Raw genomic sequence first — 57,671 nt, forward strand, 5'->3', positions numbered from 1 at the left:
AATGAAATTAAAACCTTAAAAGAACAGTTAATCACATTAGACGAATTAATTAAAAATTAAAAAACAGTAAATAACTTTTTGAAATTTAAATAAGGTTTTGTTTCCAATTGTGTATATTTTAATAATAGTTTGAATATGCCTATTAAATATGTCAGAACTAACTATTGAAGTTTTAAAAGAAATTGTTGAAAAATTACCTAATGATTTTATAGTTGAATTTAAAGATAGAAACGGTTCTACTGTTACTGTATCTGATGATATTAATGTTAAAATATCTGAAAAGAAATTAGTATTGAGAACCTACTAAAATATTTGTTAATTTTTAAATAAAAAAGAAAAAGAGTTAACATTAATGTTAACTACTGTACAAATCTGTGAATATCCAGGATGGATCATATGCTATGAGGTATCCGTCTTCACACCAGATTGATCTAACATTTCCTGAAGTTGTATTTGCTACTGCAGCAGGATCTCTGTTAATCCAATTACCTCCAGTATGTTTTTTATGCTTTAATCTTAATCTTATATGGCCAGTTCCACTTACACGACATTTAACGTGGACAAATTGTACATCATATCCTAATGATTTGGCTATACGATAATATACTTGTCCCCAGTCTACACAGTTGGAACCTTTACCCTCTTTAGCGTCTGTTATAGTTTTCTTATCAGTTTTTTGTGAATCAAAGTATTTACTGTACAATTTCTTCTTAGCTATTACTGCCAATGCCTCATCAATACTATTACCTTTAAAAGTATAAGTCTTTATAAATAAATTCATTGTTGAATCGTTATAGTCCGGCAGTGTTGACATTCTATATACAATGGCCGGAAGTCTTCCATTAACTTTAATATAGCTTTCAGTCCTTATTGCCATATCAACATATTCAGCCTTATCGATTTTTTCCTTGTTTTTTAAGGTTACATAGTTTGGAAGGAAATCCAATGACTTGTTGTCTTTAATAGCTTCCATGGTATACATGGCCACTAGCTTATCGGTTCCAAGTTTTTTAGCTTTCTTTTCTATGTCCTTGCAGTTTCCTTTTTGTTTTAATATTTGGTAATAGTCACGTTTCGTATATTTCTTTTTGTTTTGGATTAGCCAGTAAGCGATTGAATTCATCGCTTGACAAAAGCTAGTCCAACTAATGCTATCATTTGACATATAATATAATTTGTATTATTTTATTTATTATGTTTTTTATATAAATAATATAATAAAAAATATTGTCATTTCCAAGCGTTGAAACAATCAATGTTTACGCAAAGATACGCCTAATAAAATTAATTGTAAGTATTTCAGATGTAATATGGTGAATCATCATTTACATTAACGGTTGTGTTTGAGCAAATAAAAGTGGTTTTTAAAATGTGATGTATGAAATCATTTAATATTTGTCAATGTCACAATTATGAATCCACTCACGATGCTTACCGATAGCTACCCTAATGATAACTTCGATAAGGTCAAGATCATCAATTTGTTTGAAGTAATATTGTGCTGGTCCTTCCAGCATCTGGCGAAGATCATAGAACGGCCTAGGCTTAATAGCTTCAGAATTCATCAAACCATAATTCTTCAATAGTTTAACATTTTCTGTTTCGTATTTTTCAAGTTTAGATTTCTGCACTTTAGCAGCCACAGTCTTTTTTTTCTTGTCAAATATCTTAGCTATTTGGGAAGAGTCAATTAGGATACTGGTTTCTATTAAAAGTAATGTAATTTGTTTTCCTTTAACTGTTATTGTTGTTGGATGTGAATTTTCAGTATCTAAAATTAGTTTCATTCTATGCCTCATTATCATATTGTTTTTTCTGTTTAAAATATATAGCTGGGGGAAAGAGTAAAACCCAGCTATTTGGAGTTAAACTCTTTGCAGAAGATGTTTAGTGAAGAAAAAGCAATTAAAACTTCACTAAAAAAAGAGATTTAATATTCTTTAATCCCTACACGCTCCCTGACGAAAGGGCCCGATATATATTTAGGAGATTTTATGGAAGTTCGGTTTTATGCCCTAAATTTACCAGTTATAATTCTATTAGGTGCATTCATTAAAACACCAACGCTTGAAAGGACGAATAGCTTTGTATACATTGGTAGTTCATCACGAATGTCCTTACGCATGAATTCAATCAATGGATAAAAGTCATACATCTCACCGTCAGGACCTAAAGGTGCGACGGTTGTTCCTGTAGTTCTTGAGTATAACAGTTTCATTCCAGGGTTGATGTAGTCCATTCCGATGTATGTTTTGTCACCCATTTCAGAACCTCCATCACAGACAGCAGTTCCAAGAATATCAATGTTATCCACACCATAATAACTTTGGATATGTTCTACCGGTTCGACCTGTCTGTTGGAAGAGAACAAGTCAGACTTAAGAGTAGTTAATGATTTATAGCTTACCGCCATACTATTTAAGTTTGTAAAGCTTCCTGCCGATTCCTTGAACTTCTCTTGAGCTTTAAGGATGGTCATACCAGTATCATCACCAGATTCAAAATCATATTTGGCAACTTTACTGGAATTGGTAATCATATCAATAGCTGCCTTTTCAATGCTTCTGCCGATAAGAATTCCTACATCCTGTAACATGTCATTAACGGAGATTAAATTGGAATCCAACATTTGTGCAGAGACATTCAATACTCCACCAATGGTATCAATGGAGATGGTTTCGCTGATTGGTTTTCTGACGTTTAATTCCTGAAGGGTTGCACCTGGAGCAATGTCTTTGGCTTCACCAAGAACTCCTGATTGAATAGCTTCCTCGATATTTACACGTTGGGACATGTAAGTGTAATATTGGCTGTTTTCTTCAATCTCTTGTTTTGGGAGTAATCTGGTGAATTTCATCCACTTTGCAGAAGTATCGGCAACAATTTGTGCCATTACTTCATTTTGTACTTTAGCATCATTTCCTTTGGTTAACATTAACAATCACATCCTTATGGTCTGCATGTACCTTTCAAGGCAAGTCCTGGTTTGTTTAACAATATTCCGACTTTACTTTGGATGAACAATTTGGTATATTGTGGTAACTCATCGTAGATATCTTTTCTCATTATTTCAATGATTGGATAGAAGTCAGCTATGTTTTCATCACTAGTAATAGGTGCAGTTGTAGTTCCAGAAGATTTGGAATACAATACAGTTAATGGAGCGTTTCTTAAATCGAATCCAATGTATTCTTTATCACCTACTAGTGATCCGCCGTCAGCTTGTGTAGTTCCCAAGAAATCAATATTGTCAATACCATAATAGCTTTGGATATCTTCAACAGGTTGTACTAACTTATTGTTTTGGTAAGCAATTTGTTTGACGTAAGATAATGTTTTGTATGACTCTGCCATTATGGTTAGGTCTGCTCCTGCTCCGGCATTACCCTTGAATGCTTCCTGAGCAGCAATAACAAACTGACCAAACGCTTCCATGGTATCTTCAGTTTGAGAGGTATTGTACTCAGGAACCTGATTGGAATTCATTAAAGTATCATAAATGTTGAATTCAATACGATTAGCTATTACAGTAGCCACATCACCTAACAAGTCCTCAAAAGAAACAATATCAGAATCAAATACGTCTTTGTTAACATTTAAAACCCCACCCACAGTATCAATACTGATAGTGTCGGTGATTGGTTTTCTAATGTTTAACTCTTGAAGTGAAGCACCTGGAGCAATGTCTTTAGCTTCCCCAAGTAAACCTTTGTTAATAGCTTCATCAAGATTAATATTTTGTCTGAAGTAAGTATAATAATCTGAATTTTCTTTAATTTCTTGTTTAGGAAACAATCTGGCTAACTTTAATCTTTTTGCAGTTTCATCAGTAATAGTTTGAGCTATTACTTCATTTTGGACTTTAGTATCATTTCCTTTAGTAATCATTTAAGCATCACCTAAATCGTATGGTCTGAATACTTCAATGTAATTATAAGAGTCTGAGCTTTCTACTGGATGCATTGCAATGTATTCACCGTCATCAGATTTAATAGCTCCGGTACTTGTTAATGCAATTTTGTCATTAACATTAATGTTTGATAAACCACTGGCTAATTTTAATCTGAACAAATGTCCCAGGACTAGAATTGCAGTTTTTCTTCTGCCGCCAGTCATGGTAACCGGATCGTTAACTGCAATACCTAAAATGATTTCATTTTCATCATCAGTGTATTTTTTAACAGTTGGTTTTCCAATATTAGAGTTTTCGGATAATGTTACGGCATCATCAACTTTAACTTTGACTCCAGAATACTCATAGCCTGGAGTTTCACCGGTTGGAGTGGTGACAGTAGTTTCAGTGATGGTGCCTTCATCTAACAAGAAGGTTGTGACTTCTTTTCTCTCTTCAAGTAAAATAATTGAATCTGCCATTAAATATGTCCTCCACTAAATTCTTTATTATGTAATTTATTACTTATAATATATAAATATTTATATATAATAGCTACTTTTTTAAAAATTTAGTGAAGATTGATATTAACTATTAACATTTTAAATAAGAGATAGAATAGAAATAAGTCGATAATTAGGGCAATTATGAATTTAAGATGAGTTATTTCTATAATAAAAACAAATACGAGTGATATTTTGTCTTCGAATTAGTATATGTTGATTATAACATATATCTCCTTTAGTTGCAAAGTTCATAATTTACAATTATATTAATAGTTATATACAATATAATTTAATTGTGATGCTTAAAAAATCAAACCCTAAACATATGCTTAGAGATGATTATTTAGAATTAATATCTTTAAAGGTTATTGAACCAAAAGAAAATAATTTTTATTTAACTAATCTGGACGAAACATTTAAACATGAAATTTTATCTGAAAGTGCCACACATATTGAAAAGGGCATTAAAGATTTGATTGAAGAGGGTTTGATTTCATTTAAATCCTATGATGAAAAATTATTACTAAAAAGAGCCATTTATAATTTAAATCGTAAGAAATGTAAATATTGTGGTAAAGGATTCAAACCCAAAAATAATGCTGAGAAATACTGTTCTAAAAACTGCCGTAAATTTGCAAAACGTGAACAAAATGAAAAAAGTAAACAAGAACAAAGAAAGAATCCTGATTATTATGAAAAACAGTTAGGCAATAGTAATTTAGGCCCCCATGCAAATAAAGATAAGAAAAAAGAAACTATTTCAGTCCATAATGAATATAATCGTATTTTCAATAGTAAAAATATTAATCCATAATTTTGAATAATACATATACTATTTAATGTTTAAATTATATGATTTTTTAATTTTAAACAATTTATAATCAGTTTGAATTTTCTGACATATATTTTGAAGAAAACTATTTTTAAAAATTTATTTGAGTTGAACTTTTTTCTATGTTTTGATAATTAGATTATTTTATTTATTGATTTTGTTTTAATGAAATTATAAGTGATGTATTGATTTAGTAAAAGTATTTCTATTTTTTATTTAATTCTATTCGTCTAGATTGTACTCTAAATCATTAACCGACCATTACTGTAATTCCTACCCAACATAGAAAAAGTTTTTCTAGAATTCTGAAACTAATGAAATTATTTTAAAGGTGAATTTATGATAAAAAAATATAAAGAACATCTTAAAAATCTTATTTTGAATGAAATAAAATCAGAAGAACAAGTTGCTATAAATGAAATCATAAACATTAATTGTGAGCAACGTATTAAGGAAGGAAAAACTATTGTGGGTATGAAAAGAAAAGTGCTCAAAAAATATCCTTCAGATTGCAAAGTATTATTTACCGGTCTAGAAAAAATAAACACTGAGATTAATAAAGGGGATACAGTATTTATAACTGGTGAAAAAGGTTTGATTAAAAATGTTACTGGAATAGTTAGTGAAATAAACTATAATACAATAACTGTAAATTATGTTAATAAACCGATACTCGATGATAATTTTAATGAATGTAGAATTGATTTATTTGTGAAAAATACAACTTACAAACGCCAATTAGATAATTTAGCAAATACTGATTGTAATAATGCTCTTAGATTATTATTAGGAATTTCCATTCCAAAAGCGAACAATCCTAGTAAAAAAGTATTATTTTATGATAATGGATTAAACAGATATCAAAAAGCCGCAGTTGAAAAAAGTCTTTGTTGTGGAAGTTTTTTTCTAATTCATGGCCCATTCGGTACTGGTAAAACACGAACACTAATTGAATTAGTAAAACAAGAAGTGAATAATGGGCATAGAGTTTTGATAACTGCGGAAAGCAATATAGCAATTGACAATTTAGCAGTTAAATTAATTAGTTCAAAAATGGATATGACTCGAGTAGGTACATTTAATAAGTTCAATAATAACATGAAAAGATTTTCTTTACAAAATAAGAGAAAAACACATATTGTATTCTCAGAAATTAAATCATTAGAAAAAAAGAAGAAAAAATATGAATCACAAATTCAAAAATGCGATAAAACAAAACGTGAAAATATTATAAAAAGTATTAATCAATTAAATAAAGAAATCATAAGATTACAACGAAAAATTGATAAAGACATCATTAAACATAGTCAGGTTATTTTCACAACAAATTCTTCAGCAGCATCAAATATTCTACAAGACACTAACTTTGATATTGCAATTATTGATGAGGCTGCACAAGCAACTATTCCTAGTGTTTTAATACCAATCAGCAAAGCTGATAGATTTATACTAGCTGGAGACCATAAACAATTAGCTCCCACTGTTAGTTCTGGAAATGAGGAACTAAAAATATCTTTATTTGAAAAACTTTGTAAGATGTTTCCTCAGCAGATGGAAATGTTAAAAATACAATATAGGATGAATAATATGCTTATGGATTTTCCCAATAGAGAATTTTACAATAATAAGTTAATTTGTGATAGATCTGTTAAAAACACCCCTTCCATTACAATTAACAGTAATTTTGATAACGGCAATTCATTGATTTTTGTAGATACTTCCCTAGCTAGAAATAATTACGAAACGACCTGGAATTATTCTAATTCATATATTAATAAATTAGAAGCAGACATTACCAAAAATATTGTTAATGATTGTATTAACTCTAATTTTAATATTAATGACCTTGGAATTATAACAAATTATTCCGACCAAGTTAAATTAATCAAATCCATGATTGATATTGAGGTGGAAACAGTTGATGGTTTTCAAGGTAGGGAAAAAGACATTATAATTATATCAAATGTAAGAAGTAATAATCAAGGTGAAGTTGGATTTTTAGATGAACCCAAAAGATTGAATGTTGCTCTTACTCGAGCAAAAAGTAAATTAATCATAATTGGTAATTCAAAAACATTATCTAATGAACCTATGTTTAAAAGATTATTTGATTATTGTAATGAAAATGAATCAGTCATATTTTATTAATTGGAATGAGTTGCATGGCAGATAAATTAAAATTAAAAGCTATTAAGATTGGGAATTTAATTGTTGAAAACGAAACTGAAATTATGTGGGATCATATTTTAGAAGCCTTTGACTTTGACGTTATCCTAGAGGAAAATCAAAGATTAATTAGAAGTCAATATTTCCATGATGAAGATTACGTAGATAATGTCATCAATGTTCTTGACACAGCTTTACGTATTGATAAAAAAGAAGCATGTGAAATGGTTGAATATATTTTAGATAATTATACTACAGTTAATAAAATACAAATCGAGGAGGTTATTAATGATATAACCCAGTGGGAAGATTATTCTATAAAATCAAAAACTGCTGATGAAAACATTAATAGTTTAATTGCAAACATAAATGATTCTATAAATAAAGGAGAACCTGTTTTTGCATTAGACCGATTGCATACTTTAATGCATAATTATGTAAAAGAACTATGCTCAAGGCATGATATTGCCTTTGAAGATAAAGATAAGCTAGATTCCATATTCAAACAGTATGTAAAATTTATTAGTGAGTATATTGATTCTCAAATGACAATAACAATATTAAAATCATCTATCTCTTTATTTTCACAGTTTAATCAAGTAAGAAATAATTATTCTTTCGCACATGACAATGATGTTTTGAATGAAGCTGAAAGTAAATTGATTTTTAAACAAATTGTTAATATTAAGGAGTTTATTGATACTACTGAAAATGAAATAACTATCGATTCTGCTTGAAATTGTTCTTAGAGTTATAAAATTCCACAATTTATTTTTTATTTTAATTTTTTACCAAACCTTATTCTTTCACTTGATTTTAAGAAATTATTCTAATTCTTAATTAATTATTCTCATTGCATTATTCTTTTTGAATGGAAATTGATTTAATATATTATTGTATATATTATAATTTAGCAAATCAATGTTTTGAAGTTATTTGAGTGTATAAATCTTCAAGTGTCTGTTCAACTTTGTCCTTTTTCAATTCACATTCCCACACAGTGATGACATTCCATCCCATTTCTTCCAGCTCTTTCTGGTTTTCCTCATCACGTTCTTTGTTTCTATAGAGTTTCTTTTTCCAAAAATCTACATTGGATTTTGGTATTCTTGCATATTTGCATCCGTCATGGAGATGCCAGAAACATCCATGAACAAAAACAATTGTCTTGTATTTTGGTAGCACTATATCTGGGCTTCCAGGATATCGTTTATCATTCTTTCGGAAACGAAGACCTTTTGAGAAAAGATAACTTCGGACAACGATTTCTGGTTTGGTGTCTTTACTCCGAATTCGTGACATGTTATAACTTCTGACCTCTTTGCTAACTTTGTCAACCATATAAATCAACTAATATAATATATTATATTTTATATTTCCATAATCTTTTATAGCTTATGCTGTTTCAGACATTATAATTTTTACACAATTAAAACAATATTGTTCTGGTTTTGCAATATTACAATAAATGTTATATCATGTGATTAACAAAACAAATCTTATATTATAAATTGGTGTGAAACAATAAGTGATTTAAATTATATGGAGTGATGAAATGTTTCAATTAAACCATAAAACAGAAATAGAAATTAAGGGAATTCCCATACAATGGATTCCTAAAATTGAATTATACTATCCTGATTTGCCACAATTTCCAATAATGTACATACATACACAGATAAATGGTAGCCGTCTTGTTGGCTGTCCTGTGGCAGTCAGCTATGAAATTATACAAGAAAAGTGCAATGCTAAATTTATTGTATTTACTAATCTTGAGCCTAGTACAGAAGTGGTGGATAAAATAAAAGATGAAATTGAAAACAGAATTGGATTCAGCAATCCAGTCAACAAACAAACTGTAATAGATTGTTGTAAGGGTCAGCCTGAATTTATAAATATATTAACAGATTTATGGCAATACATCGAAAAATCCTATGGCTCATCTATACCTTATGGTCGCTTTTATGAGGAAATGTTTTCAATTCCAAGATTTGTTGCAGCATGGCAACCCAGAACTGGCAGGCAAAGTGAAATGAGAATGTTGTATAATTTTATGAGTGAATTTGGTGAAGAAGTGTCTTTTCCTTCTGATTGGAGCCATTTAGAATATTATATTATTCCATCATATACAGATGTAATAAATAAGGATTATTCAGATTTTCCTAATTTTAAGAAACTATATTCAGCTATGAAAAAACTTTTTGAATTAGACTTTTCAGATTCAATCATCATTGATAATGTCACTTTTAAAATTATGCCAAAAGCTTGGGAACGGAACAAAGAAAAGTTCATAAAAAATGTATCGGGCAAATACTATTCAACTGGGCAACTTACTGAAACTGATAAATATTATTCAGAAATGTTGGTTGATGCTTTTAATCGTCACCCTTGGCGAGCAGCATTTTTCATCAGTGCCTTCATGAATATAGAAAACAGTGATTATAGGAAATGGAGCAAAAACTTCTTTAACACATTTTATAGAAAGGGCACTAAGCTTGTAGGTTATTCAGAAAAAGTCATTGCTTGTTTCTTACAACAGGGTTTTGAAAAGGAAGAAATTATTCCTATAGATACATGGATAAAAACATTCTATCAGTTTCCACTTGGAATAAGCAGAATGCCTAACTTTTTTGATAGCTTTGATATGCTAGGAAAATTAGAGCGGGTCATATGGCTTGCAAGTCAATCTAATAAAACAAACATGAAAAATTTTTTTGATATACTTTGGTGTCAAAGATATGGTACTATTGGAAATAGTGAACTACGTGGAGTTAATCCTCTTGCGTGTAGTATTTGTAGTCTGAGTGCCACTTGCGTTGGACTATCAAAAATCAAAAATGAAAGCATTTTAATAAGCAATACACTAAAACCTGAAGACTTTAATACCATACCTTCCAGTACACTAGATGACATTTCTTTCATTTGTTTACTAGAAGATGATGTTCCAAAGAAAATATATCATTATAAAAAAAGAACAAAAAAATGGGTTCTAAATGACGAATTTAGTGGCTATTTAAAAACTAAAGAGGACAGTTTTCCAAAATCTTTAGTAGACAAGAAAATTATAACTGTGGAAGAATTTATTAAAAATAACTGAGGAGGTCTCTTATTATGACAGCAAAAGAACAAATTATCGAGTTATTTAGAAAGAATGTTAAAGGAAAAACTCCCAATGTCAAAGGAAAAAACGAACGTCATGACGGAAGAAAAGGCCATTGGCTAGAACAACAATTTGGAGTAACTGCAAATGCAGATAATGAAGCTGATTTATTTGGGTATGAATTAAAAAATGAAACCACATCCAAAACAACTTTTGGTGATTGGTCTGCCAATATATATGTTTTTACCAGCTCCAAATATTCCTCACTTTTTGAGGGAGATAAAAAATATGAAAAACAGAATAGTTTTGTAAAAATCTTTGGTAAGCCGAATGAAGAAAAAGGAGGACGATATTCCTGGTCTGGAACACCTTGTCCAAAAATCGACTCATATAATGACTTTGGACAAATCCTGTTAATAGAACCTAATAAAGATATTGTTGCTTTTTATTCATATTCACAGGATAAAAGAGAAGATAAAGAGAATATTGTTCCTAAAGAATTACAAATAGAGAACCTTGAAATAGCCAGATGGTATGGTGAACATTCCCCTACATCCAAAAGAGCCGACAAATGTCTCAAAGCAAAACTTGAAGACAAATTCAATGATAAAGGTTGGTTTACTTGTAAAACAGATGAAAGTGGAGAATATGATAGAATATGCTTTGGTGAACCAGTGAATTTTGATGATTGGCTCAATTTGGTTAAAGAAGGTATAGTATTTTTCGACAGTGGGATGTATGAAGGTAATAAAAGACCTTATTCACAATGGAGAGCAAACAACAAATTTTGGGACAGTTTAATTACGGAAACATATGAATAAATAATGAAACAGATATGTGGAACAGAATTTCCTACATATCTCTCATTATCTTAACCTACAGAATATTATATTCACCAAGATAATCAAGCATTGCAATAGCTACAGCTTCAATTACTGGAATGCAAACAGAATTACCAAACTGTTTATATGACTGTGCATTTGAAACAGGAATGATGAAATCCTCTGGGAATCCCTGCAATCTTGCACATTCTCTTGGAGTCAGCATTCTAGGATTTTTTCCGGATTGTTCTATAAGTGCTTCACTTCCATCCTTATAGTACCTTGCACTTATTGTACTTGTATATTTGCTGTCTTCATTGAACAGTGCAAATCCAAATCCGTTTCCTTTCTTTTTATGTTTCTTTTTTCGTGCCTGATGCCCTTCCCAAAGTTTGTCAGAAATTGTAAATCTCTCCCCAACTGATTCTTCTAACACATCTCCTACACAAACTTTTTCATCTATTTGTCCGACAGGATATTCAAACTCTTTAAAATTCTCAGGTAAATAATCCCTATTGAAACCTACAATTATTATTCGTTCTCTGTTTTGAGGTAAACCAAAATGATAACCGTTCAATATTTGAGGATTAGGGACATAATAATTCAGTTCATCAAGCACAGATAAAATAACTTTTATTGTATTTCCTTTATCGTGTCCACGTAACTGTTTTACATTTTCCAGCATAAATGCCTTCGGTCTTTTTTCGTTAAGTATTCTTGCAATATCAAAAAAGAGAGTTCCTCTTGTATCTTCAAAGCCTTTATGAAGCCCTGCCTGTGAAAATGGTTGGCAAGGAAATCCTGCAAGCAATATATCATGATCGGGAATGTCTTTTTCATTGACAAGAGTTATGTCTCCATCTGGAATCTCTCCATAATTAATACGGTATGTTGTTTGAGCAAACTTATCCCATTCAGAGGAATATACATTGTATCCACCATGTTTTTGAAATGGCTGTCTGATGCCTCCAATTCCTGCAAATAAATCAATTTGTGTAAATCTGCATTCTTCAATAGGCCTGTTTTTAAATAGTGGTTCAGTAGGAAAATTCATTATTTTATCATATATTTCATCAGGGACATCTAATTTTCCCATCTCCCATTCTTTTAACATTTTCTCCTGCTCTCTGGTAAAACATAAAGCATCTGAAAATTCTTTTCTTCTTATTCCCAATTTTTCTCTGACAGCAAGAATATCTTCTGATCTGCTCATTTATAACCACCTGTCCAAACCTACATTTTTATTTGGGATTTCAATAAACCACTGCTTGAATATGGCTTCAAGAACTGGAACAACTATACTGTTTCCAGATTGTTTATAAAGACTTGTATTGCTTACTAACTGGCTTGCTTTATCTATGTCTTCATCATTAACACCCATAAGTCTCCATGTTTCTTTTGGAGTGAGCCTTCTAGGTACATATTGTCCGGATTCATTAATTTTATCAGTTACAAGTTGTCTTCTGTGTTTTTTTAGAAAACTTTGAAGTGTAGTGCCTTTCCAATAGTTTGAATCGAGACAATAGCTGCATTCCTGATTAATAGGTTTATCTGTAACCTGACCATTATTCAGATAAAATTTTTCATCCACATTTTTCTCAAGAATATCCTCAAGTTTGAATTTTAATTCTATCGGTTCAGGGAAAACAAAATCTCTTTTTGATTTAAGTTCGCTAATGCAAAAGACTCGTTCTCGATTTTGGGGGATGCCATAATCTCTGGCATTTAGAATAGCCCAATTGTTTGTATATCCTAAACTTTCAAGATAATCTAAAAATTTCAAAAAATTATCTTTATGATTTTTTCCAACAAGATTTTTTACGTTTTCCATCATCAGATATTTAGGCCTTTTAGTTTCAATAATCTTACAGCATTCCCATAGTAATGATGATCTTGTTCCTGAATCCTCATTTAATCCGCACTGATATCCCGCTACAGATATATCTTGACAAGGGAATGAGTAGGTGAATAAATCAAAATCAGGTAATGTTGTCGGGTCTATTCTTTGTATATCTCCATAATTGTTAATCAGTTTGTTTGCTAAGTACATGTCTTTTAATTTTGGCAGTCGAAGCTTTCTGGCCTTGTTTTCAAAAGTTCTGTAATCTAATGGAACATTAATTTCTTCCAAATAAGAAATCATCTCTTCTTTGTCTTCAGGCACATAGTTGTCAATGTGTTTTCTTTTTTCCAAAAAATCACTATGAATAGCAGCATATGATTGAATAACATCCCCCTCTATTTCTGAGATACCCACTACCTCAAATTCAATTCCTATGTTGCGCAATGCCATTCTTTGGCTTCCATAACCCGCAAACGCTTCAAAGACTCTTAACATGTTTTTCACCAATAAATATTAATCAATATACAACATATGAAAAAATACAGAACTGTATTATGATATGTTTTTCTTAATTATAATATATTTTTAATACTATTTAAATGTTATTTTTTTGACTATTTTAACAGAACCAAAAATGTTATTTATAACCCCACACATAGTTAATATTATGGAAATAAAAGAAGAAACAAGTGTCAGATACCAAGGTAAGATTTCACTAATCACCACAATACCCAAAACATATGTTAAAGCATTAAACATAGAATCTGGCGATACAATAGAATGGATACTGAATACCGAAACAAAAACATTAGAATTAAAAATAGTTAAATAATTATTAACTTATAATAATTCATGATAACAAAGTGTCAAACATCAATAAGTAAATTCGAAGAATTCTTTGCAACATCATACAAAGATGACGTATTTGAAATATTAGAACAATATCCCACTAAAAGATCACTAATTGTTAATTATCCAACATTAGAGATTTATGATTCAGATTTAGCAGATTTATTAATTGAAAAACCTGATGAAGTTATTGAAGCAGCAAAAACAGCTATTAAAAATATTGATCCTCTTGTTAAAAGTGCTAATATCAACATTCGTTTTGAAAATTTAAATAACATGATTCAATTAAAAGACCTTAATAGCAATTACATAGGTTCTTTTGTTTCATATGATGGAATAATTGAAGAAGTTAATGAACCTGCACCTAGAATAGAAACTGGTGTCTTTGAATGTAGAGGTTGCATGAGATTACATGAAGTTGAACAAACTTCTTCAAATACAATCATAGAACCCCCATTATGTAATGAATGTGGTGGACGTTCTTTTAGATTACTTCAAGAAGAATCCGAATATGTTAACACCCAACTAATAATTACTGGAAGTAAAGACACTTCTCGCAAATTAATTGTTGTTTTTGAAGATGATTTAACTTCATGGGATAATTATAATATTGGTCAACATATTAGATTCACCGGAATTCTTAAAACATACCGTGAAGAAAAAAATGGAAGATTTAACTTTTATTTATATTGCAATCATATTGAGAGATTATCTGAAGAATTATTCATCGAAGAAGAAGATGAAGAAATGGAAAAAGAATATGGAGTTAGAGACAGCCCAGAATATAATGCATGGCGATTAGAAGTAGTTTCAAGAGATAAAGTTTGTCAATGCTGCGGTTCTGAAAAATATCCTGTAGCTCATCATGTTTTTAGTTATGAAAATTATCCTAAACTTCGTGTTGACCCCAATAATGGTATAAGGTTATGTAAATGGTGTCATGGAAAATATCATAGTCATTATGGCATAACTAATGCAAATCCAAAGACATATGCAGAATTTATAAACAGATTTGGAACTAAATAAAATTTAATCAAACCATCACTATTCTAAATTTTTAACTACCTGCTCACCTTTTTCAGTATGCCTGTACAACCTACCTTTTCTAACTTCAGGATTAATACATTCAACCAACTCATGCTCCTTCAACTCACCCAGTATTTTTGAGATATGGTTTGTCCTTATCCCTGAATCTCTGGCAATGTTGCTTGGTATTTTTACTTCACCATCCAGTGCCTTCATCACTTTTGTCCTATATTGTGATATTTGCACGTAACTGATTTCTGTCAACATTTCGTCACTTAGTTCCATCATAATCACTCTTATCTAATGTTATTAACTTCTTACAAAATAAATTGTATCTTCATCATAGCTACTTAATGCGTCATATGCTGCCTGAGTCATAAAGCGGAACTTACCAAAGACTCCATAATCAACACCCATATAGACAGGTCCTGAAGATTTTGCCAAATACATTTGTATACTTCCTGAATGTTTTAATGGTATCACTGAATATGGATCAAGTGATTCTGTATCCCAAGAACTTCCGTTGTATTCTTTAATGGCCATGACAGAGCTTGTACAAATAGCTACACGATAACCTTTGCTAACTCCTGTTGGTAATGTTGTTGTGGTTTGTATTTTATCGACTGGTAGTTTCCAACCTGCTTCCTCATCACTGCCTTGGCCAGTATCACCTTTAGCACCTGTGTCTCCCTTATCTCCTTTGTCACCTTTACTTCCTGTTGCTCCAGTATCACCAGTTGCCCCTTTTAGACTTGCTAATTGTTCTGGTGTAAAGTCATCGAAAGTGAATGCCTCACCAGTGTTTCCTGTATCTCCTTTAACTCCTTGAGGTCCAGTATCGCCCTTGAGTTCATCAAATGATATTGTTGCTGAACCATCTTCTGTTGTGATTACAATTTGGCCAGTAGAATGGTCGACATTAACGATTGGTGAAAAGCCACTAGAACCTGTATCTCCAGTATCACCTTTAACCCCTTGTAGGCCTGTTTCACCTTTGTCTCCTTTTTCTCCTTTTATATTTCCTACGTTTTCCCAAACTGTACCATTCCAGACATATAATGATCCGTTTACTAAATAGCTGTCTCCATCATTACCGGTTGGATGTTCAGCTATTAATTCCTCGTAAGTGTTATACGAACCTTTAATAGTAATGCCAGCACCAGTAGCTCCAGTGTCACCAGTTGGCCCGGTTGGTCCAGTATCACCAGTAGCTCCTGTATCTCCAGTATCTCCTTTAGGTCCTTGTTCTCCTTTTTGGCCAGTTGCTCCAGTCTCACCCTTGTCTCCTTTACTACCTTTCTCACCAGTATCTCCCTTATCACCTTTATCACCTTTGGCTCCGGTTTCACCAGTATCCCCTTTGATGGAACCTGCGTTAGCCCATCCGTTTTCGTTCCAATAGTAATAGCTGCCATCGACTATATATGCATCACCTAAAGAACCTGAAGGGTGAACTGCAATAAATTCTGAATAGCTATTGTAGTGTCCTTTTATTATTGTTCCTATCCCTATGTCTCCGGTATCTCCTTTAGGTCCTGTATCGCCAGTTACTCTGCCGATTTCTATCCAATTTGTTTTCTCTGCCATATTCTCACATCATCTTTTTAATCATCAAATATTTCCATATTAATATCTCTAATTCTATTATTGGATTTATTGGCCATGAATCCCATTTGAATAGGTTCCTGAAAACTATATGCTGAAGAGGTTCCGGAGTTACTTCCGCTTCTTATAGTTAATAATCCATTATCCCATTCAAATTCAATGTCTACCCATTTGTTATATCCTAAATTTGTTAGTTTAGCAGTATCGCCACTTCCCGCATCATAACTTGATGAATATCTTGCTACTTCAGTTCCGTTCAAATAGAATCTTAGCCATTCCCACCTCTCTGTTGGATAATAAGTGAATGAGAACTTGAAATGATTTGGAAGTTTATCTTTCAGTGTAACTATGCTACCATTGGATGGTAATAATACATCATAGTAATCATACTCGCCGTAAGTTAATGTTCCAGAACTCCAGTCATATCGTAAACTAGGGTCATCAGATGTATCACAATAATCAAACCAATATTCGTCCCATCCTCTGTCGAATTTATTAATTAATGTTATAATATCATCAAAGGAGTAGTAAGGTAAGCCATTATCATCCATTTTACTTCTCATTAAGGATATTGCTGTCCCCAATCTAGTATTAATTTCAATTACATTACTTGCAATACTCATATTATCACGTTGTTTAAATAACTCCTGCTCCGTATATTCTGAATCCTCTATAGGAATATCTATCTGGGAAATTGAATATTACTGAAGGTTCATATGGTCCAGTTTTGAAATCAAGCATGGTAACATTCCAAGTTCCATGACTTACATAATACTCTGGATATTCTTCTGTTGGATCGCCTGAATATGTATCCCAAACACGTGGACTGAATGACCAATCACAATTTACTTCATATAATTTAATGCCCGGTCTTTCCAAATCATCTGAATCGTTTGAATTTCCATATGGAGATATATTTTCCATAACTTGTCTGTATCCATTGGTACCGCTACCATCCCCATAATTATATTTTGCACCGGCACCTATTCTTAAATTAGACCAGTCATCAATATTAGCGCATATTCCAAATCCCATCCATCGTCCTGCTGTTCCAGTTACATCTGACATTAATGCGTAGAATTTATGTCCTTCAAGTTCGCTTGTCGCATATGTTCCTAAATCTGACAAGGACAATCCGAAATAATTTCCAGAATAACCACTGTGTGCTTCTAAATATATGTCCATATAATTACCATTAGGTTCAGCTTCCATTATACTGAATCCAGAACTTGAACCTCTACCGTTAGCACTGAATAATCCACTATTCAGATTGCTGTAATTTAAGTCGTCAACATTAACAGCCGTAGTACAATATACTCCATATTGGCCACCAACAATATTGTCGTTTCTTCCTTGAATATAGAAAAATCCTTTTTCTGAAGGAGGTGAAACACTTAATGTAGCTTTACCATTTGATCCGGTTGTTATTGTCCCTAATGAATTTATTACAGGCTGACCCCAACTGGTAGTGTCAAGTCTATACATGTCCACATTTGCATTAGGCATTAAATCACCTTTAGTGTCTCTTGTTGTTATTTCAACATTAACATTAGCACCTGTTGTGAACATGTTTTCAAAATAAATGTTTATACTTCCCAATTGTGGCACAGGTAATTTCCTAATCAATGGTATTACACCATCCCCTGAAGTATATCCAATTTCTTCCTTGTCCAATATACTTCTTAACCTTGTTTGGGCGGTTGTTAGATTATTATTGAGGGTTGATTCATTTTGAAGCATTTGAGATAAATCCGGTTGAGTATAAGACATTTTCACACCCCATAGATTAATTTTTCTTTTATTAATGTTCTAGTTAATTCCAATCTCTCATTAACAGTTAATACGCTACTGGCTATTGACATTAACATCAGCTCCCCAATAAGTTTAAGTTTGCAGACTGTACTGATGTTATTGTTCCTATTTGGTCAGTAACATCTTCAATAGCTGTAGCTATTGCACTGTTTGTTACTACATTTGTTGTATCTGTTGTGTCTAATGTTGAAGTCATATTAACAGGACCTGCAGGACCAGTTGCTCCAGTATCACCTTTAGCCCCTTTAATTTCACTGAGATAAATTACTGCCTCTGTATCATCACCAACAAAAATTATTTGACCGTGTGCTGTATCCTTATACACATTAACACTACTACCATCTGCACCTGTTTCACCTTTTATGTTTCCTACATTTACCCATGACATATTATCACCTTTGAAAATCTTTTAAAAAAAAAGGAAGTACCGTATAGCTCAGTACTTCCTTTTAGGGATTTAATGGAATTAGTTTTATTGATAGACGTATAATTCTCCATCAACAAGATATGCATCACCGGTTGTGCCAGTAGGATGAGCTGCAATTAAATCAGCATAACTTGCATAACTTCCTTTGATAATTGTACTGTATCCTTGAGGTCCGGTTTCACCAGTGTCACCTTTTTCACCAGTATCCCCTTTATCTCCAGTATCACCTTTCTCACCGGTGTCACCTTTATCTCCAGTGTTTCCGGTATCTCCTTTAGCACCAGTTTCACCAGTAGCTCCAGTATCACCTTTCTCACCAGTTAATCCTTGTGGGCCTTGGTCTCCAGTTTCACCTTTATCCCCAGTTGCACCTTGAGGGCCAGTTGCTCCGGTATCACCAGTAGCTCCTGTGTCTCCTTTAAGACCTGTTGCACCAGACATATCCATAATGAAGGTAAAGCTGTTTGCTCCTTTTAAATATAATTGTGCGTTTGCTTCTTCATCAACTGAAGATTGAATAGCAACGAATGATCCTTCAGGAACATTAGCTGCATCAGCATTCATTGCTTCAACAGTCTCATATGTTCTGAAAATTGTGAATGGATCACCAGTGTCTCCTTTGGCACCAGTTTCACCAGTAGCACCAGTAGCTCCTGTGTCTCCAGTATCTCCTTTAGCACCAGTTTCACCAGTTGCTCCGGTATCACCTTTGGCACCGGTTTCTCCGGTAGCACCTGTAGCACCTACGTCTCCTGTGTCACCTTTATCTCCTTTATCACCTTTAGCACCAGTTAAGCCTTCTAATTGTTCTGGAGTGAAGTCATCAAAAGTAAATGCATCTCCGGTATCTCCTTTGTCACCTTTTTCACCAGTATCTCCTTTTGGTCCTTTAATTGTACCAACACTTGTCCATGACATTTATTTCACCTCTATTTATTTAGTTTGAATTTAGTTTAATCGTTATGCCAAACGAATAGCTCCCCATTCACTAAGAATGCATCGCCTTCATTGGCTGTTGGATGTGCTGCTATCAGTTCTTCGAAAGTATCATAAGACCCTAAGATAACAGTTGCAGCCCCTGTATCTCCAGTGTCTCCTTTCTCTCCTTTACCTCCAAGACTTACTTGGAAACAATTGATATAGTTGCATTCATCAGAATTTGCAACAGGATGAAATGCTAGAAATTCACCGGCATTATTAACAATAGCCCCATTTGGTGATAATTTGATTCTGTCACCCGCTTTGATATTAACAATACCTGAAGCCAGTTTTAATCTGTAGAGTCCACCTAAAAGAAGTACACTTCCTTTTCTCTCACCATTTGTCATTACAACTGGTTCATTGACAAGGACCCCAACAGGAACTTCTGTGGCGTCTCCAGTGTATTTTCTCAATGATTCTTTTCCTATTGCTGATTTGTCTGAAATACAAAGTATATCATCAACTACACACTTATTGGAATACTCATATCCAAGACTACTACCAGATACAGTTATTACATTATCGACTAATGTTTTAACTCCATCATCCAATAAGAAGGTAGTAATCTCCTTTCTTTCTTCCAATAAAACAATTGTATCTGTCATTTTATCACATTAATATGTCAAATATATGATTTCCTTTAACGGAAGGATTGCACTTTATATTACAACCGTTTTCACTAGCTAAATTGCAGAAATATAAATCTTCTGACAATACTGAGTCATCTTCATAAGTTACGAATTTAAAGTACGGATATTCAAGTTTGGAGAATACATTAACATTGATTAATGCAATTCCTAATCCCCCACCTTTGACATCAATTGAATGTGGAACTTCATGAATCATGGTTTGGCCAGTAATGCAGTTATGATCATCAAAGTTCTTTCCGAAAGTGAAAATTATTGTCTGATCGGTTTTGGTTCTTTTTCTGTAGTACCATCCAAGAGCAATATCTGATTCACATTCCAATAGCTTTATTAATGCATCACGTGGGAGCTGAATGTCTGAATCAACCATTAATACGTAATCATAGTTTCCAGCCATTGCGTTTTTAGCTATTTGATTTCTTGCCTTGGCACAGTCATATCCTGAAACATAATCAAAGTACAATTCATAACCTTCTGGCCTTTTCAATCCATATATGCTTTTGAAACATTCCGGTTTGATGTTTTCAAAAGTTGGAACTGCAATCAATATCTTATTCGCCATATTTTCTCTCCAATTCCTGAATTCTTTTTTCCAAGTCACAAGTATTATCCAAATCTTTTTTCTCACATCTATACTGATAGATGTCAACTAGTGCAACAATGATGATGGCTAATGCAAATGGAATTAGTCCTTCGATTAAAGCATACTTTGTTGCGTTTTCCATGATGATGTTGATAGCTACTGCTGTTAAAACAGCACTTGAAATTGTTTTGGCAAAGTTGCAAATGAATATTTTTTTCTTTAATGCGTTCATATCAATCAACTTAAAATAATTCTCCAGAATATTCTATTCTTTTGATGGATATCCCAATACTCTTTTAGCTTTCTTTTTAGCGTATTCAACATCTCCTTCGCCTCTTATTCTACTTGCATAATGACTAGCTATACCAAGTATAATCATAAGAATGCAGTAGGGAATTGTATTTTCTGTAATTCCTAGCGCTTCTGAATATAACATGATGATTGGAATAACAGTAACTAAAAATGAAGTTAAAATGTCAATATCTTTTCTATTCCTTTCTAACCATTCATAAATCATTTTCAAGCCACCTCTTCATAGGGTTTGTTTGTATGAGAGAGAATTATACCATCAACGCAAATCTTTTCTTCAGTTCTGTATGCTTCTTCAGCATTTTCCTCGACATTAATCCAGGATTCATATTCTTCAAAGGTTTCAAAGTATTTGATGTATTTCATTGTGCCTCCCATGTAATAGAGTAGTATAATTTTCCATCTTCGATTTTAAATTCTATAATAGGTTTAACTGCATAAGGATAACCTGAATCAACATATTTGGTGCCGTTCCAGTAGAACCAGTGGCCTGTTGCCTGGTCTATGTATGGTCCTTTGTTTTCCAATGTTCCAACAAGTTTCCTTATAGTCATGTTAAATCCCCACTATAAATTTATTATGTTTTTTATTATATAATTTATTATATAGTTTATTATTTCTTTTATATAAAATATACTTTTTCATCTTCACTACAACCGTCCCATTCCATGTAGAGTTTGTTGTCTTCCCAGATAAATCTGACATTATTGACAATAGCTACATCTGGAAGCTCACAATAAGTAACACCATCATTATCTTTGACATAATTAGCTTGAGCCATAATGTTGGACCCCGTTGGTACGATCATGTTTACTACATGAGTTATTTCATCCTGCTCAAATGAACAGTCAGCAAGATCAAGACAGTTCTGGGATTCAGGATACATTTCGATTTCTGACATTTGCCTGTAGACTCTAATGTATTCTGTTTCTTGATTTTCCGTTAGGTTGACAATGGAAAGCAGTCTTAAATCATGGCCGTGTGTTGGATTGCATTCACCATCCTTGTCGATATAGATTCTTGTGTTCGGCAATATATCTGCAGGAGTCGGCCTTTTCAGTTTTAATCTGAAAACATCTCCAAGCACAGCAACAGTAACAAGAGTATGTCCTGAAGACCTAACCTGAACCTTACCTAACAGATAGCCAAAAGCTAAATCACCTTCCTTTGCTTTTTTAACTATTGTGTGTTCCATTGTTGATTCTTCCGCTAACGTTACCATTTCACCGACTCTACATTGATTAGCTGAAATCCATGCAGTATGTTCTTCATTAACATAAGTCTTTTCGCCCTCATCTAAAAGACAAGCAATAACGTCCATCTTTTCTTCATGGCCAAGTCCTGTAGGATATCCTCGACCATGGCCAATTGTTTCCTTATATTCTTCAATCATTCTAAAACACCCAGTCCCAATCTTTATTGATTATTTTATCTGGCAAGTATAGGCCAGTATTATCCATTGACTCATCATTAGCATCCCACAATAGCTTACTGCCTTTATATGCTTTAGGATATTCATGTTCACCTTTGAATAATCTAATTCCATGTTTTGATTGTTTTTCTGTTACAGTTATTTCTGGAATCCCATTAGCTGCAAATAATGGGGATGGAAATATCAATATCCATTTCAAGTCAAAATAGTTAAATTCTTCAAAATCTGTTGTTGCATATCCTGTTGGGGATATTTCAATTTCAGCATAATTATTATCATAGAATTTACTTGGATTGTTTCTGCTGAATCCTTCAAGATAATCAGAAGAACTTGATGTTCCTGTACCTACACGGCCATGAATATGGTATTGTCTCCAATCTCCCTCATCATCACTTCCTGAGGAATATGTATCAAAGGAACTGGACATAACTAATGTCTTTGCTCCTTCAAACATACAATAAGGCTTAACAGTACTGCTCCAATAAAACATGGTTTCTTTAATATCTTCAGAATACAAGAGATTGAAATCTGACTGCATCATGTAACTTCCAATGGTTGAACCAAGAAATGTTCCATTATCATTAACGGCAACATTACCACTTATATGTTTAAATCTAACTGCAATAACACGATTATTTGTTAAATCCTGACCAGAAGCAAATGTTGTAAATAAACTGCTTGGAATGCCAGTATCAAAGCTTGGAACGAATCTTGCTCTTAGAAATTTTCCATTATCTGTTGAGTCATTGTTGATACTTAAACCGGAGTAGTTCATGAAAAATTGTGAGTATGCATCAGAATTTGCATCAAACATTAACAGACCATTACCTGATGTTAATGTGCTGGCGAAGGTTGTGTCATGAACTTCAAGGATCAACTTTGTAGTTTCAGAAATTTTTCCAACAGGAATTCTGACAAGTATTGCTGCACGTTGAGATCCATAAGCTGGAATGTACATTACTGGACATGCTGTTCCATCTAATGTTTTGATTTTAAGATTTTTTAAATCGCTTCTGAATAAATTAGCAAAAGAACTATCCTCCAAATTATCCAAGAACAAATAATCATAGTTGGATGAATAGCTACTGCTTCTCTGATTGTAATTACTCATTACAATGTTAATTTGCAATTCTTTTATCAATGTCATAAATAATATTTTATTATCCTTTTTATATAAATTATATAATAAATATAGTAATATTAACATTAATGTTTCTGATTTCAAAAGTGCCCGTCTTGCACTGAAATATACATTAGGTATTGAAAAAACAACACTAACAATCAGGCCATTAATATGAAATTAAATCCCCCTGATTAAAGCTAAAATAAATAGCTATTGTTTTAATGTAACGTTAAATATTAAAAATTTTACATAACCTATCATGAAAAAAACATATCGATAGATTTAAATATATGGATATATAAATTAGGAATTACAAATATCATATCGATATTCTTAAATATGTCGAAATTATAATTATGTATATGGTATCTGAAAACAAGGAGGACTGTTGCAGAGAATGTTCAGTTGAAGAATTACTAAAAAATACTCCCTCCCCTAAAAAACTAGAAAACAATGCAACATTATTGAAATCTTTAGCTGACCCGACAAGATTAAAAATGATATATTTATTAAAAAACGGTGAATTATGTGTCTGTGAAATATTGGAAGCCATGGACAAATCCCAATCCACAATTTCACATCATCTAAACATGATGAAGAAAGAAAATATTCTTTTAACAAGAAAAGAAGGAAAATGGATTTATTACCGGTTAGCTGATGAAAATATTATTGAAATCTTGGAAAACTTATTCAATATAGTGGAATGATGAAGTATGACTGAAAAAATAGCATTAGCCTCATGCAACGGCATGAGCCCCAATGGACTAGTATCACGTGTTGCAGTAGGAGATTGTAAAAAAGAAAACGAAAATATCATATCAATCTGTATGGGTTCAACTTCTGCAGATATAGAAGGTAAAAATAATCCAATGCTAAAAAAATACCCAATAATAGCAATAAATGGATGTTCAAATAATTGTGTAAATAAAATTCTAAAAAACAAAGGAATAACCGTAAAACAAACAATAGAAGTAGGAGAAATCCTAGAACCACATAACATTTCAAGCAAAGATCCTTTCAGACTAGATGATGAGGGAGAAAAATGTGTTGAAATCATTAAAAAGGAAATTAACAAAAGAATGGAGTAGGATTAAAATGGATTTAGAAATATGGAAATCATTTGTAAATGATAATTATTACGAATTCTCCGCATTAAAAGATAAAGCAAAAATAGCGCTGCTGCTTCCAGATACAGATAAAATGATAATCCTTGAAAAATCAGAAGACAAAATGTTAATCCATAGCGGACATGCAGATGAATTTGATTTTCCTTTTGCCCAAATCGCACTACAATTCTCAGAAGAATCTGCCGACAAACTTAACGAAAATTGGTCATTTAATACTTTGAAAAATTTAACCAAAAAGGATGAAATTAGAATATTATCTTTTGTAAATGAAAATGAATTAAGATATTACAAATTCAATATTTTCCTAAAAAAATTTGGTTATGAACTTAACTCAAGTTGTTCATGTGGGTGTTGCTGATGAGTGACAATTGGAATTTTGACGGATTAGTGCAGGATGTATTAGTAAAATCAGGTAATAACTCCTGCTGTGGAGATATTTCATTTCCAGACACCCATAAATTAGATAATCCTTCTAATCCTCAATCAACAATTTCAAATGATTTACTTAATGAGTTTGAAAAATATCTTCAGGAATTGGGAATTATCGAAGTGGCCTATGTGAATGGAATTAATGATTATTTTTTACACGGCTTGAATTTTGACTTTAATTCAGCAATTGTGATTTCATATGAAATCAGCAAAAGTATTCATGATGAAGGAGCTGGAGATAAGGCACAAGCGTTCAATAATGAATTATATGAAAGTTTTGGAAACATCACTTATGAAATTTCAGATTACTTAAGATCCCATGGTTTTGAAACAATGGTTGCTCATCCAAGAGAGGAAACAATTGATTTCTCTCATTTGGCTCAAAAAGCAGGAATGGGTGCAATTGGAAAAAGTGGATTATTAATAAGTCCGAAAAAAGGACCTAATCAAAAGATAGCTGCAATATTGGTGAACATTGAAAACCTGCCTTTATTAAATTGTAATAAACATGAATGGATTTCAAGATACTGCAACTACTGTAATTCCTGCGTTAAAGCATGCCCACAAGAAGCACTTATCCTAAACAGAAAAAATAAAAATGTGGAGTTTATTGCAGATTTATGCATTGGCTGCACTAAAGGTTGTGTTGAATGCATTAAAGCATGCCCATTCTATAAAAAAGGTTATGAACATGTTTTTAAAAAATACAAAAAACTAGAAGCCAAACTGTCTTGATTATAACATTAACTATCACCATTTCTTATTTGAAACTTGTTTTTTAAAAGTAGTTGATGTATCTGCATAGTTATAGTCTGAATGATTTTTTGTTAACTTTGATGTTAATGTAACACCCAGTTTATCAAATAAAAATAGTTACAATTCATTCAATTTAATTAAGCGTAACATCAATTATTTGTAGGTAAATTATGTTAAGAATAGTCTGGAATAATAAATAAAAATATTGTTGGATTAATCCACCTTGCCATACCCATGTTATAAGCGAGCCAATTCGCCCAGGCCGACCCGATGCCGACCGAAGGGAGGCATCTGTGGGAGACCTGGGTGAATAGAATTGGCGAACATATACTATAATAAGTAACCGACCCTTGCCGGTCGGTTCCGTAAGTCATCAATGAAGAAAACTAATTTTATTTAACCAGCGGCATCATTATATGCAGTCCGACCTTTAGGTCGGACTGGATGCCTTGAGCGTAAGCGAAAGGCCAATACTATAGACCTAACAAAAATAGCTTTATCAAAGTTCGAGGAATAGGGGCTTGTCCCCCTATTCCGAGTTTATGGATTTGAAATTAATGATTTTGTCAAATTTAAGAACCGACCATTTATCGGTCGGTTCGGGGGTTAAGTTTTGATAAACTTGATTATAATTGCATTGGCATTCTTGAGTAATTAAATGGGGGCTTGTCCCCCATTAATTAGGCATTAAGGGTTTCAATTCAAGATATTAAAGGAAGTGAAACACCACAAACACTTCCTCATATCTAATTCAATAACGAGCGTTCAATGAAGATTTATAGCTCCGGTGTAAAAAGCAACAAAACACCATCATAGCTATATTCTAGTTCTATTGAATCCCATATCCTTTAAAATTTTATTATATTCCTCACGAGTAGTGAAAGAAGGTTTATTCTCATCAGTATCACTACCAGTAGATCCAGTTTCTCCACTTTCACCAGAGTTTCCCGGATTTCTACCCCCTGGTGTGGAACCGTCATTAGCTGCTTCAATTTTAATTCTTCTCTCAGCCAGTTTTTCCATTAGCTCCATATCAACGTCACCAGATAATAGCTTATCAATAACTTCTTTATCCTGTGCATTTTCATTATAGTTAAAATTATATTTAGCTTCGTACTCTTTTATTTTCCTTTCATTTTCCGCTTTTCTAAGTTCAGACAATTCATTTAAGATATCATCTTTACTGTCAATGAATTCCTTATTCTCTTCAATAGCTTTTTTAATCTCATCATATTTTTTAGATTCTTCTTTTAGATTATTAATTTCATCCTGAAGCTTTCCAATCTCAGCATCTTTACCTTGCAATTTTTCCAATAATAAAGAAGTAGCTACATTAGTATCTTTTGCAGGTGCAGGTTGAGGTTGTGGTGCAGGTTCTGGATTTGGATTTCCAGTTTGGCCTGTTTCTCCAGCAATGTCTGAATTCAATAATCTAATTTTTCTTGGATGCTTAGTAACTCCTACGTCAATTAAACTCATAGTATCAATTCCAAATGAATCTCCATTATCTTTCAATAAGACATCAACTTTTGGAGATAGTCCTTTTCCTTCCATATCCAGTTCATCTGGAATTTCAAGGAATAGCTTTCCTTTTTCGTATTCAATATTATTTCCGATTCCAACATAGATATTGTCATGTTCTGAAGTTAAAGGAATTCCTCCACGATAGTTTTCAGCTATTAGTTTTAGATCATCTTCAGTCCACTCAACGGGTTTAGTTAACCTTTCATCCAAGTCCGAATAGTCATATGATCCAACTTCAAAAAGTTCATGCCTCATAATTTATCACATTTTATTATATTAATTATTATATATTTTATTACTTATTTTATATAAATCTTTATTATATTTCAACTCCGTTTTCAGTGACAATTCTTTCACCCACAGGCTGTTCCTCTTCAAAGTTACTGAGATAATTTTTATAGATTTCATCACCTTCAGCGGAAAGTTCCATAATGTATCTTAACACATCATCTCTTGAATAGCTAAAATAAATATCTAAAGTTTCACTAATGCCCATTAACTCCAATTGCCTATTTAATAATTCATTACAGTACTTTAACACCCATTTCTGGTCATTAGCTACATTAACAATAAATCCCGTAATAGCTGAATCGTTAATGTATTCTGCAACATTCTGATTTGATTTTTCATTACCTGCCTGAGACTGAGGAGTAACGAAAGTCCTTAAAATATTATTTCTAAAGATTTCAGTCTGTCTGGTATAATCTGACTGGTAGTTGTTTCCACCAAGTATTTTAGATTCAATACCTGGAGGCACAATAGCTACATTACTGTCTGCAGTGGTTCCGTAATCTGCATAAAGATTTTCTTTTGCAGTAGCTGAAAGTTCTGTAACTATAGGTTGGCCGTTAGAATCTAAAGAAGGTTTTACTTCAATAATATTATCCTTATTAATTCTCTCCACCTGATTTCTTTCAAGATTGCACTTGTGGTATATATCATCAAGGCAATTAAGGATAATGCTTTGAGCTTCGCAATAAATTTCATTGTACATGAAGTTAATGACCTCTTCAGGTTCATACTTAACAGTTAATGTTCCCTCTTCAACACTAACATAATTATTAAACTCCTCAGGAGATCCATTAACAATATCTTTAGGCATTTCATGCAGGAATAGCTGCACTTCATTATCGTCATTAAACTCTTTTTTCAATCCATATCCATTAGCCCCAATTTCCAAAAATATAGGTTTAATATACTTGCCTATGGATTTATCCCAACGTTGCACAGGTTTAATAAGTCCTTCCCCATCAACCATTCCACCCTGCAAGATATTTTTAGCTACTTGGCTGATGTCAATTTTCCTGGCCCATAAAATCAAAGTTAATTTCTGCTCTTGAGATAACTTATTTTCCTTATCAATAAGCACAATATTAACATTAGCTTTATCAATTCTATTTTTCAATATTCCTGAAGTATAACCGTCAAGTTTAACAGCATAACGTGCATTAGCTATTGTCTTATTAATTACAGGTGGAAGTGCATCCGGCAAATCAAGGCCAGTGTTGATTCCATCAGTTCTAGGCTGCCTTTCATCCTCACCCCAATAGCTACGCTTAGTGTTATACTGTTCTACCCTATTATTCAATAATCTAGTTTTAATATAATCAGCAATTCCCATAATAATCATTTCATATTTTTTATTATATTATTTATTATATTTTTTATATAAAATAAGTAATAAAATTAATGTGTCCTTGGAATTGACTTATTTTACAAATGTTCGCATTAGTACAAACAGTATATATACAAGTATAATCATATGCATAAGTAGAGATTAAAAAGAGATTAAAAAATCAACCATACCTAAAAAAATTAAAATATAAAAAATCTAACAATAATAGAAATCATAGAAATATCAAAATTAAGAAAGCATAATTCTTGATTTACCAAATATGTAAAATAAACAGCACAAGGAGTACACAATGTACAATTATTACGAGTTAGAAGAAAATAATCCTAGAAATGAATTTGTTGAAACAGAAATAAAAAATCTTTTAGAATTAATTAAACTGGAAAAATATCAAATAGTAGTGGATATGTATTCTGAAAGAAATCAAATGGATGCAGAAGAACGAGAAAAAGAAGGAAAAACAATCAATAATTTAAAATGCGATATTCATAAAAAATATTATCTCAAGTTTTCAAGAAAAGAAAAAATAAAAACAGAAATAAAAAAAGGAGCTTACTGTTTATTATCCGTTAATGATAAAGAGATTAACTGTTGGGTTAGAGAAATTACCTCTCATTCGATTAGTGTATCACTTGAAGAAAAAATTCGTAAATTTAGTAAAAATAAAACTGCTAAAATTGATTTAATACTTAATGATGTTACATTTAACCGATGGGAAAATAATTTATTAAACTTGACTAAAAACGGTGAAAAAGCATTAAAATTTAAATCAAAAAAAATAACAATAACAGCAGATAATGAAGATAAAAAAATTAATTTTATAAATAAATCATTAGATCCCTATCAAAAGAAAGCTGTTAAACGTGCAGTAAATTGTAATGATTTTTTCTTAATACATGGCCCATTTGGTACAGGAAAAACAACAACAATTATTGAGCTGATTCTTCAAGAAACAAATTTAAATCATAAATTGTTAGTTTGTAGCGAAAGCAATACTGCAATTGACAATATCCTTAAAAAATTAAGACATACCAATATAAATTTTACAAGAGTAGGAACTTCAAATAAAATACCTAATTATCTCCAGCAATATACTTTAGATTATAAAATAAACAATCAGATAACCGGTAAATCAATTACTAACGAGGAAAGACAACAAATTGAAAAAGAAATATTGGAAAATAGCCAAGTAATTTTAACTACAAACTCATCAGCAGGAAGTATAATTTTATCTGATATTCAGTTCCATATTGCAATCATTGATGAAGCATCACAAGCTACAATACCCAGTACATTAATACCAATTAATAAAGCGGAAAAATTTATTTTAATAGGCGACCACAAACAATTACCACCAGTTGTATCAAGTAACAATACAAAATATCTTAGTAAATCATTATTTGAAGAACTTATAGAAAAATATCCTCAACAATCACAAGAATTATTAATACAATATAGAATGAATGAAATTCTCATGACATTTCCAAATAAAAAATTTTATGGAAATAAATTAAAATGTAGTGAACTGTCAAAAGATAATTATATGACTACTGTTCTTGAAAAATATGATTCTAGTAGTCCATTAATATTTATTGATACATCAAAATATGAAAATAACAAAGAATTCTCATTAGATTCACACTCATATAAAAATAATTTAGAAAGCGAAATAGTTTTAGAAATTATTAATATGTATTTGGATAAAAAAATCAATCCGCAAGATATTGGAGTAATTTCACCTTATTCAAAACAAGTTCGATTAATTGAACAGTGACAGACGTAAACACCTATCCTTAATTCTTCATTATCTATTTTTTCTTCTGCCATATTTAATTCACCTTGTACAAGTCGTGAAAAATATCTAATATATATAAAAAATTGCAATTTAAAATTAGTTTGTAAAAATTTTTACATAGTATTAGATATACTAATGTAGTTAATACACATATATAAAGCTATCCATAAAAAGCTTGGAGTAAACTTTATATACTATGAGAGAAAATCTCTTTAAAATTAGCTTTAAATTTAAAATTAACGTGAAATTTAAAGTATTAAGTCAAATAAAGGATAATTTTCCTTTTTTGATTAAATGATAAATTTAGGTTAATTTAAATTTATACTTTTTTTCTAAATTAACATGATTACTGCCGGCAGTGTAATCAAAGAGATTACAGTGTTGATCAATATGCAGTCCGAGGTCAACTCATAATCAAGTTTATATGTAATTGCAAGTAACAATGACATCATCCCTGCGGGCATTGCGGCCTCAACAATGGAAATTTTAAACTGAAGGTCAACCAGCCCAAGCTGTGTTGCAACAACAAAGGCAACAATAGGGAAAAACATCAGTTTCATGATTGAAGTAAAAACAATCATGGATTTGCTTCTTTTGATAGCTGAAAAATCAATAGACAAACCCAAGGCAATCATGATTAAAGGAATAGCCCCCTGACCTAGATAATTAACAGTATTGTCAATGACAGGCCCTATAGGAATGTTGATAAAATTAAATACAAGCCCTAAAATCACAGCCCACAACGGCGGGAAAAATGTAATCTTTTTTACTGCAGTCTTGACTGTACCGCCAAACTTTAAAATCAGCACAAAAGACAAGATTAGAAAAATGCATAATGTGGCAATATCACAGAATATGGCTCTTAAAAAACCTTCCTGGCCAAAAATACCTAAAGTAACGGGATAACCCATAAATGCAGTATTCGCAATCATTACAGTTACCAATACACTCCACAGTGTAATATCATCTAATTTCAACTGTTTTAAAATAAAAAATGAAACTATACCCGTAACAACTGAAGAAGCCAAAATAACTAGAGGCAATATTCCCAGTTTAGAGATTAATGATAAATCAGCAGAGTACAAAGCATGAAAAATCATGCAGGGAAGTAAAATATACATCACTATCTTATTGAATGGGTCTATGTCCTTTTCACTTAAAAAATCAATCCTTTTAAGGAAATATCCCAACCCAATCATTATAATGATTGATAAAATAGTAACTGCAATTTCATTCATAAAATAATATTAGATAAAAAAAGTATAAAAAAGTTTGGGTTCCGCCAAAATTGAATTTTGGCTGACTTGTTGATTTTTTTTAAAATATTGTTACATCGAGTTTTAATTGGTTTTTTATGGATGTGCTTTCGCAGAAATCTTCTAGGTCTTCTGTTGTGTTTTCTATTTCTTGTTTTATGTTATGTAGTCGTATTAAATTATATGCAAGTGCATCTAAGCATATTCTTTCTTCTGTTTTTACCATTCCGATGACTACTTCTTTTTCTATTTGGAATTGTTCTTTTAATATTCCAAATGGTCCTTCAACGCTTGATCTTTTGGCGTATTCGTCTTTATATTCTTGTTTTTCCATTTTTTGGTTCATTGCTTTTTGCATTTCTGATCCGTATTCTGTGATGGTTCTGTGTGTTTGTGAGTCTGAACAGCATTTGTTTCGTGCAGGGCAGTGTTTGCATGCTTCGTAATTGTTGTAGAGTCTTTTTATTTTGTCTGGTTTTTCTGGGTCTTTGTGTGGTTCGATATATTTTGCAAAAAAGTGCAAATAGTTTCCTTCTGGACATTTAAATGCATCTAATTCGTAATCGTAGTCGAAATGGTCTTTGTGATATGGATTTTCGTTTAATTTTCCGATTTTTTCTTTGGATTGTTTTCTTGTTGGTATCAATCCGTTAATTTTCTTATCTGCTAAGTATGATAAGCTTATTTGATTTAAGTATATTGTATCGGCGCTTATGTATTTTGGTGTTGTTTGTATGTTTCTTATTGCTCTTTCTGCGATTGGTGGGAGTTCATAATGGTCAGTAGGGTTTTGTGTGACGTTTATTGCACAGATTAATTTAGTGTCGTAATCGACTGCAGATTGGATATTATAGGCAACCATGAAGTTTCCTTTCTTTCCTTTCATAAATCTTGCTTCAATATCGTTTACTGGTATTCTGTCTTGTCCTGTGAATGTGAACTGTGTTTCTATTCCATATAATAGTTCTAATTTATCTTCATCATTCATGTCTTTCTTTTCCAATAATCTTTGGGCTGGTTTATGGAGTTTTTCAAGGCATTGAGGGTCGATTGGTCGTCCTTCATAGTAATCGACTAATATTTGTGTTTCTTTTTTGGTGATTGTGTTGTTGTTGGAATTGTATGCTTTTTTGATGGTTCCATCAATGGCAACGTGATTAAATTCTGTGAATCCTTCATCAAAGGCCTTTTTTAAGGTCATTTGCAATAATACTTCGAAATACTGGCCGTATTCTCTTCGATATCTTTGAATTGATCTCTCAGAAGGTCTGATATCATCACAAACGTATTTAAATATGTCATGGTATCTTGCCATGTCTGCAATTATTGATGTTCTATCAATATGTTGGATTTTAGCATAAATTAGCAATTTTAACATTGAATCTACTGGAAGAGAGTCTCTTCCTTTCTTTTTCTTCGGTTCTTTAATATTTAAAAGTGGAAAAACTTCTTCAACAAATTCCACAACAAAATGAGAAATATGATTCTCTGGAACGTTCCAATCAAGAGTCTTAATACCCAATTTTGTCTGATTCCTATCAAATTTTCTTTTAACCATAAATAACAACACCAAAACAACTTATACCTAATATAAAATATGTACAACAAAGTATATAAACTTAACTATCTTAAAATCATTAAAAACAAAAAATAAAAATAAAATAAAACCAAATAACAATTTAAAAAATAATAAACTTAAATTAAATAAAATAAATAAAAATTAGTTTAAAAATATGGAAAATAATGAAAATTAAGCCAAAAATTTTTTCGACAAAAAATTAAAAATCAATTTTGGCGGACACCCTGAAGAAAAAACAAAAAATATATCTGTTAAATCAGTAGATGGATTCCAAGGTGGTGAAAAAGATATTATAATAATATCTTTAGTAAGAAGCAATGAAGAAAAAAATATAGGGTTTTTAGATGATATACGAAGATTAAATGTTTCATTAACACGTGCAAAGAAAAAATTGATTGTTATTGGTAATAAAGAAACATTACAAAGCAATAATGATTATAAAGAATTCATAGAATTTTGTGAATTAATTTAAACATTTATTTAAATACAGACAAAACTAAAAATCAAATAAAGTTGTTTGTTTTGGTTCAATATATCTTATTACTTCTGTATCAATTAGCTTATCATCTTCCTTAAGATGTCCAAGCAACAATGGTGATTTCTCATCATGCAATTTTATAACATTTTTGGGAATTTCAGGTTTCCGATTAGCGTAGCAATATTTGCATTCACTTAAACAGGAATTATATGCTCCTATATCTCTTGATGGAATACAGTGACAGTTTTCTCTAATTCCTGTTCCTTTTACATTTTTATAAACTACATTGTGTGCCTGTTCTAAAATTTCCCGAGTTGTGCAACCTGCTGCATGAATACCATATTTTTCATAGCTTTCATTTGTTGCACATGATTGAGTGTAAAGATTATATCTCTCTGATATCTCACCAATCCCTTTCAATAGCTTCACTTTATCTTCCTCAGTAAGTGGAATTATCTCAGGCATGTTCTCTTCAACTTTTTTGTACATATCAACAAAGCTGAATATGCATCTGTAAACTAATGGTGAGATCTTTTCGACTATATCCTCGAATGTTTCCAGATGTTTTTCAATAGTGTATTTTTCAGTCAGAAGTATTGGGTCATATCTCCAGAGAATCTTATTGCTACCAACAATATCAGATAATCGTTTTAACGTTTTAATAGATTGATTTATTGTTGGAACTTTCGGTTCTATGTCCTTGCCGTATGCAGTAATCGTGTAGTTGCACAATATATTGTACTTTTCATCAATACTACCTATATGTTCCAGTATAGGTTGGTAGTTCTTGGAGCAGAACAGAAGACAATCCACATCTTCAGGCTTTAAGCTTAACTTGTAAACATTCTCTCTTGCAAATGGATTTCTTGAATATGCATATCCTTCACTCAGCCTGTTCAGTAGCCATGGAGTGTAGTAGTTCACTATATCTGTTCTTCCGCCGACATTTATTATCATGTTATCACTTACTATATCTGGTGACATTAACATTTCTTATTTGTGTTTTGACCAGCATCATACAGCCAACTCTGTTAAATAATAACTGTTCAAGACAACATTTTTATTTCTATACATTCACTAATGTTTTTATTTTATATCTGAATATATGTTAAAATTATGCGATTTGAACGAATTTCCAAAACTTTAATTACTGAAGAAAATAAAATTATTATTCGTAGTGAGAGAAAAGTAGTAGATAATTTCTATACTATTGGCGTAACAATAATTGCTTGTCATCAATTGTTTATAAATAATTTCAGCATCTTACCCTCAACTTTTCCAATAATACTCAAGTAGTTACCTTTGCATCATTAGTTGGTTCAGGTTATGTCAGTGATTATAGTAGATGTTCAGGATTTGTATTTCCACCATCCCAGTTTCACCCAGTATAGATGAAAATATTTAATTATCATGATTTCTAAAAAAAGTAGTGTAGAGAGAACATAAGTATGACAACTTTCGCATGCCCTTTCATACTCTTCCTCTCCAAATAATTTTATTAGTTAATTAATATTTTAAATTTCAAGATATATATTAATAGCTATTTTCTTTTCATTTAACAGTTGGTTTTATATTAACATCACCCATTTGAGATTCGAAGATTAGTTTGAAAAGGCTCATGATATAGCAAAGTTGAATAAAATTTGATTTCTATATCATTGGTGTTAATGTCAAAAACACATCAGCAAATCAAAGTTTTGAGAATAAGTTTCGTTTTATATGAATTGTTCGTATTAGAAGTTTAATTTATATGAAAACAATTTTAGAAGTAAGTTTTCAGTAATTAATGTGGTTATTTTTTATTTTTATTTAATTCGACGGATTTAAATGTTAGTCTAGTAAAGGTTTTATTAAATTCCTCAGATACTTCATTTAGGCCTATTTCATTTTCCCATTGAGCATTTATTTCCTCTATAATTGGAATCATGTTTTTTCCTTTAGAAGTTAAAGTTAAAGTATACTGTCTTTTATCGGAAGTTGATTTCTCACGTATAATAAAATTATTCTTTTCCAATTTTTTGACCGCTTTAGTTATAGCACCTTTAGTTAAGTAAAACCCATCTGATAAATCCTTTTGATTTAAGTTGTTCTCCTCATTTAATCTTAATAAACATAAAACTTGAACCAGATTCAAATCATATTGGGAAAATAAGTCATTTAAATATTTTTTATGATTTGTATGAAAAATAAATAATAAATCACCAAAACGATTAGGATTATATAAATCAATATTATCAGAACTCATTGAAACACCAAAATATAATTTATTAAAACTATTATAAAAAATTAGATGGAAAAAAGATGAAAAAATGGTTGATAAAATCATCTATTGATCAAATTTATTTTTTCCATCTAAAAAAGGTATGATTTTGATTAAAAAGACTTTTTTTTATCTGATTTTTGGAATTCCTGTAATTCTTAAACCACCGTAATGGGATTTGTATTTAATGTTTAATCCAATTAATAATGGGGTGATTTTTTCGATGATTCTTGCTTTTTCCAAGATACCTGTGTCGATTGTTTTGATTCCAGGTATTTTGTCGATGATTTCTGCTGCAATTTCTTTTGCTTCCTTGTCGTCACCTGCTATCAAACAGTCACAGTCGATTTCTTCTGGGATGTTTGCGAGGTGTGAGTTTGAAATGTTACAGAATGCGCAGATTACTTTTGCACCTGTTCCCTCAAGGATTTTTGCAGTTCTTTCTGCAGCGGATCCTTCCATTAAATCAACAAATCTGAATGGTTTTCCACCGATTGCTGTTTCTAATGGTACGGTTGCATCCATGACTATTTTATCAGTACAGAATTCCTTGATTCCTTCAACTGTTGGCTTTTGAGCAGCTAAAGGCACTGTAAGAATCAATACATCTCCTACTTTTGCGGCGTCTTCGTTTGCCATACCGGTCATGTTTAGGTTATAGCCTGCTAAGTCCTCTTTAGCTTTTGCAACTACGTCCAATGCTTTTTCTTCTTTTCTTGAACCTACAATCACTTCTACACCAGCAATAGATAATCTTTCAGCGATTCCAAGTCCTTGTGGACCTGTTCCTCCAATAACACTTACAATCATATTATCACCTAAAAAATTAAAAAAAGGATTTAATATTCATAAAATCCTTTTCCAGCATTTATTCCCAGTTCTCCTTTGTCTATTTTTTCTTTAAGTTTTTCAATCATTTTTGATTGAAGTGAATCAGGGTCTTGAGCTTCAGGATTCATTAAAGCAATATTGTATAATGTTGTTAAACCAACAATATCAATAATGTGGAATGGTCCTTTTGGAGCACCAGTTGCCAACATCCAAGTTTTATCGATTGTTTCAGGTTCTGCCACATCATTGGCCCATAATTTAGTTGCGGCATTTAAAAATGGTACTAATAAAGAGTTTAATATATAACCTGGTTGCTCTTTTTTAACTTCTAATGGAATCATGTTAATGTCTTCAGCAAATTTAACGACTTCATCAAAGTATTTTTGTTCAGTTCCAGCATGACCCATAACTTCTGCTGTGTTGTTTTTCCAAATTGAGTTTGCAAAATGTAAACAAAGATATTTTTCAGGCCTTCCAGTATATTCGGCAAACATTGATGGAAGTAAAGTTGATGAATTTGTCACGAGAATAGTTTTTTCAGGCATATATTTAGCCAATTCTTGATAAAATGCAATTTTTTCATCTGGAATTTCTGCAATTGCTTCAATGATTAAATCTGCATCTTTTGCTGCTTCTTCATAACTTGTTGTTAAAATTAAGCTATCATGTGCTTTTTGAACTTGTTCTTTTAATTCATCAATTTTTTCATCAGAAATTTCATCTTTTTTGATTAAACCTCTGCAGTATGCCATTTCATCGGTTTTCATTGCTTCAAGGTCTTCAATGTAGACATTTTTGAATCTTTCAAGTTTTGGTTTTGCTCTTTCAATTGATCCTTCACTTCTAAGCCAAATAGTAACATCAAATCCACAGTATGCAGATTGTAATGCAATTTGACTTCCAAGGACTCCTCCTCCTGCTACAACAACTTTCTTTATACTCATTTTTATTCACCTTCTAAAAAGTAGTATACCTGTAAACTAAATTAGTATACTTGTAAACTAATATCTATTGTATAGCATATAAATCTTTTCTAAATCCGTTTCCCCTAAGCTGGTTTTTTAGGTTTTAATTTTTAACCAATTTCGATTATCTGTTGATTCATTTTTGTTAAATATGAATCATTTTCAATTCAAAAAAAATCAAAAACAAACTAAAAGTGGATTTACATAGTTGAACATCTCCTTTGGAGAGGATGGAGATTTTCAAATTTCTCATTTTAAAGTAACATTTAAATAGAAGTTATGAATATATATTCATAATACCTGAAGATACATTTGGGGAGAAAATTATGGTAAGACCTAAAAGAATGAGGAGAGTAGTCACATGCCACAGGCATGAGTTGAACAGGAACCTGAAACCGATAGAGCTGTCTGTAGATGAGTTTGAAGCAATCAGATTCAAAGACTATCATAATATCAAACAAACGGAGGCTGCGGAATTTATGGGAATCTCACAGTCAACATTCCACAGAATTCTAAACTCTGCAAGGCATAAACTAGCTGTTTCTCTAATTGAAGGCCGACCAATAGTTGTTGTAAAAGGTGATACAATGATTGATCCAAATAAATACTTATGCGAAGATTGTGGTTTTCAATGGTCAAATCCAGAAAAAGAATATGAGGAATGCCCGGACTGCAAATCAACAAACATTCGCAAATTGAATGCAAATAATAGAAACAGAATGTCAAATGACACATGCAGTTGCCCTAATTGCGGATACACAGAACCAAAAATTAGAGGCATTCCATGCAGAACCAAAACATGCCCAGAATGTGGTTCACCACTACAGGGAAGAGGATTATGCAACATTTAAAGAGGGAGATGATTTAAGATGGCTGATAATCTAGAATATGTCTGTAAAGAATGTGGCTTCAATTGGATAACATTGAACGGCGAACACCATATATGTCCAAGATGCCACAGCGAAACAATAGAATATGTCGGTGAAGTGAAAGGCTTAGACATCGATTCAATATTAAACCACAACAAAAGGATGGGAGGATGCTGCGGTTCTGCCCGTGGAAGAGGACCATTGACCTGTGGAAAACCATATCCGGACCACCACGACCCAAACATTCCACATGATCCGGAAAAATGCTGCGGACATAGAGCATGCTAAACTGGAGGTTAAAAGAATGGCTGAAATTACAATAGATACTGATAAATGCGACAATTGCGGAGACTGCACCGACGTTTGTCCTATGGAAGTTTTAATTCTTGAAGATGGCAAATTAACCATCAATGACCCTGATGAATGTAGTTACTGCGAAACCTGTGTGGATATTTGCCCAAACGAATGCATCACAATAGAATAAAACTTCTAATCATTTTCTTTTTTAAATATTTTTTATCAAAATAATACATCATTAAATTAAAGTTAAAAAATTTTATAATCATCAAAAAATTAATTTTCTATCAGAGTTTCAGTACAGATTTTGATAAGCATCGGAACTTTTTTTATAAGTTTTATACGAATGAAAATATTTAATTAACATGAGCTCGATAAAAAGTAGTATTGAGAGAACATAAGTATGACAACTTTCGCATGCCCTTTCATATAACTCTCTCCAAAATAATTTTATTTAATTAATGATTTAATTTTTAAGTTATATATAATTAGGCCAAAACAAGACTTTAAAAAAATTACATTTAATTCAAACATAAACACTGACCCCACATATCAAAAGTGGAATTAATCTCATCACCATTAGCATATTGCATTAGCTAATAAGATGATGGATTAATGACTTCATTATACGATATATAATGAAGTTGTTAATTTTTAATAGTTATTACAGTACTATTTAACCCTAATACTCTTGAATAGTCAACATTGTCTGCAATTTTATTTAAAACACTGATATTGTCAAATTCAAGATTATCTTTTTCCACTACTGGATTGAAATCGACACCAGTATCCTTAATTGATATTAAAATATTGTCAGCATTATTTCTAACAATTACGTCAATTGTATTAACTGTTTCATTGTTGTTGATGATGTTTACAAGCATCTCTTCAATAGCTAAACTGACTATTGCTGCAGATTTATTGTCTGATAAATAATTCTGAACATTTTGTGCCAATTCCACAGCATCTTTTACATTACCATTAATTGTATGTTCAAATACTTTTTCATCATCATTGTGCTTGTTGATAAAGAATCCTGAATATTCACCCTCTGTTTTTTTATGGATATATTTTGAATAAGCAAAGATGAACAGTATTGTTAATGCTTCAGCGATTGCAAATGAAATCCAAATACCGTTTCCTGCAAATGGAATGGACAATATGCATGCAAGCCCAATAGGCAAGACCAAACCTTCAAGCAGGGAAATAATAGTGGATAATTTATTTTTCTGAATTGCCTGAGCATAAAAAGTATATAAAAATGTAATGGCTGTTCCCACATAACTTATTGCAAATATTCGCAGAGCATTCAATACAACAGGAACATCTGCAGGATTTTTAACACTGTACAGGAACAATAACGCCCGAGGATACACAATAAATAACAAAGATAAAGCCAAACTTGCAATTACAACGATTTTTAAAGACCTGTGAATAATGTAATTAACTCCAGAATAGTCTTCTTCTTTAAAGTAAACAGACACTATTGGAGACATTGTCTGAGCAGTTCCTATTAAAAATATATATAATATGAACAGGCTATTATAGCAGATACCAAATGCCACAATACCTGATTTTCCAACATATATTCCAACTAAAAAGTTTATTACAAGCAATTTTAAAGTTAAGTATAACTGTGTTGAAGAAGATGAAAATCCTGAAGTTGCAATTTTTTTAAGGAAAGCGAAGAATTTGCCTAATTTTAATTTAATAAATTCCAATGTACGGTCCTTTTTAAAAAAGTAATATGAAATTAAAACTGATCCAACAAGATAACCTGTTGAAGTAGCCAATGCTGCTCCTGAAAGTCCTAAATGGAAATATGAAATATAAATTACATCAAAACATATATTAACAATATTTGCAATCAATATTGCCCTGAACGGTAGTGACGGCATACCATCTGACCTTATAAAGTATGATAAACTCATCATATAACATAAAAACGGCATACCAATAATTAATGAATTGAAATATGAAGTTACCTCAGGAATCAGTTCGGGCTGGGAGGAACATAAAAACTGTGCAATACTGCCTGAAAATATCAAACCGAATATCGAAATCAGTATTCCAATTACTAAAAGTGAAATAATGGATGTTGAAAAATATGAATTACTCTTTTCATCATCAAATTCTGCCTTTGCAACAGAACAAAGTACACTACCACCCAATCCAATCATCCAATAGATTAGATTGACAAAAGTAATCACAGGAGCTACAATCTGAATTGGTGCAAGATTAGATGCACCAATTAAAAAGCTCACTATCAAACCATCCACAAATAAACAGATATTTCCTGCCATTGAAGTAAATAATGTCGGGAGGAAAAATTCACTGAATTTACTCCTCAATAATTTATAATTTCTTTCATACATCATTAATCCCCTTAAATACTAAAGAAGTCCAGATCATCCAAATATTTCACAAAGTTATAGACATACTCTTCAGACACATACGGCCATTTAATTCCCAAACGATACAATGCCTGTACGGTATAATCATTTGATACAGGAAGCCAGATTTTTTTAACTTTACCAGAACCGATTGAAGTAATTAAACCTGAAACTCCTTCTTGTTTTGATTTATCGGCCAATGCATCATCCAATGCTTTTTGATATTCATCTTCCTCCACATATTCAATATTCAATCCCAGAGGTTTGATGATTTCAATTATATCTCCAAAACTGATACTGTGATAATCATATGGATGGAATACAGTACAATCCTTTGGAGTTTTTGACAGACTAATAATTGCTTTTGCAGTCATATCAATTGGTGAAAATTCAACATTGCCCATAATCATTGAGTAAGACATTTTTCCAATTGTAACAAATGCTTTTAAACGGTTAATGAATCCGTTTGATTCAAAGTTAATTTGGAATTCACTGTCAGAGCTTCTTGCCATCAGGTTTCCAACCCTCATGATTTTAACATCCAAATCATTCTCTACCGCAGCTTCAAGAACTGCCCTTTCTGCGAGGAATTTGGAGTTAAGATACTGATTGTCCACAGCCTGACCAATGAATAAGTCCTGCTCTGTGAACGGAACATCGACAGGAGGATAATTGTTAATACTTTCACCTGCAATACTGTAGGTTGAAACCTGAACATATTTTGCATTTTTCATTTTAGCAAACTTAAGCCCGTTTACAACACCACCAAGGTTAATGTCCTCAATGTCCGTTCCAGATGAAAAGTGTTTCACATTAGCTGCACAATTGACAATGGTATCAATGTTTACATTAATAAGTTTTTCAAAGTCTTCAAAGTTTGTAATATCCCCTTCAATAATGTGCAATCTCTCATTGAAAAGCTCTTCGTATTCATTGGAGAAATAATAGAAGAGAAGTGATTTTAATCTTTCCTCTCCGCTTAATACTTTGTTTGATCTTATGAAACAGTATACATCACCAGTTTCATTTTCCAATATTTCATGAAGAACATGAATTCCTAAAAATCCTGTAGCTCCGGTGAGTAAAATATTTCCCAAACTATCCTGAATTTCGCCATCAAGTAAGTTTTCAAGAGTGTTTTTCTTAAGTAATGAATCAATATCGGAATAATCATATGACAGTTCAGCTTTTTTCTCTTCAGACTGGTCGGATAATACCAATTCGGCCAATGCTCTTGGAGTTGGATTTGAAAATACATCCCCATAGTTCAGATTATAGTTTCTGTTTAGTGCCTCCATTGTAATTTTGGTCACTAAAAGTGAGGTTCCACCAATTTCAAAGAAATTATCTGTAGCACTTACTTCATCAAGTCCTAAGATTTCACCAAAAAGGTTTGTAAAGAATGCTTCAATGTCATTTTCAGGAGCCACATATTCTGTTATTAAAACAGGTTCAGGTAAGTTTCTGAGGTCTGTTTTACCATTTGCTGTTTGAGGCATTTCATCAAGTTCCATATAAACTGTTGGAACCATATAATATACCAATTTTTCCGCAAGGGAAGCTTTTAAATCATCAATATTAATTGAGTATTCGTTTTCTCCACGGTTTTCCTCCCTGTATTCATCATGAACTGTGAAGTAGGCGCATAAATGGTCATTGCCTTTGATTTTTCTAACAACAACTGCAACGGATTTGATTCCTGGGAATTTTGAAAGTCCAACTTCAATTTCCCCAATTTCTATTCTTAAACCTCTGAGTTTGATTTGATTATCCATTCTTCCGAATACATAATAATCTCCTTCTTCAGTGACCTTAACAAAATCTCCTGAACGGTAAAATCTTATTCCGTTAATAACTTCATATGCCTCAGCATTTTTCTCAGGACGATTCAAGTATTCTCTTGAAACCCCTTTTCCTGCAATATATAACTCCCCTATTACATTTGGAGGCAATGGATTGGAGTCAAAGTCCATGACCATTTCATGAACGTTGAATAATTCTTTTCCAATGTGAATATCTGAGCTTTCAAGCTGAACACCGTTACAGTAGACAGTTGTTTCTGTTGGCCCGTACATATTAAAGAATTTTCCATTGGAATTTTGTGAGAGAAGCTCATATAATCTTTTAGAGAAAGGTTCTCCAGCATGAATATATACCTTAAATCCATACATAGTCTCCTGCATCGCTTCAATTTCAAGATACTGAAGCAGTCTTGATGGGGTTGCAATGTAAACATTTGCACCGGTTCTGTGGATTAAATCCATCATTTCAATTGGATCTTTATATTCAGTATCATTAGCAAATACCATTGGAACACCATTCAAAAGTGATCCCATAATTTCCTGCTGGAATACATCAAATGCAACTGTTGTTGTGGACAATACTTTATAATCTTCTTTTTCAAGATTATGAACCAGTTCATAAGTACAAACATTCCTTGGGTCAGGATACACAAAGTTTGCAATGTTTCCATGTTCAAGGATTACTCCTTTAGGAAGTCCTGTTGAACCTGAAGTGTAAATGAGATATGCCATATTGTTTGCATGCACATCCGGATCAGGGTTGGCAGTGTCTTTTTCTTTGAGCAGTTCATTAACATCAAGCAAATTATCTTCATATCCACTTAAATCTATACCTTTCTTCTCAATCACATCATCCACAATGATAAATTTGGATTCGCTGTCTGTTAAAACATGCTCAATTCTTTCAGATGGATATTCTGAATCCACCGGAATGAATGCTGCACCGGATTTTAGAATACCAAATATTGATGCAACCACATTACTGTCCCTATTTAATATAAACATTATTCTGTCTTCAGGACCGACACCCCTTTTAATGAGGCTGTGAGCAATTCTGTTAGCTTTTTTATTTAGTTCATCATATGTAAATTCCCCGTCAGTGGCATATAATATTACTCTGTCAGGATGCATTTCAACCTGATTTTCAAATATTTTATTTAATCTGTCTTCAGGAACATCATCATATGCCAAATCATCGACACCCCAGTCATCGTTTTCAATGATTGAAATATCTTTCATCAATGTGCTTTCATCAAATGTCTGGAATTTGTTTAAAACTATTTTAATTGATTCAAGGAAAGTGCTGATTAAAGTTTCAGAGTATAACTGATCATTATATTCGCAGAAAATTCTGTATTGACCATCAACTTCCACAACATTAATGTTGACTTTGAATTTCAGTCCTTCATAATCAATAGACTGTCTTTCAACTTTCATTCCACCGATTTCAATGTCTTCAATGATTTTTCCATGATAAGCATATAATATTTCAGGAGCAATATCAAATTCATTTGAAATTTCAGTTAAAGGATATGCGGAATATGTCAATACATTCAGCCATTCCCCATTTATATATTCAAAGTATTCCTTAAGAGTTGAATCAGAATTTAATTTCAATGCTAATGGTAATGTTTTAACCATCATGGCCAATGTTTTCTGTTGATTTGGATTGAATCTACCATTAGTGATAGTTGCTATTAATGTATCACGATTATATACGAATTTATTTATAACAAATGATGTTGCTGCCAGGAACAAATTGTTCTGAGAGATATTTGCTTTTGAACAGAACTCATCAATACTGGTTTTTTCAAGGAAAATATCATTCATTGCGACTTTACCTTGTGATTCATCGCCGTTAATGTCCTGTGGAATTAATGTTACATCATCAAACTCTTTGACTCTGTTATTGAAGAATAATTTTGCCTCCTCATATAAACCGGATTGGCGTGTTTTAATCTCATTTAAGCAATATTCAAATCCGTCAAGCTCTTCAATCTCATAATCTTTTCCATCATAGATTTTTGAGATTTCATCAAATAAAATGTTTAAAGAGGTTCCATCAACAATAATGTGGTGGAAATCAGCTAAAAGCATTGAGTTTCCAACTATCTTAAATCTGAATAATGGACCCTCATCCAGTTTGAATGGTTTTACAAACTCATCAACATCAGCTTCATCAACAACTTCAATCATATCATCAATTTTTAAATCATCCCTTCTTTGCTGATATACTTCACCGTTATCCATTATTATTCTTGTTTTGAGATACGGATGATTTTCAATAGCTTTAATGATTGATGATTTAAGTTTGCCAACATCAATTCCTTCACTAAATTCCATTTTCTTCGGAAGGTTATATGCAGTGTTATCCAGATTTTTAATGCAGTCAAAGTAAACTCCAAGTTGATTTGGAGTTAAAGGATAAAGTTCTTTAATATCCTGCGATTCATCATCTTCAATTTTAATTTCAGAAGCTATTTTTTCAATAGTTTTGTATTTAAGAATTTCAGTAACATTCAATTGGGCATTTAATTTGGAATATATTGCAGAGGTCAGCTGGATAACTGTCAAAGAAGTTAAACCAATGCTGAATAAATCAGTATTAACACCAAATTCATCCATTCCCAAAATATCTGAGACAATGTCAAACAGTTCTTTTTCAATATCATTTCTCGGTTTAATAAAATCATCTAGATTTATTTCAGGATCCGGCAAGTTTTTGAAGTCAGTTTTTCCATTTGGAGTTTTTGGAAAAGCGTCCAATTGTATTAAATAAGACGGCACCATATACTTCGGAAGTGAATCGATTAAATGCTGTTTTAAATCATCCAAATTAATTTGTGAAGTTGCAGTAAAGTATGCGCAAAGGTGTTCAATACTGTTAAGTTTTTTAACAACAACCTTTGACAATGCAATGCCTTCATAGTTTGCTATTACACTTTCGATTTCAGATAACTCAATTCTCAATCCTCTGAGTTTAATCTGAGTATCGTTACGTCCTGCAACATACAGTTCGCCTTTTGAATCCTTTTTACCCAAATCACCAGTGTTATAATATGGAATGTTGTTTAACTCCATGAACACCTTTTCGGTCTGTTCAGGATTATTCAGATATCCTCTTGCAATTCCGGCACCACCAACATATATTTCACCGGAAACATAAGCAGGCAGCTGATTTCCATCAATATCCATAATTTTATCAACTACATTAAGCATTTTCCAACCAGCAGTTACTTCAGAAGAGTCAATTAATTTGTAATGTGATGCTATTGTAACTTCTGTCGGACCATATGAATTGTAGATATCTGCTTTAGTGTATTTTGACAATCTATCATAGAGAACTGGAGGGAATCCTTCACCACCTACAATAATTACTTTACATCCGCCAACAACATTCTGAATTTCTTCAAGCTGCAAGTATTCAAGCAGTCTTGTCGGTGTTGAGCCAAAACCATCCGCATCAGTCTTTTTAAACAGTTCCACTAATTGTAATGGGTCAATAGCCTCCTCATCATTTGCAAATACCACCGGCAAACCGTTTAAAATTGTACCGAATATCTCCCTTAAAAATACAATGAATGACACTGTTGAAATTGATATGAACTTATCACATTTACGGTTGAGCTCATAAATCGGAACATTTTCATCCACATTGGCAATATAGTTTGATATTCCCCTATGAGTAATCATTACCCCCTTAGGTTTTCCGGTTGACCCTGAAGTATAAATTAAGAAACATAAATTGTCAGGAGTTAATTCTACATTCGGATTTGAATCATCGCTTTCTTCAAGTAATTTTCCAACATCAAATCTGTTTTCACCATCGTATTCGATATCCTCAGAAGTAATGACAAATTTTGAATCGCTGTCTTCCAATATCTGGTCAATCCTGTTTTTCGGATAGTTCGGATCAATCGGAATAAATGCGGCACCCGCTTTGACAATACCTAAAACAGCCGCTATCAAATCACTGTTTCTCCTCATCATAAACATTACTTTATCTTCAACTTCAACCCCATTTTTAATTAAACTGTTGGCTATTTTATTTGCTTTTCTGTTTAATTCATCATATGTTAACTCGCCATCCTCTGTATAAAGTATTGTTTTATCCGGATTTTCTAAAGATATCTTTTCAAATATATTATTTATTACGCCTTCATTAGCCAGATTAATTTCAAAGTCCTCATCAAGTTCAATTTCACGTCTTATTGAAATAGAATTAAGTAATGTCTCATTTATGGTAAATTTATCCAATAATACATCAATGGACTCCAAAAATACGTCCATTAATTCTTTTGAATAGAATGATTCGTCATAACTGATATTGATTTTTCCACTTTCATAATTAAAGACAAGTTTGTAGTCTTTAGTGTCAAATTCATCAATGAAAAATAATATTTCACTTTCAAAGTTTAATTTCTGATTGTTTAAAAGGGGATATTTATTGAATTCTTTAAATGAATTTTTAAAATCATTTAAGTATTCTTCAACGCTTAAATCAGTGTCAAAATGATATCCTGCAGCAACACGATTATAAGCAATTAAAATATCTTTTGAAAATGAAAATTTGGTTAAATCATATAGGAAAACTGCGAGCAATAGCTTTTCCTTAGGCAGTTTATACTGGTTAGACAAATTTTGTAACTTATCCTCATCAATTGCTTTAGAAATCTGTGTAAATTTAACCTTATCACCACTAACATCCGGTGAAATTGATGTTGGATTATCAAATGAATTTATCAGATTATTATAATAATTTTCTGCCCTGAAAAATTCCACTTCATCCACATTGTAATCCCGACATTTTTTTGATGAATCTATGCTAACCTCTTTTAATAGATCTTTTAAACCTTGACCGATTGATTCGATTTCACTTTTATGGAAACATGCTTTATCATATTCAATGAAAATAGAATGCAAACCATTTTTATCGGAGAAATTTTTATTTATTCTGAAGTGAAGCGGGAATTTAATGTCCTTTTGATATGTCAGGAATTTAGAATCATGATTTGTAGAATTTGACACGATGGAAATAGTAGAAATACAATCAGGATCAATTCCTGCATTTCTCAAATCAGTTGTGTACTCGCTGAACTGCAGTTTCGCATGAGCCAAACCCTCTTTTAAAACGCTTTTAGAGTATGCAAGCAAATCATCAAATGTTAAATATTCATCATAGGTTAATCTTAATGGAATAGTGTTTACAAACATTCCCAGTGCATCATCTTGTCCAAAGTATCTGCCATGGACTGAAGTGTTTAAAACCAGATCTTTGAATAAATTATTGCCACGTTTTAATTTTGCCAAATACAAGAAGGTTAATGCAAGAGATGTTACAAATGGTGAATAATTAAAATCTGAAGTCTGATCTAAAAGAACTTCAAAATACCCAAGTTCCGAATTATCAAATGAATACCAGTCTCCGGAATAATCCTTTAAAGTATTTAACCAGTATTTTTTATCACTTTTTGCTTCATCAGATTTTAAATATTTTAATTCTTCATCAACATAAGTTTCATAGGAATAATCAATTGGGACATATTCACTATTGTTTTTAATAGATTCGATGCACTTATCCATTTCATGAGGAATAATTGAAAATAAAGAAGTCCCATCAAGCAAAATATGCTGGACAACACCTATCAAAACAGCGGAAGATTCTGTTTTTAAAACTGCCCATTTATATAACGGAGAGTCAAATACATCATCAAAAGGTTTATCAAGATAATCTTTTATAAAATCATTTAGGTTTTCATTTGAAACATCAAATGAATCAATATTTACATCAATATCTATATAATACTGCTTGAAATTACCTGTATCATCATTTTTAATTTGTAAATTCAAATATTGGGCAGATATTATTTTAATTGCTTTTTTAACATACTCCAAATCCTCCAAATCATAATCTTTTCTAAATTTAAGATAAAATGAATCATTATTAGGATTATTTATCTCTGAAAATAAAAGCATTTTCTGAGCTGAGGATAATTTAAAGAAATTCATATTTATTCACCTAAAAAAATTTAACTATACTAAAATTATGTAAAACAAAATATTTAAAATTTAATCTGAACAAATAAATTACTATGAATATTAATAAAGATTACAATGGACAAGAATTAACAATTTCTGTTGAAGGGCGTATAGATACAATTACTTCACAAGACCTTGACAATGAAATTAAAAATGAAATGGGAAAATTTGATTCATTAATTATGGATTTTACCAATATGGAATACATTTCAAGTGCAGGTCTCAGAGTTCTGATTGCAACTCAAAAGAAATTAAAACCAGACAATATTCCGTTCATCATTAAAAATGTTAATGAATCTGTGGGAGAAATATTCAGAATGTCTGGGTTTGATAAAATTTTGAATATAGAGTGAATTCAGCCAATTAGATAGAAATGATATGCATCATTTAACTATTTGAATTCAAATAATTATCAAATTTCAAGTACACATTCTCTTCAAATTTTCCAAATCTCTCTTTAACTTTTAATTTTCTGAATAATAATTCTCTTATCCAATCGATTAAAGCACAAACAACAAATATTCCTATTCCAAGAACAATTACACTTATAAACAATGAAATTGGATCAAATTGAGCTATAAATTCAAATTTGCCATCAAAGAAGAAATATGCAAGAGCCATGTTATCGTGAATAAGATAAACTCCAAAACAAACTGGAGTAAAGAATTTGACAAGAGATATGATAAATGATTTAGTAATATTCATCTTTTTAAAGAAACAGAATAATGCAATTCCTCCAATGAAATATAATGGAGATAAATAACAATCAAATGAATATAACACAAATCCAGGTTCTATCAAACCTAATACTTCAAGCACATACCTCAATACCCAAGATATTAAAAAGCATATGATGTAAATCAAAAGCCATTTGTAATTTTTTAACATTTTGAGTCTGTAAAATTTTATAGGCTTATTTGATTTTTAGGTGTTTTTCTGTCCAATTTATCATTTGATAGTCTAAAAATGTTAGAATTCCGTTTTTGGTCTTGTATAATTTCTTTATTTTTTCTGGATTGGTTTGTCTGTAGTAGTTTTCGACTTTGTTCGATGTTTTTTCTATATTTTCATCATCAAGATGTTCTACGTATCTGTGGAAGTGATTTATGATGTGTTTTCTTATGAAATCTTTTAAAACAACTGATATGGCTGTATAATTTTGTAAATATTGTTTAAATTGTTCTATTGCTTCTTGTTTTGAGTTTTGTCTGAAACAATTTTTTAATTCTTGTGCATTTTCGTAAATATGGTCTCTTTTCTTTCCATTAATCTTATTTTTTCTGCAATGGACTTTTAATTTATGATTTATTGTTTGGAACAAATGAAATGTGCATAATTGATGTTTTACCTTAATTTCGTTTGCTACATTACGATACATGGGGAATAAATCAGTTGTTAAGCAAATAAATGGTTTATTTTCGGTTGAATCTAAAATAAATTTTTTTTGTATTTTTCGGTATTCTGCGACGTACAATTCTTTCTGAGACTGGAATATTGAATATTGCATCAAATAACGTCAATCTGTAATGTCTAACTCCATTAAGTCTTAAAAATTGCTCATCATATAAATAATAGCCAGAATATTCAAATTTTTCATTGTTAATAGTTTCTTCGTGATTTCTGTTGGCCCAGTTCTTGATTGTTTGATGAGATATTCTGATTCCAAGGAATATTTCGAAGTATTGGCTTATTTTACGAAGGGATTGATATCCTATTTTCATTATTCCTGGAATTTTATCCATTATTTCTTGTAAAAATTGTTTATTGTCTCCAATTAATGGATTGTTGGATATTCCAAATTTTTTCCACATTTTTTGCATTGATATTGCTGTTCTTTGAATTATGTTGTGTTACCATTGATATTTTGTTTCTTTTTTGTTATTGTGCCTTTTTTGATGATTTTATGGCTTCCACAAACTGGACAAATTAGATTATCATATTTAAAAGTATTATTTTCATCTAAAAATAGTTTCTGATTTGTATTTTCAATTTTTGAGCTTTTATTTAATCTTTCTGAAATGATTTTTTCTTGATCAATTTTTTCATCAGAAAAATCAAAAAGTTTAAGTTGTATGAAGTCTATATTACTATTGAGGACATTTAAAATTTGTTTGGTCATAAATTATTATTTGTCCTCACTTATTTAAGTAATTTACTATTTTTAAATCATTTATATTAAAATTAAAGAAAAATTAGAATGAATTTTCATCGAAGTGAAATTTCAACTGTAAAAAATTTAAAATAAAATAAGCCTATAAAATTTTACAGACTCAAAAAATGGAACAAATTACATGAATATAATTGACTTTATAAAAGGGTATCTTTGTATCATTAGTTGGTTCAAGTTGTGTCAGTGATTATAGTACATGTTCAGGATTTGTATTTCCACCATCTCCAGTTTCTCCCATTATAGGCGAAAATTTTTAATTATCATGATTTCTAAAAAAAGTAGTGTAGAGAGAGTAAAGTTATACAACTATCATATGAGTTTTCATATAACTCTCTCCAAATTATAATTAATTTATAATTTCATTTTTAAATTATATATAAATAGCTATTTTTCACTATTAAAAATTCAATGTCTTACAAAATCATTCGATATTATATGGCATCAGCTAAAGGTTTCAAATTATTATTCTCATTAAATTTCATTAATTCATCATGGCATAACTGCCAATCAGCCTCACTTCCATCTTCAATATGAGTATAAATAACGTATTTAACCCCGTCCACTTTAACAACTTCTAAACATCCATAATCTAAACTAACATTTCCTCCAGACGCAAAGGTCAAGGTCGCATTTAATGTTCCATGACTCATGTATGTAGTGTTAAAAGTATTATTGTCACCAGGAACTATCTTATACTCAGTGCTGTTTTGAAAATAACTTTCTTGAACAGCTTCATCATCATAATCCCATGTGCACAAATACATTCCATTTTCTTCATTAACAGAATAATACTCGGTTACTTCATTAAAACCATCATTAATTTTAAAATCCGCTGCACTAACAGCACCCATTATTAGAAAACCAAATAATAAGATGCATATCATTTTTTTAACATTTTACCACCATATAATATTATATTTAACTTAGTATAAATTATTTGATTAAATTAAATACACCAAATTTTCATCAAATTTTTCCTAAAGAAACAGGAGCATAATATTAAATTTCAAAAAAATAGAAAAATTTTATATCTATGAAATAATATACAAATAAATAGGATTCTAAATTTATAATATTTTTTATAAGTGAATTCTAAAATTAATGCAATTTATAGTCCTATGGTGTAATGGCAATCATACGAGTCTCTGGAACTTGTGACTCCGGTTCGACTCCGGATAGGACTATTTCCTAATTTTTTGGTAATAATTATTTTCATCAATGGTTTTCAAACAATGAAAAACAAAATAGTTAAATATACCAAATGATATAACATTAATTTGAATTTTTGTAAAAAATTTTTCACTCGGGCCCGTAGCTCAGTCTGGCAGAGCACTTGGCTCTTAACCTTGTTGTCGCGGGTTCAATCCCCGTCGGGCCCGTTTTTTTGTTTTTAAAAAAATTGATTAAATTACTTAAGTACACTATTTCTTTGAGATATCAAAATATACTTAATTTATTATTCAATTTTCTTTTTTTAAAGCTCTTAAAAATTACTAAATTATAAATAATATCCATTATAGAAACTAATTTAGTGAAAAAATGAATATAAAACTAGACAACAAAATGCAACTATTAGTCCTGTTTATTATATCCACAAGCCTATTAACCGTGGCCCAATCGATTATTACAACAGGTGTCGTTTATTTGATGAGTGACTTTTCTGTCTCATCAACACAAGCACAATGGTCATATTCAGTATTTCTACTCGTAGTAGGCGTGATGATTCCATTAAGCGCCTATATATCACGAAGATTCACTGCAAGGAAAATATTCTTCTTTTCATTGAGTGTATTCCTCATTGGATCAATAATTTGTTATTTTTCAAATTCCATGATTGTTTTGATTATTGGCAGAATTCTTCAGGCAATTGGAAACGGAGTTATAATGCCCTATGTTCAGATTTTGCTTCTTAGAACTACGCCTGAAGAAAAATGGCAGACTTATATGGGATTATATGGTTTGGTAATTGCAATAGCTCCAGTCATAGGTTCCTTTTTAGGAGGATTTGTCATAACTGTCTATGGCTGGAGAGCGCTTTTCTCATTTTTCACAATAGCCACAATAATTCTTTTGGGTTTAGGAGCAATATTTGTAAAGGACAATGCTCCAACAGAAGATTATCCTCTTGATTATCTCTCTGTTGCATTATCAATAATTGGATGTGCAGGCATAATGCTTGGTTTTACAAATGTTGCAGATTTTGGATTTACACATTATCTTGTAATTTTGCCGATAATCATAGGAATTGTAACTTTAATACTATTTGTAAATCGTCAATCAAAATTGGAAAAACCATTGATTAACTTATCCATACTTAAAAACAAGTATTTCTCAGTAGGCACAATATTCATTTGCATTCTCTTTGCATGCTTAAATGGATGCACTGCGATTCTCCCGATATTCATGCAGGGAGTAGGTAATCATTCCGCAATCTTTTCAGCTTCAGTGCTTTTGCCTGGAGGATTATTGATAATTGCATTTAATATTATAGGTCCATTGCTTACAAATAGAATTGGAATCAAAAAGGTCATGATTATGGGATGTGTCATTTCAATAATAGGATTTGCAACCATGATGATGTATACTCAGAATTCATCATTTGAATTTATGGCCATAACCCAGTCCATTCGTTTTATCGGCGCAGGTTTGGCGCTGATGCCTGCAACAACATGGACCTTGACAATGGTATCAGATAAGGTCGAGGACGGAACTGCAGTCAACAATACATTAAGGCAAATCTTTGCAGCAATAGGCTCATCAATGGCAGTTGTTGTAATGGCCATTTTGGCGGGAGGTGCCATAGGCCATAACTCCGCTTCAGTTACAGGATTCAATCAGACCTCACTGATTCTGCTTATTTTACATGTCATCATGCTTATTTTGACTGTCCTATTTATTGATGATAAGGAAAAAATTGAAAACTCAAGTTAAAACACTTTAACTCCTGATATTAATAACTAAACGTATGTAAACTGAAAATACCATCAGACATTAAATAATTTAAACAGAATAAGTATATATCTGATTAATTTACAAATATTCAATACATGAATATTAAAAGCATAATTGGAAAAAACGTAATTGATAAAAGAGCTGAAAAAATAGGAAAAATAGAAGATATGGATTTGAATACAAAAACAGGACAAATCAATAGCGTTTTAATTGATTTGAAAACAAATATCCGCAGTCAGGGAAAAATCATTGTGGAATTTGAACATGTTACCACAATAGGAGAATATGTTTTCATAGACATAGCCGTTGAATAGGAATGTTATCTGGTTACTGAAACATTCCCTTCATAAGTGCATGGCTGGTATTTGCCATTTCCTGCAAATGTGAAATTACTGTAACATCTTACATCACCCGAACCATACTCAGCATTGGATACCTTAAATTCACCATTTTCATTAGTAGTTACATTAATAATCTTATGATCCGGTGTTTGAATGGAAATTGTTTGATTTGGAACACCATAACTGTAAGCATCCATCAGCATGCCCGCAAATGAACCGTTTTCAGCCACTTCAGTTTGATTTAGAATCATGAATGTTGAAACATTATTGTTGAACTGGAACCAGAACACACCCATGCAAATCACAAGCGCAACAAGTAAAATTATCAGATAATAACTTTTCCTCTCCATTTTATCACCTTTGATACTATATTGGATGAAAACTAAAATAAAGTTAACTTTTTGCCAGATTGCATCAGGACATTGTCTACATCAATCTGCTTTTCAGCAGAAAAAAATGGCTCAACATTAATTTTAAGATGAATTACTAGCAGTTAAATAAATTTATATTTAATTACTTACAGACAATTATTAAGTACAGATTTAGTGATTGAACATGATTAAAATAGCTTATTGTGATGTTAGCAATTTAAATTTGCATGAGGCATATGAACTTTTACCTCCAAACAGAAAACATAAATTTGACAGTTTTAGGTTTGATAAAGACAAAAAGCTTAGTGCAGGTGCATATTTATTATTGGATAAGTTGCTGAAAGAAAAAAATGTAACCGATCCAATCTTCAAAGTCCAGGAATACGGAAAGGCATACATATCAAACTTTGAAGATGTCTATTTTAATTTAAGTCACTCCGGCAGGATAGTTTCCTGTGCAATATCAGACAGGGAAGTTGGGATTGACGTTGAATATAATGACCCTGAAATTGATTTGGATATAGCTAAAAACTACTTCTACAATAGCGAATACAAAAGCATAATGAATTCAAAAACCCCTTCAGATGAATTTTTCAATTATTGGGTTTTAAAGGAAAGCTACATGAAATACACCGGACTGGGATTTCAGCTGGACCTGGATAGCTTTGAGATAATTATCGGCGATGAGATTAGACTTAAAGATGATGAAAACAATCTCAAATTTAGTCTATTCGATGTTGATAATTACAAATTAGCCGTTTGCTCAAAATATAATGTCAATCAGTATTTCGAATACAGTCCTGAAGAATTAGTCAATCAAAAAAGATGATTTTTGAATGTAAACTATTTTTTACTAAAACATGACTGACAGTTACATTAACACTGAGATATCTGCTTGACCCATATCTTCAAATCTAATTTGAATCGTTTATGGCCTGGCGGACTTTATCCACTGCAATCTGTTTTTTAGCAGGAAAAGCTGCAATTTTTACTTTAAGATGAACTGAATCGCCTTTATCAAGAATTGTCCATTTTTCATCAAGAGCGTCCTGTTTGTCAAACCTTAAAAACCAGTTACCTTTTTCATCCATCTTGCGCTCTAAATCATCATTTAATTTATCCAAATCTGTCCACTCTAAAAGTGTGTTAAAAAAAGTCTTTGTGTATCTCTTTTTGGATACTACACCTGATAAAATTATAATCTTATCTTCAAGTAATCCCTCAGCCTCTTCAGCTTCGATTTCGGCTTCAGGAAGAATATTTAAAATAGCTTGTGAAATTTCATCAACACTTTCATCTTCATAAACGAAAGCTCTAAATTTAATATTATGAATCATTTTAATCAAAAAAAGGAATGAAGAAAAATTAGATTTTTCTTCTTCTAGCTTGTTCTGAGCCTTTTCCTTTAGATTTGATTCCACGTCCTTTGTTACCAGCACTAGTTAAGCCTCTGAGAGCTCTGTTAGTGTGTTTTTTGGAGCAAATCCAATTGATTTTTTTATCGTTAATGATAGAAGGACTTTGTGGATCTACTAAAATTACTTCGTAATATTTATGTTTTCCTGTAGACCATACCCAGTAAGAGTTTAATACTTCCATGTTAGGGTATTTTTTAGCTACACGTTCTTCAGCAATTCTTTGAATTGATTTAGCTTGGGTAATTTTGTTTACACCCATTCTTTTAGGTTTACGACCATTGAAATGACGGGTTTTCCTTCTTCCACCACGTCTTACTCTGGCTCTTACTACAACGAAACCTTTTTTAGCTCTGTAACCTAAACTTCTAGCTCTGTCGAGTCTGGTAGGTCTGTCAATTCTTTGAACTGCTCCTTGTTTATTCCATTTAGGAG

General features: G+C 31.6%; 58 protein-coding genes, 1 tRNA gene and 1 pseudogene (1 of these 60 running past the window's edge). 22 read left to right on the forward strand and 38 right to left on the reverse strand.

Annotated features, from left to right (window positions below):
* Positions 1-148: 148 nt before the first annotated feature.
* Positions 149-307 carry a hypothetical protein gene (locus E7Z81_RS04230; protein WP_292744663.1) on the forward strand — a complete coding sequence of 53 codons (159 nt, stop codon included), beginning with the start codon at positions 149-151 and terminating at the stop codon, positions 305-307.
* 48 nt (positions 308-355) lie between these two features.
* On the opposite strand, the gene E7Z81_RS04235 is transcribed toward E7Z81_RS04230, so the two are convergent.
* The 5 genes from E7Z81_RS04235 to E7Z81_RS04255 all read right to left on the reverse strand — a co-directional run bounded on the left by E7Z81_RS04235 (position 356) and on the right by E7Z81_RS04255 (position 4,374).
* Entirely contained in the window at positions 356-1,165 is an 810-nt protein-coding gene (locus tag E7Z81_RS04235; RefSeq protein WP_292744665.1) for a pseudomurein-binding repeat-containing protein, read from the reverse strand.
* 223 nt (positions 1,166-1,388) lie between these two features.
* Positions 1,389-1,787, reverse strand: a complete 399-nt coding sequence (locus E7Z81_RS04240; RefSeq protein WP_292744667.1) for a hypothetical protein — start codon at positions 1,785-1,787, stop codon at positions 1,389-1,391.
* A gap of 221 nt (positions 1,788-2,008) precedes the next feature.
* Positions 2,009-2,935: a hypothetical protein gene (locus E7Z81_RS04245; RefSeq protein WP_292744669.1), complete on the reverse strand. Its 927-nt coding sequence runs from the start codon at positions 2,933-2,935 to the stop codon at positions 2,009-2,011.
* 14 nt (positions 2,936-2,949) lie between these two features.
* Positions 2,950-3,888, reverse strand: a complete 939-nt coding sequence (locus E7Z81_RS04250; protein ID WP_292744671.1) for a hypothetical protein — start codon at positions 3,886-3,888, stop codon at positions 2,950-2,952.
* Positions 3,889-4,374, reverse strand: a complete 486-nt coding sequence (locus E7Z81_RS04255; RefSeq protein ID WP_292744673.1) for a hypothetical protein — start codon at positions 4,372-4,374, stop codon at positions 3,889-3,891. It abuts the gene before it with no gap.
* Between the two features lie 322 nt (positions 4,375-4,696).
* On the opposite strand from E7Z81_RS04255, the gene E7Z81_RS04260 reads away from it, so the two are divergent.
* The 3 genes from E7Z81_RS04260 (at position 4,697) to E7Z81_RS04270 (ending at position 8,133) form a co-directional block, all read left to right on the forward strand.
* Positions 4,697-5,212, forward strand: coding sequence for a hypothetical protein (locus E7Z81_RS04260; RefSeq protein WP_292744675.1), 516 nt, complete (start codon positions 4,697-4,699; stop codon positions 5,210-5,212).
* A gap of 357 nt (positions 5,213-5,569) precedes the next feature.
* Positions 5,570-7,378 (forward strand): AAA domain-containing protein, encoded by a 1,809-nt coding sequence (locus E7Z81_RS04265; RefSeq protein ID WP_292744677.1) that lies wholly within the window; start codon positions 5,570-5,572, stop codon positions 7,376-7,378.
* 5 nt (positions 7,379-7,383) lie between these two features.
* On the forward strand, positions 7,384-8,133 hold the full coding sequence (locus E7Z81_RS04270) for an abortive infection family protein (protein WP_292744679.1): 750 nt from the start codon (positions 7,384-7,386) through the stop codon (positions 8,131-8,133).
* A gap of 181 nt (positions 8,134-8,314) precedes the next feature.
* Here E7Z81_RS04270 and E7Z81_RS04275 read toward each other — a convergent pair whose 3' ends face one another.
* The gene (locus tag E7Z81_RS04275) at positions 8,315-8,737 is read right to left on the reverse strand and encodes a very short patch repair endonuclease (protein ID WP_292744681.1); all 423 of its coding nucleotides are present in this window, start codon (positions 8,735-8,737) and stop codon (positions 8,315-8,317) included.
* A gap of 214 nt (positions 8,738-8,951) precedes the next feature.
* Here E7Z81_RS04275 and E7Z81_RS04280 point away from each other — a divergent pair, with 214 nt between their 5' ends.
* Positions 8,952-10,493 (forward strand): hypothetical protein, encoded by a 1,542-nt coding sequence (locus E7Z81_RS04280; protein WP_292744682.1) that lies wholly within the window; start codon positions 8,952-8,954, stop codon positions 10,491-10,493.
* 14 nt (positions 10,494-10,507) lie between these two features.
* The gene (locus E7Z81_RS04285; RefSeq protein ID WP_292744683.1) at positions 10,508-11,317 is read left to right on the forward strand and encodes an LlaMI family restriction endonuclease; all 810 of its coding nucleotides are present in this window, start codon (positions 10,508-10,510) and stop codon (positions 11,315-11,317) included.
* Between the two features lie 55 nt (positions 11,318-11,372).
* Here E7Z81_RS04285 and dcm read toward each other — a convergent pair whose 3' ends face one another.
* Together dcm and E7Z81_RS04295 are read right to left on the reverse strand one after the other, a co-directional pair.
* Positions 11,373-12,530 carry a DNA (cytosine-5-)-methyltransferase gene (dcm, locus tag E7Z81_RS04290; RefSeq protein WP_292744685.1) on the reverse strand — a complete coding sequence of 386 codons (1,158 nt, stop codon included), beginning with the start codon at positions 12,528-12,530 and terminating at the stop codon, positions 11,373-11,375.
* Positions 12,531-13,655 (reverse strand): DNA cytosine methyltransferase, encoded by a 1,125-nt coding sequence (locus tag E7Z81_RS04295; protein ID WP_292744687.1) that lies wholly within the window; start codon positions 13,653-13,655, stop codon positions 12,531-12,533.
* A gap of 172 nt (positions 13,656-13,827) precedes the next feature.
* On the opposite strand from E7Z81_RS04295, the gene E7Z81_RS04300 reads away from it, so the two are divergent.
* Complete coding sequence (locus tag E7Z81_RS04300; RefSeq protein ID WP_292744689.1) at positions 13,828-13,992, forward strand: AbrB/MazE/SpoVT family DNA-binding domain-containing protein; 165 nt, start codon at positions 13,828-13,830, stop codon at positions 13,990-13,992.
* Positions 13,993-14,012: 20 nt separating this feature from the next.
* Positions 14,013-15,035, forward strand: coding sequence for a hypothetical protein (locus E7Z81_RS04305; protein WP_292744691.1), 1,023 nt, complete (start codon positions 14,013-14,015; stop codon positions 15,033-15,035).
* 18 nt (positions 15,036-15,053) lie between these two features.
* On the opposite strand, the gene E7Z81_RS04310 is transcribed toward E7Z81_RS04305, so the two are convergent.
* From E7Z81_RS04310 to E7Z81_RS04375, 14 genes are all read right to left on the reverse strand, one after another.
* On the reverse strand, positions 15,054-15,323 hold the full coding sequence (locus tag E7Z81_RS04310) for a transcriptional regulator (protein WP_367263004.1): 270 nt from the start codon (positions 15,321-15,323) through the stop codon (positions 15,054-15,056).
* Positions 15,324-15,344: 21 nt separating this feature from the next.
* Positions 15,345-16,622 carry a hypothetical protein gene (locus E7Z81_RS04315; protein ID WP_292744695.1) on the reverse strand — a complete coding sequence of 426 codons (1,278 nt, stop codon included), beginning with the start codon at positions 16,620-16,622 and terminating at the stop codon, positions 15,345-15,347.
* A gap of 17 nt (positions 16,623-16,639) precedes the next feature.
* Positions 16,640-17,263: a hypothetical protein gene (locus E7Z81_RS04320; RefSeq protein ID WP_292744697.1), complete on the reverse strand. Its 624-nt coding sequence runs from the start codon at positions 17,261-17,263 to the stop codon at positions 16,640-16,642.
* A 13-nt stretch (positions 17,264-17,276) separates the two neighbouring features.
* The gene (locus tag E7Z81_RS04325) at positions 17,277-18,410 is read right to left on the reverse strand and encodes a hypothetical protein (protein ID WP_292744699.1); all 1,134 of its coding nucleotides are present in this window, start codon (positions 18,408-18,410) and stop codon (positions 17,277-17,279) included.
* 97 nt (positions 18,411-18,507) lie between these two features.
* Positions 18,508-18,840: a hypothetical protein gene (locus E7Z81_RS04330; RefSeq protein ID WP_292744701.1), complete on the reverse strand. Its 333-nt coding sequence runs from the start codon at positions 18,838-18,840 to the stop codon at positions 18,508-18,510.
* An 84-nt stretch (positions 18,841-18,924) separates the two neighbouring features.
* Positions 18,925-19,797 (reverse strand): hypothetical protein, encoded by an 873-nt coding sequence (locus E7Z81_RS04335; protein WP_292744703.1) that lies wholly within the window; start codon positions 19,795-19,797, stop codon positions 18,925-18,927.
* Between the two features lie 35 nt (positions 19,798-19,832).
* Complete coding sequence (locus E7Z81_RS04340; RefSeq protein WP_292744705.1) at positions 19,833-20,465, reverse strand: hypothetical protein; 633 nt, start codon at positions 20,463-20,465, stop codon at positions 19,833-19,835.
* 4 nt (positions 20,466-20,469) lie between these two features.
* Positions 20,470-21,069, reverse strand: a complete 600-nt coding sequence (locus tag E7Z81_RS04345; protein ID WP_292744707.1) for a hypothetical protein — start codon at positions 21,067-21,069, stop codon at positions 20,470-20,472.
* Entirely contained in the window at positions 21,059-21,322 is a 264-nt protein-coding gene (locus E7Z81_RS04350) for a hypothetical protein (protein ID WP_292744709.1), read from the reverse strand. The genes E7Z81_RS04345 and E7Z81_RS04350 overlap by 11 nt, the downstream gene beginning before the upstream one ends.
* Before the next feature lie 33 nt (positions 21,323-21,355).
* Complete coding sequence (locus E7Z81_RS04355) at positions 21,356-21,607, reverse strand: hypothetical protein (protein ID WP_292744711.1); 252 nt, start codon at positions 21,605-21,607, stop codon at positions 21,356-21,358.
* Positions 21,608-21,609: 2 nt separating this feature from the next.
* Entirely contained in the window at positions 21,610-21,765 is a 156-nt protein-coding gene (locus E7Z81_RS04360) for a hypothetical protein (protein WP_292744713.1), read from the reverse strand.
* Positions 21,762-21,953 (reverse strand): hypothetical protein, encoded by a 192-nt coding sequence (locus E7Z81_RS04365; RefSeq protein WP_292744715.1) that lies wholly within the window; start codon positions 21,951-21,953, stop codon positions 21,762-21,764. The genes E7Z81_RS04360 and E7Z81_RS04365 overlap by 4 nt, the downstream gene beginning before the upstream one ends.
* 68 nt (positions 21,954-22,021) lie before the next feature.
* Entirely contained in the window at positions 22,022-22,792 is a 771-nt protein-coding gene (locus E7Z81_RS04370; protein WP_292744717.1) for a hypothetical protein, read from the reverse strand.
* A gap of 1 nt (position 22,793) precedes the next feature.
* On the reverse strand, positions 22,794-23,978 hold the full coding sequence (locus E7Z81_RS04375) for a hypothetical protein (RefSeq protein WP_292744719.1): 1,185 nt from the start codon (positions 23,976-23,978) through the stop codon (positions 22,794-22,796).
* Between the two features lie 332 nt (positions 23,979-24,310).
* Between E7Z81_RS04375 and E7Z81_RS04380 the strand changes: the two genes are divergently transcribed.
* The 4 genes from E7Z81_RS04380 to E7Z81_RS04395 are packed head-to-tail and all read left to right on the forward strand — an operon-like array spanning position 24,311 to position 26,245.
* Positions 24,311-24,661, forward strand: a complete 351-nt coding sequence (locus tag E7Z81_RS04380; RefSeq protein ID WP_292744721.1) for a helix-turn-helix transcriptional regulator — start codon at positions 24,311-24,313, stop codon at positions 24,659-24,661.
* Between the two features lie 6 nt (positions 24,662-24,667).
* The gene (locus E7Z81_RS04385; RefSeq protein WP_292744723.1) at positions 24,668-25,042 is read left to right on the forward strand and encodes a putative zinc-binding protein; all 375 of its coding nucleotides are present in this window, start codon (positions 24,668-24,670) and stop codon (positions 25,040-25,042) included.
* Between the two features lie 7 nt (positions 25,043-25,049).
* Positions 25,050-25,439 (forward strand): hypothetical protein, encoded by a 390-nt coding sequence (locus tag E7Z81_RS04390; RefSeq protein ID WP_292744725.1) that lies wholly within the window; start codon positions 25,050-25,052, stop codon positions 25,437-25,439.
* Positions 25,439-26,245: a 4Fe-4S dicluster domain-containing protein gene (locus tag E7Z81_RS04395; protein ID WP_292744727.1), complete on the forward strand. Its 807-nt coding sequence runs from the start codon at positions 25,439-25,441 to the stop codon at positions 26,243-26,245. The genes E7Z81_RS04390 and E7Z81_RS04395 overlap by 1 nt, the downstream gene beginning before the upstream one ends.
* 837 nt (positions 26,246-27,082) lie before the next feature.
* Here the strand turns inward: E7Z81_RS04395 and E7Z81_RS04400 are convergent.
* Positions 27,083-28,045 carry a hypothetical protein gene (locus E7Z81_RS04400; protein WP_292744729.1) on the reverse strand — a complete coding sequence of 321 codons (963 nt, stop codon included), beginning with the start codon at positions 28,043-28,045 and terminating at the stop codon, positions 27,083-27,085.
* A gap of 64 nt (positions 28,046-28,109) precedes the next feature.
* On the reverse strand, positions 28,110-29,420 hold the full coding sequence (locus E7Z81_RS04405) for a hypothetical protein (RefSeq protein ID WP_292744731.1): 1,311 nt from the start codon (positions 29,418-29,420) through the stop codon (positions 28,110-28,112).
* Positions 29,421-29,715: 295 nt separating this feature from the next.
* Between E7Z81_RS04405 and E7Z81_RS04410 the strand changes: the two genes are divergently transcribed.
* Positions 29,716-31,197 carry an AAA domain-containing protein gene (locus E7Z81_RS04410; protein WP_292744733.1) on the forward strand — a complete coding sequence of 494 codons (1,482 nt, stop codon included), beginning with the start codon at positions 29,716-29,718 and terminating at the stop codon, positions 31,195-31,197.
* A 353-nt stretch (positions 31,198-31,550) separates the two neighbouring features.
* Here E7Z81_RS04410 and E7Z81_RS04415 read toward each other — a convergent pair whose 3' ends face one another.
* Positions 31,551-32,456, reverse strand: a complete 906-nt coding sequence (locus tag E7Z81_RS04415) for an AEC family transporter (protein ID WP_292744735.1) — start codon at positions 32,454-32,456, stop codon at positions 31,551-31,553.
* Positions 32,457-32,535: 79 nt separating this feature from the next.
* Positions 32,536-34,032, reverse strand: coding sequence for a transposase (locus tag E7Z81_RS04420; protein ID WP_292744737.1), 1,497 nt, complete (start codon positions 34,030-34,032; stop codon positions 32,536-32,538).
* A 226-nt stretch (positions 34,033-34,258) separates the two neighbouring features.
* Here E7Z81_RS04420 and E7Z81_RS04425 point away from each other — a divergent pair, with 226 nt between their 5' ends.
* Entirely contained in the window at positions 34,259-34,525 is a 267-nt protein-coding gene (locus E7Z81_RS04425; RefSeq protein WP_292744899.1) for a C-terminal helicase domain-containing protein, read from the forward strand.
* A 24-nt stretch (positions 34,526-34,549) separates the two neighbouring features.
* Here E7Z81_RS04425 and E7Z81_RS04430 read toward each other — a convergent pair whose 3' ends face one another.
* The 4 genes from E7Z81_RS04430 to E7Z81_RS04445 form a co-directional block, all read right to left on the reverse strand.
* Entirely contained in the window at positions 34,550-35,521 is a 972-nt protein-coding gene (locus E7Z81_RS04430; RefSeq protein WP_367263005.1) for a DUF1848 domain-containing protein, read from the reverse strand.
* Between the two features lie 802 nt (positions 35,522-36,323).
* A complete protein-coding gene (locus E7Z81_RS04435) occupies positions 36,324-36,776 on the reverse strand; it encodes a MarR family winged helix-turn-helix transcriptional regulator (protein WP_292744741.1) in 453 nt (150 codons plus the stop codon).
* A gap of 144 nt (positions 36,777-36,920) precedes the next feature.
* Positions 36,921-37,601 carry an NADPH-dependent F420 reductase gene (gene npdG / locus E7Z81_RS04440; RefSeq protein ID WP_292744743.1) on the reverse strand — a complete coding sequence of 227 codons (681 nt, stop codon included), beginning with the start codon at positions 37,599-37,601 and terminating at the stop codon, positions 36,921-36,923.
* 29 nt (positions 37,602-37,630) lie between these two features.
* On the reverse strand, positions 37,631-38,566 hold the full coding sequence (locus E7Z81_RS04445; RefSeq protein WP_292744745.1) for a 3-hydroxyacyl-CoA dehydrogenase: 936 nt from the start codon (positions 38,564-38,566) through the stop codon (positions 37,631-37,633).
* Positions 38,567-38,913: 347 nt separating this feature from the next.
* On the opposite strand from E7Z81_RS04445, the gene E7Z81_RS04450 reads away from it, so the two are divergent.
* The 3 genes from E7Z81_RS04450 to E7Z81_RS04460 are packed head-to-tail and all read left to right on the forward strand — an operon-like array spanning position 38,914 to position 39,940.
* Positions 38,914-39,438, forward strand: a complete 525-nt coding sequence (locus E7Z81_RS04450) for a DUF134 domain-containing protein (protein WP_292744747.1) — start codon at positions 38,914-38,916, stop codon at positions 39,436-39,438.
* Between the two features lie 18 nt (positions 39,439-39,456).
* Positions 39,457-39,744 (forward strand): DNA-binding protein, encoded by a 288-nt coding sequence (locus E7Z81_RS04455; RefSeq protein ID WP_292744749.1) that lies wholly within the window; start codon positions 39,457-39,459, stop codon positions 39,742-39,744.
* A gap of 16 nt (positions 39,745-39,760) precedes the next feature.
* The gene (locus E7Z81_RS04460) at positions 39,761-39,940 is read left to right on the forward strand and encodes a 4Fe-4S binding protein (RefSeq protein ID WP_292744751.1); all 180 of its coding nucleotides are present in this window, start codon (positions 39,761-39,763) and stop codon (positions 39,938-39,940) included.
* A gap of 460 nt (positions 39,941-40,400) precedes the next feature.
* Here the strand turns inward: E7Z81_RS04460 and E7Z81_RS04465 are convergent, their stop codons facing one another.
* On the reverse strand, positions 40,401-42,131 hold the full coding sequence (locus E7Z81_RS04465) for an MATE family efflux transporter (protein ID WP_292744753.1): 1,731 nt from the start codon (positions 42,129-42,131) through the stop codon (positions 40,401-40,403).
* Between the two features lie 8 nt (positions 42,132-42,139).
* The gene (locus E7Z81_RS04470; protein WP_292744755.1) at positions 42,140-49,957 is read right to left on the reverse strand and encodes a non-ribosomal peptide synthetase; all 7,818 of its coding nucleotides are present in this window, start codon (positions 49,955-49,957) and stop codon (positions 42,140-42,142) included.
* Between the two features lie 83 nt (positions 49,958-50,040).
* Here E7Z81_RS04470 and E7Z81_RS04475 point away from each other — a divergent pair, with 83 nt between their 5' ends.
* A complete protein-coding gene (locus tag E7Z81_RS04475) occupies positions 50,041-50,340 on the forward strand; it encodes an STAS domain-containing protein (protein WP_292740606.1) in 300 nt (99 codons plus the stop codon).
* 34 nt (positions 50,341-50,374) lie between these two features.
* On the opposite strand, the gene E7Z81_RS04480 is transcribed toward E7Z81_RS04475, so the two are convergent.
* The 3 genes and pseudogenes from E7Z81_RS04480 to E7Z81_RS04490 all read right to left on the reverse strand — a co-directional run bounded on the left by E7Z81_RS04480 (position 50,375) and on the right by E7Z81_RS04490 (position 53,008).
* Entirely contained in the window at positions 50,375-50,806 is a 432-nt protein-coding gene (locus E7Z81_RS04480; protein ID WP_292744757.1) for a hypothetical protein, read from the reverse strand.
* Between the two features lie 94 nt (positions 50,807-50,900).
* Positions 50,901-52,106, reverse strand: a pseudogene (locus tag E7Z81_RS04485) (hypothetical protein).
* A 482-nt stretch (positions 52,107-52,588) separates the two neighbouring features.
* The gene (locus tag E7Z81_RS04490; RefSeq protein ID WP_292744759.1) at positions 52,589-53,008 is read right to left on the reverse strand and encodes a hypothetical protein; all 420 of its coding nucleotides are present in this window, start codon (positions 53,006-53,008) and stop codon (positions 52,589-52,591) included.
* A gap of 454 nt (positions 53,009-53,462) precedes the next feature.
* Here E7Z81_RS04490 and E7Z81_RS04495 point away from each other — a divergent pair.
* The 3 genes from E7Z81_RS04495 (at position 53,463) to E7Z81_RS04505 (ending at position 55,423) form a co-directional block, all read left to right on the forward strand.
* Positions 53,463-53,536, forward strand: a tRNA-Lys gene (locus E7Z81_RS04495).
* Positions 53,537-53,696: 160 nt separating this feature from the next.
* On the forward strand, positions 53,697-55,088 hold the full coding sequence (locus E7Z81_RS04500; RefSeq protein WP_292744761.1) for an MFS transporter: 1,392 nt from the start codon (positions 53,697-53,699) through the stop codon (positions 55,086-55,088).
* A gap of 116 nt (positions 55,089-55,204) precedes the next feature.
* Entirely contained in the window at positions 55,205-55,423 is a 219-nt protein-coding gene (locus E7Z81_RS04505; RefSeq protein ID WP_292744763.1) for a PRC-barrel domain-containing protein, read from the forward strand.
* 5 nt (positions 55,424-55,428) lie between these two features.
* Here E7Z81_RS04505 and E7Z81_RS04510 read toward each other — a convergent pair whose 3' ends face one another.
* On the reverse strand, positions 55,429-55,800 hold the full coding sequence (locus tag E7Z81_RS04510) for a hypothetical protein (RefSeq protein WP_292744765.1): 372 nt from the start codon (positions 55,798-55,800) through the stop codon (positions 55,429-55,431).
* A gap of 205 nt (positions 55,801-56,005) precedes the next feature.
* Between E7Z81_RS04510 and E7Z81_RS04515 the strand changes: the two genes are divergently transcribed.
* Positions 56,006-56,650 (forward strand): 4'-phosphopantetheinyl transferase superfamily protein, encoded by a 645-nt coding sequence (locus E7Z81_RS04515; RefSeq protein WP_292744767.1) that lies wholly within the window; start codon positions 56,006-56,008, stop codon positions 56,648-56,650.
* Between the two features lie 85 nt (positions 56,651-56,735).
* Here E7Z81_RS04515 and E7Z81_RS04520 read toward each other — a convergent pair whose 3' ends face one another.
* Positions 56,736-57,158 (reverse strand): RNA-binding protein, encoded by a 423-nt coding sequence (locus E7Z81_RS04520; protein ID WP_292744769.1) that lies wholly within the window; start codon positions 57,156-57,158, stop codon positions 56,736-56,738.
* A gap of 28 nt (positions 57,159-57,186) precedes the next feature.
* Positions 57,187-57,671: the 3' portion of a 50S ribosomal protein L15e gene (locus E7Z81_RS04525; protein WP_292744771.1), read on the reverse strand. Its footprint extends 73 nt past the window's final position; the window shows 485 of its 558 coding nt (coding positions 74-558); the start codon falls outside the window, past its right edge; the stop codon is at positions 57,187-57,189.

This window comes from Methanobrevibacter sp. (assembly GCF_015062935.1).
Lineage (GTDB): Archaea > Methanobacteriota > Methanobacteria > Methanobacteriales > Methanobacteriaceae > Methanocatella.

Bases quoted from the DNA above. Each gene is read 5' to 3' on its own strand.
- E7Z81_RS04230 (WP_292744663.1), top strand. From the start codon at position 149: ATGTCAGAACTAACTATTGAAGTTTTAAAAGAAATTGTTGAAAAATTA.
- E7Z81_RS04235 (WP_292744665.1), bottom strand. From the start codon at position 1,165: ATGTCAAATGATAGCATTAGTTGGACTAGCTTTTGTCAAGCGATGAAT.
- E7Z81_RS04240 (WP_292744667.1), bottom strand. From the start codon at position 1,787: ATGAAACTAATTTTAGATACTGAAAATTCACATCCAACAACAATAACA.
- E7Z81_RS04245 (WP_292744669.1), bottom strand. From the start codon at position 2,935: ATGTTAACCAAAGGAAATGATGCTAAAGTACAAAATGAAGTAATGGCA.
- E7Z81_RS04250 (WP_292744671.1), bottom strand. From the start codon at position 3,888: ATGATTACTAAAGGAAATGATACTAAAGTCCAAAATGAAGTAATAGCT.
- E7Z81_RS04255 (WP_292744673.1), bottom strand. From the start codon at position 4,374: ATGGCAGATTCAATTATTTTACTTGAAGAGAGAAAAGAAGTCACAACC.
- E7Z81_RS04260 (WP_292744675.1), top strand. From the start codon at position 4,697: ATGCTTAAAAAATCAAACCCTAAACATATGCTTAGAGATGATTATTTA.
- E7Z81_RS04265 (WP_292744677.1), top strand. From the start codon at position 5,570: ATGATAAAAAAATATAAAGAACATCTTAAAAATCTTATTTTGAATGAA.
- E7Z81_RS04270 (WP_292744679.1), top strand. From the start codon at position 7,384: ATGAGTTGCATGGCAGATAAATTAAAATTAAAAGCTATTAAGATTGGG.
- E7Z81_RS04275 (WP_292744681.1), bottom strand. From the start codon at position 8,737: ATGGTTGACAAAGTTAGCAAAGAGGTCAGAAGTTATAACATGTCACGA.
- E7Z81_RS04280 (WP_292744682.1), top strand. From the start codon at position 8,952: ATGTTTCAATTAAACCATAAAACAGAAATAGAAATTAAGGGAATTCCC.
- E7Z81_RS04285 (WP_292744683.1), top strand. From the start codon at position 10,508: ATGACAGCAAAAGAACAAATTATCGAGTTATTTAGAAAGAATGTTAAA.
- dcm (WP_292744685.1), bottom strand. From the start codon at position 12,530: ATGAGCAGATCAGAAGATATTCTTGCTGTCAGAGAAAAATTGGGAATA.
- E7Z81_RS04295 (WP_292744687.1), bottom strand. From the start codon at position 13,655: ATGTTAAGAGTCTTTGAAGCGTTTGCGGGTTATGGAAGCCAAAGAATG.
- E7Z81_RS04300 (WP_292744689.1), top strand. From the start codon at position 13,828: ATGGAAATAAAAGAAGAAACAAGTGTCAGATACCAAGGTAAGATTTCA.
- E7Z81_RS04305 (WP_292744691.1), top strand. From the start codon at position 14,013: ATGATAACAAAGTGTCAAACATCAATAAGTAAATTCGAAGAATTCTTT.
- E7Z81_RS04310 (WP_367263004.1), bottom strand. From the start codon at position 15,323: ATGATGGAACTAAGTGACGAAATGTTGACAGAAATCAGTTACGTGCAA.
- E7Z81_RS04315 (WP_292744695.1), bottom strand. From the start codon at position 16,622: ATGGCAGAGAAAACAAATTGGATAGAAATCGGCAGAGTAACTGGCGAT.
- E7Z81_RS04320 (WP_292744697.1), bottom strand. From the start codon at position 17,263: ATGAGTATTGCAAGTAATGTAATTGAAATTAATACTAGATTGGGGACA.
- E7Z81_RS04325 (WP_292744699.1), bottom strand. From the start codon at position 18,410: ATGTCTTATACTCAACCGGATTTATCTCAAATGCTTCAAAATGAATCA.
- E7Z81_RS04330 (WP_292744701.1), bottom strand. From the start codon at position 18,840: ATGTCATGGGTAAATGTAGGAAACATAAAAGGTGAAACAGGTGCAGAT.
- E7Z81_RS04335 (WP_292744703.1), bottom strand. From the start codon at position 19,797: ATGTCATGGACAAGTGTTGGTACAATTAAAGGACCAAAAGGAGATACT.
- E7Z81_RS04340 (WP_292744705.1), bottom strand. From the start codon at position 20,465: ATGACAGATACAATTGTTTTATTGGAAGAAAGAAAGGAGATTACTACC.
- E7Z81_RS04345 (WP_292744707.1), bottom strand. From the start codon at position 21,069: ATGGCGAATAAGATATTGATTGCAGTTCCAACTTTTGAAAACATCAAA.
- E7Z81_RS04350 (WP_292744709.1), bottom strand. From the start codon at position 21,322: ATGAACGCATTAAAGAAAAAAATATTCATTTGCAACTTTGCCAAAACA.
- E7Z81_RS04355 (WP_292744711.1), bottom strand. From the start codon at position 21,607: ATGATTTATGAATGGTTAGAAAGGAATAGAAAAGATATTGACATTTTA.
- E7Z81_RS04360 (WP_292744713.1), bottom strand. From the start codon at position 21,765: ATGAAATACATCAAATACTTTGAAACCTTTGAAGAATATGAATCCTGG.
- E7Z81_RS04365 (WP_292744715.1), bottom strand. From the start codon at position 21,953: ATGACTATAAGGAAACTTGTTGGAACATTGGAAAACAAAGGACCATAC.
- E7Z81_RS04370 (WP_292744717.1), bottom strand. From the start codon at position 22,792: ATGATTGAAGAATATAAGGAAACAATTGGCCATGGTCGAGGATATCCT.
- E7Z81_RS04375 (WP_292744719.1), bottom strand. From the start codon at position 23,978: ATGACATTGATAAAAGAATTGCAAATTAACATTGTAATGAGTAATTAC.
- E7Z81_RS04380 (WP_292744721.1), top strand. From the start codon at position 24,311: ATGTATATGGTATCTGAAAACAAGGAGGACTGTTGCAGAGAATGTTCA.
- E7Z81_RS04385 (WP_292744723.1), top strand. From the start codon at position 24,668: ATGACTGAAAAAATAGCATTAGCCTCATGCAACGGCATGAGCCCCAAT.
- E7Z81_RS04390 (WP_292744725.1), top strand. From the start codon at position 25,050: ATGGATTTAGAAATATGGAAATCATTTGTAAATGATAATTATTACGAA.
- E7Z81_RS04395 (WP_292744727.1), top strand. From the start codon at position 25,439: ATGAGTGACAATTGGAATTTTGACGGATTAGTGCAGGATGTATTAGTA.
- E7Z81_RS04400 (WP_292744729.1), bottom strand. From the start codon at position 28,045: ATGAGGCATGAACTTTTTGAAGTTGGATCATATGACTATTCGGACTTG.
- E7Z81_RS04405 (WP_292744731.1), bottom strand. From the start codon at position 29,420: ATGATTATTATGGGAATTGCTGATTATATTAAAACTAGATTATTGAAT.
- E7Z81_RS04410 (WP_292744733.1), top strand. From the start codon at position 29,716: ATGTACAATTATTACGAGTTAGAAGAAAATAATCCTAGAAATGAATTT.
- E7Z81_RS04415 (WP_292744735.1), bottom strand. From the start codon at position 32,456: ATGAATGAAATTGCAGTTACTATTTTATCAATCATTATAATGATTGGG.
- E7Z81_RS04420 (WP_292744737.1), bottom strand. From the start codon at position 34,032: ATGGTTAAAAGAAAATTTGATAGGAATCAGACAAAATTGGGTATTAAG.
- E7Z81_RS04430 (WP_367263005.1), bottom strand. From the start codon at position 35,521: ATGTTAATGTCACCAGATATAGTAAGTGATAACATGATAATAAATGTC.
- E7Z81_RS04435 (WP_292744741.1), bottom strand. From the start codon at position 36,776: ATGAGTTCTGATAATATTGATTTATATAATCCTAATCGTTTTGGTGAT.
- npdG (WP_292744743.1), bottom strand. From the start codon at position 37,601: ATGATTGTAAGTGTTATTGGAGGAACAGGTCCACAAGGACTTGGAATC.
- E7Z81_RS04445 (WP_292744745.1), bottom strand. From the start codon at position 38,566: ATGAGTATAAAGAAAGTTGTTGTAGCAGGAGGAGGAGTCCTTGGAAGT.
- E7Z81_RS04450 (WP_292744747.1), top strand. From the start codon at position 38,914: ATGGTAAGACCTAAAAGAATGAGGAGAGTAGTCACATGCCACAGGCAT.
- E7Z81_RS04455 (WP_292744749.1), top strand. From the start codon at position 39,457: ATGGCTGATAATCTAGAATATGTCTGTAAAGAATGTGGCTTCAATTGG.
- E7Z81_RS04460 (WP_292744751.1), top strand. From the start codon at position 39,761: ATGGCTGAAATTACAATAGATACTGATAAATGCGACAATTGCGGAGAC.
- E7Z81_RS04465 (WP_292744753.1), bottom strand. From the start codon at position 42,131: ATGATGTATGAAAGAAATTATAAATTATTGAGGAGTAAATTCAGTGAA.
- E7Z81_RS04470 (WP_292744755.1), bottom strand. From the start codon at position 49,957: ATGAATTTCTTTAAATTATCCTCAGCTCAGAAAATGCTTTTATTTTCA.
- E7Z81_RS04475 (WP_292740606.1), top strand. From the start codon at position 50,041: ATGAATATTAATAAAGATTACAATGGACAAGAATTAACAATTTCTGTT.
- E7Z81_RS04490 (WP_292744759.1), bottom strand. From the start codon at position 53,008: ATGGGTGCTGTTAGTGCAGCGGATTTTAAAATTAATGATGGTTTTAAT.
- E7Z81_RS04500 (WP_292744761.1), top strand. From the start codon at position 53,697: ATGAATATAAAACTAGACAACAAAATGCAACTATTAGTCCTGTTTATT.
- E7Z81_RS04505 (WP_292744763.1), top strand. From the start codon at position 55,205: ATGAATATTAAAAGCATAATTGGAAAAAACGTAATTGATAAAAGAGCT.
- E7Z81_RS04510 (WP_292744765.1), bottom strand. From the start codon at position 55,800: ATGGAGAGGAAAAGTTATTATCTGATAATTTTACTTGTTGCGCTTGTG.
- E7Z81_RS04515 (WP_292744767.1), top strand. From the start codon at position 56,006: ATGATTAAAATAGCTTATTGTGATGTTAGCAATTTAAATTTGCATGAG.
- E7Z81_RS04520 (WP_292744769.1), bottom strand. From the start codon at position 57,158: ATGATTCATAATATTAAATTTAGAGCTTTCGTTTATGAAGATGAAAGT.